This window comes from Arsenophonus nasoniae (assembly GCF_004768525.1).
Classification (GTDB): domain Bacteria; phylum Pseudomonadota; class Gammaproteobacteria; order Enterobacterales; family Enterobacteriaceae; genus Arsenophonus; species Arsenophonus nasoniae.
This window is the reverse complement of record NZ_CP038613.1, coordinates 3,278,087-3,335,757: the sequence shown is the minus strand read 5'-3', so window position 1 is coordinate 3,335,757 and position 57,671 is coordinate 3,278,087. Positions and strand designations below refer to the sequence as shown.

Here is a 57,671-nt window from a genome sequence, read left to right as displayed (position 1 = left end):
TACGTTGTAGTATGAATACATTAGCTCATATTATCAACGTTGAAAAGATTAATAATCCTAATACTTGGACTCTAACACGTGATAAGATTGATTCCAATCTGCAATCTATATTAAAAAACTATAAAGATCTGCCTGCTAAAAATGATTTACGTGAAGAAATTAGTGTAGTTCTTGCTAAATATTTAGAAGATACAGGAAGAAGTATTGAAAAAAATAACGGTTCGAACTTTTATAACTTTCTTAAACCAATTAGAGAAGAAGAGATTATTCCTCATAGCTTTCAACTTAATAGTGGACATAAAGTAATATCTTCTTATAATTTTAATAATGAAGAAAGAAATAAGCTTAATATTGTAGCAGATAAAGTTTTAAATAATTTTCATAATATTTTTGGGAAAAATAAAATAAAAGATGATTATTCTAAACCATTAGAAATTATTATAATGAAGAATAAAGAACTTTATAACCGTTATGGTAATTATCCTTTTCGTATAGATACTAACAATGGGGGGATTTATATTGAAGGAAATCCTAAAGATCCTAGGCTGTGTCCCTTAATTGCTTGAGCTATAGTATCCATCTGTTTCTACGATACTTTGAATTATGGCTCGCTACGATCTTTCTGATGAAGCATGGGCAATCATTGAGCCCTTGTTGCCAACCGTTTTGACATCTTCGCGGGTCGGTCGGCCGTGGGCAGAACATCGCAAAATCGTCAACGGCATGTTCTGGATACTGTGTTCAGGCGCCCCATGGCGTGATTTACCTGAACGTTACGGCCCATGGAAAACCGTTTATAACCGTTTCAACAGATGGTCAAAGGATGGAACTATTAACATTATTTTCAATAAGTTGCTTTCATTTCTTGATGCTCATGAACTGGTTGACTGGTCAGCCATTGCGCTGGATGGCAGTAATATTCGTGCTCTCAAATGTGCGGCTGGTGCTCAAAAAACATCCCGATATTACCGACGATAACAGCTTGGGTCGCTCACGAGGTGGTTATGGCACCAAAATCCACATGGCGACTGACGGAAGCGGCATCCCGCTAAACATCGTACTGAGTGCTGGGCAGGCTCACGAAAGCCTGTTCGCGCTACGACTCCTGGACGGCATTGGCGTGCAACGCCAGAACGGCAGCATGAAGCGTCGTGGTCATACGGTACTGGCTGACAAAGCCTACTCTGGGAATGCGCTACGTAACGAGTTGAAAAGAAAAGGGATGAAAACGGTTATTCCCCGAAAATCAAATGAAAAACTGGCTTCAGATGGACGCTCGCAACTTGATCGTGATGCTTATCGCCATCGCAACGTTGTGGAAAGGTGTTTTGGCCGTTTAAAGGAATATCGCCGGATCGCTACACGTTATGAAAAAACGGCAAGAAACTATCTAGCAATGGTGAAACTGGGCTGCATTCGCTTGTTTTACCGCCGATTACGCAATTAAGGGACACAGCCTAATAATCAGCCTCGTGTCTTTATTTATATGAAAGGAAATGATGTTCATAACTTTGGGCACGAAATTGTTCATTATCTTGATGGTAAATATAATAAGTATGGTGATGCGGCAGAATTTTCCTCCGAAGAAATTTCATGGTGGAGTGAAGGGCTTGCTGAATATCTATCTCACGGTGAAAAAAATAAATATGCAAACCAGACTTTAATGTATTGTTCGGTTAATAGGTGACCTACTTTAGATCAAATTATAGATATTGATAGTTTTTCTGCTAATGGTCACAGCGAAAGATTATACGTTTGGCCATATTTTGTACATAAATTTCTTGATAGTTCCCCACAACTTCGTTCTGTTCGTAGTGAATTAGTACGCGCACTTAGACAACCAATTCAATTAGAAAGTAATAACTTATCCTATTCAAAATTATTAAATAAGTTTGGACATCAGTATAAGGAAGAATTTAATCATTGGTTAGATCAACAAGTAAATTATTTAAGAAGTATAAATAGAAATTCTCATTTTAGAAGATATGGTTAAATTCACCATAAAATAATAAAGACTATCATTCGTACTAATCTCGATCATGATATCAATTTTTTGATTGAAATTAATGGAATGGTTAATTTTTAGACAGATATTATTATATAAACTGTACTAGCTCAGACCTGATCTGACAGTTACCCAGCTTTTCTGGTGCCAGTGTCAGATTAGATTTGAGTTAAATTTTTTTCAGCCCAAATCCTTTTTCCATTAGTTAATGTATTCATTGGCGTCCTGCCGCAGCACATTTTTCCCTGATAAGTTCGTTCATTGTTGTAGTAATCCCGCCAGTGATCCAGATCTTTTGCCAACATTTCTAGAGAATCGTACCGCTTCTTACGGAACGTGACCTGATAAAATTCTTGTTTGTCCGACAAATGTGAACGTTCAACTTTATCATTTAGATTGGGACTGGCTGGTTTTATGTACACATGTTGAAGTCCCAAATCTTCGCAATGCCAGTGAAATTTAGCCTGAAATTCATGACCATTATCTGTACGGATTATTTTGATTCTGAAAGGGAACTTTTCTACAACATGATTGATATAATCGATGGCGCATTCCTGATTATGTTTTTCATACACTTTCAGGGCTCTGATTCGGGTAGCATCATCAATGGCGGTGTATTGGAATCTGCGTGTTTTATTGCTGTTTTCATCGCTGAAACTGAGAAACTTAACATCCACCTGAACGTGATGCCCAGGCACTTTTTTTCATAGCGCTTAATTGCTTTTATTTGGCGCCTTCTAAGTTTATGGGGAAGCCTGTTCAGTCCGTGGCGGCATAACACTCCATAGACACCTGTCATTGACACTTTCATCTTGTGATAACGTTCGAGATACCAGCAAATTTTATCACTAGCAAAATGGTAGTTTTTACGCAGATAAAGGATCTTTTCCTCAATCACGAAAGCTACCCGAATAGAGGGGTTTTCGGGACAGGGTTTACTGTTAATCAGTCCTACTTCTTCCTGTGTTTTATATTCTTTTTTCCAGCGATAAAAAGTGTCACGAGAGATCCCCCAGTAACGGCATGTTTTGCTTACATTTTTGGTTTCTTCTACATGAGCCAGTATCCTAAGTTTTCTTCTTATTACTTCCTGTTCATCTTTCTTGTTCATATTTAAACCTCAACTCATATCCTGTTAATATATACAAAGTATGTCAGCCAGGGTCTAAAAATTCACAGCTAAAAACAGCAGAGCAACTTTTATTGACGCGCGCGCGCTAAAAAACTTTCCCCTCTAACCTTAAGCGTGCCATTTTTATCAAGGTAACTATTTAACGTACTCAAATTCACGTTATGTTTTTCGCTGAGTCCTTGCAGTCCACCGGCCTTTTTAATCCCTTCAGCGCCTAACGACATAATTTTGGTTAATATCTCAGGGGTTAATTTATTGGGTTTAATACCTAAAAAACTTTTTCCATTAACAGTAAGCGTGCCATCTTTCTTAAGATAACTCCTTAACGAACTCAAATTCACCTTATATTCTTCACTGAGTCCTTTCCGCCCACCGGCCTTTTTAATCTCTTTTGCACCTAATGATATAATCTCTGTTAACATTTCACGGGTGATTTTATTGGATTCAACGCCTAAAAAAGCTTTCCCCATAACGGTGAGCCTACCATTTTTGTCAATGTAATGATTTAAGGTTGCCAAATTCACCTTATATTGTTTACTAAGCCCTTTTAGTCCACCGGCCTTAGCGATCCTTTCTGCACCTAATGACATAATTTCCGTTAACATCTCAGGGCTTACTTTATTGGGTTTGCCGCCTAAGATAGCTTCCCCTCTTACCGTTAGTGTGCCTTTTTTATTAAGGTAATTCTTTAACGTACCCAATCTCACATTATATTGTTCACTGAGCCCTTTGAGTCCACCGGCTTTTGCGATCCCGTCTTCACCTAATGATACTATTGTTTTTAATAGCTCAGGGGTTAATTTATTGGGTTTGCCGCCTAAGATAGCTTCCCCTCTAACCGTTAGTGTGCGTTTTTGATTAAGGTAATTCTTTAACGTACCTAATCTCACATTGTATTGTTCACTGACTCCTTTGAGTCCACCGGCTTTTGCAATCCCTTCTTCACCTAATGACATAATTTCTGTTAGAATTTCAGGGGTTATTTTATAGGATTTGTCACCTAAAAAACTTTTTCCTCTAACTGTGAGCGAGCCATTTTTATTAAGGTAACTCTTTAACGTTTCCAAGCTTACACTATATTGTTCACTGAGCCCTTTGAGTCCACCGGCTTTTGCGATCCCTTCTTCACCTAATGATACTATTGCTTTTAATAGCTCAGGGGTTAATTTATTGGGTTTGTCACCTAAAAAGCTTTTACCCCCAACTGTGAGCGTGCCATTTTTATTAAGGTAATTGTTTAACGTACTCAAATTGACCTTATATTGTTTACTAAGCCCCCTCAATCCACCGGCTTTTGCGATCCCGTCTTCACCTAATGACATAATTTCTGTTAATATTTCAGGGGTTATTTTATTGGGTTTGTCACCTAGAAAGTTTTTCCCGCTGACAGTGAGGGTGCCATTTGCATTAAAGTAATTATTTAACGTACAATAATTCACATTATATCGTTCACTGAGCCTTTTTAGTCCACCGGCATTTGCGATCCCGTCTTTACCTAATGACATTATCGTTTTTAATATCTCAGGAGTTAATTTATTGGATTTGCTGCCTAATAAAACTTTCCCTCTAACCGTGAGGGTACCATTTGCATAGAAGTAATTTTTTAAGGTGGTATAATTTACTTTATATTTTTCACTGATCCCGCTCAGTCCACCGGCCTTTGTAAACTCTTCTGGGCCTAATGACATTATCGTTTTTAATATCTCAGGAGTTAATTTATTGGATTTGCCAGCTAAAAAAATTTTTCCCTTTGCCGAGAGAGTGCTATTTGTTTGGGGGTAATCTTTTAGTGTATTCAAATCCAGGCTATATTTTTCACTAACCCCTTTTAGTCCACTGGCGTTTGTAATCCCTTCTGCACCTAATAATATCCTCTCTGTTGACGTTTCAGGGGTGACTAATTTTACTGTTTCTTTTTCTGCCAAAGTGTCAGTTTGACTAGTACTTTGAGTAAGTAAATGATGAGGAATATTATTGTACTCTACTTTCCTTGCTAAATTACCATTATTCATCTGCTGTTGGGTAAATTCATTAGTTATGGGACGAGAGGATAACGCTTCATCTTGAGGATAGAGGTTGAACCAGATATCAAAAGTATTATTATTAGCGGAATTGATATATTGGTTCACGACTTGCTCATAAGTGCGTGAAAGTTTTTCAACTACCTCTGGTTGTAGTGTATTAAGATCACTATAGGGGGTATGCAATAGAACCACCCGCTCTGGATTAATCGGGCCTAAAATATGTATTTCATCAAAGTTTGTTGCTCTTTGTAAACTGCCTGTTTTAGAAAATAGCAACGCTATCGCGCTAGTGTCTGGATCGTCAAAATTTTGTTTCAATGAGACGGCCGGTAAGCCAAAAGCAGCAATAGCAAAAATTGCATAGGCTTTATTGTGGGAGACAAATCGCACTATTTCATCATAATTGCCGGCAACAATGGTTGTTTCTCCTTGCTTGCCAATCATAGGGTATAAGGTTTCAAAGTCATCTGACGGCAAAAAACCATTTATTTCGGGTTGTTCATTGACCGGATCAAGGACAATTTTAAATAATAATGGGAAATTATCACGAGCCGTTAATCCATTAGGCAGCAAGCGACTTTCTCCCTGGATATGAGTCGAAGATGAGATTAATCGCTGTAGTAACATGTTGGGTGGATCATTTTCGTTGTGAAAAGCAGCAGGAAAAACCGTTGATAAATGACTTATTGGAAACACGTCTTAACCTCATAAAAATAGGATATAAATAAAGCATCAAGCATAGAAGAAAAATAATTATTGGCGTAATTCAAGTCTGATTAGATAGTGACTCACTTTATTAACGCAGGATCCCCAATTGCCATCGCCATTGGCAATTGGGCCTAAGTCGTTATCAGCCAGATGGGGGAGGGAGTACATGCAAGTTTCATTAACGATGCCATTGGTATGTTTATTCAGTGTTTTTTTATACAATCTACCGTTTCTAACCAAGCAAGATTTTTTTATTTAGGCTAGGCTAAATTATTAACTGACTGGCTATATGCATCTAGATGAAGTCCTGACAAGAAAATACCCCACCAAGATAGGGAAGATCCTGACCTTATAGCAATAATCATAAAATAGACTTGCATCACACCATGAGCATAAGGAAGATCCATCACGTACGAGCTAACTAAGTAAAATTACCTGTCAATACCTGCTTCTCAGTATTTTTACCACTTTCTCTTCTTTGTTTGATCATAAACAGCATTGCGAGTGTTTCTACCCTTGATGGTTAGGAAATTGAATCGCTTTTAAAGTGAGTAGCAAAAGCCATCCCTTATTGCAAAAAGGAGATGGGGATCGATTTATTGTGTTTAGTGCCAGTTAACATTTCCTCAGAGAGTGTAATTTCTAACCTGATTTCCTTATTTTAGACACATTGATCCTGCGTTTAGCTGCGTAACCATCGCTTTTTCTCCAGGTTATGCAGTCTTTCTGACAACAATTCCGTTGCTTTTTTACCCATTTGCGCCCCGGTGAAAAGCAGCCTGTCGCCACACAGAATACATTTGTACGGATCGGTACGCAGAAATCCTTTCATCAGCACAGAAAAACCTGGGTTCTCCGGTTTTTTACGTGCCGTCATCTCAAGTGCCTTATACACTTTCGGCAATAGTTTTCCCCGTTTACGATTCGACAAAAAACCAGAGTAACGCACCATTTTAAAATGCCTGGCCGGAATATGGCTTATATAGCGTCTAATCATCTCTTCCTGCGGCAGAGTCTGCTGCCGATGCTGGCCAGTTCGGTGGTCATGGTAGTGATGAACAACGGCACCCCCTCGGTAATGCCGCAGTTTTGACGCAGATACCGGTGGGCGTTTAAGGTAGCGACCGAGGTACTTAACACTATGCCATGCCCCTTTCGTTTTTTTAGCAAAGTGCACTTTCCAATAACGTCCGTACTGCGCCCTCAAGTAACGCCGCCAATGTTTTTTGTCACGGATATGGCCAAGACCGGGAAGAAGTGTCAACGATCACCGAAAACTGATCCACTTTTTATCTAAATCCGATCAATCAAAATTGATCCACTGTTTTACTCAGTTATTGCTCCTGAGCGCCGCTTATCTTTCAATCGGTAGCTTTCACCGCTTAATTGCAGTACATGCGAATGATGAAGTAAACGATCAAGCATAGCGGCAGTTAATGTTGCGTCATCAGCAAAAGCACTTGGCCATTGCCCAAATGATAGGTTACTCGTCAATATGACACTGCCATGCTCATAACGCTTGGCAATCACATTGAAAAACAGGTTTGCTTCTTCTCGCCCAAACGGCAGGTATCCAATCTCATCGATAATCAACAACTTCGGGGCCATCACCGAACGTGATAGATATTGTTTGAGCTTATTTTGTCGTTTGGCAGTTGAGAGTTGCAACATCAGTTCAGCTGCCGTGGTAAAGCGGGTTTTCTTCTTGGCCTGTACTGCTTTTAATCCTAACCCAATAGCTAAATGCGTTTTGCCTACACCGCTTGGGCCAAGCAACACGACATTTTCATTACGTTCAATAAACGTTAATGCGCTTAATTCCTGTATGTGTTGTTTGGGGATCCCCGTTGCAAACTTAAAATCGAACGTATTAAGTTCTTTATGTGCTGGGAATCCTGCCATCCGACTCAAAAGATTACGAGTTCGTTCATCTCGTTGTTGTTGCTCACATTTTAACAGGGACAGTAAAAACTCTCCGTAGCTTTTGTCTTGGGCAATGCATTTTTCGGCAAGTGATGACCAATGAGTCGGAATAGAATTTAATTTCAATGACTCACACAGGTGTTCAATTTGTTCATGCAATAACATGTTCACCTCTGTAATGGTCAACAAATTCTGTAGAAGATCTAAGCGGCATTTTTTAGTTCATGATATTTTTGATGTGGCGTTAAATAACCAATCGTTGAATGGCGTCGATAATAATTGTAAAACTGAATATAATTTTCAACTTCACAGACAACAGATTGATGATTCATAAACGATAAACGGTTAAGTCTTTCTGTCTTTAAACTCCTAAAAAATCTTTCCATCACGGCATTATCGAGGCAATTACCTCGCCGACTCATGCTTTGAGTTATTTTCCGTTCAAAGAGGTGCGCCCTAAACTCCTCCGATGAATATTGGCAACCTTGATCTGAATGGAACATCAAACTTGTCGTATCCGGTAATTGCCGTTCAATTGCGTTATCTAAGGCTTCTTTCACTAATTTCGAATCCGGTTTTGTTGATAAGGCATAACCAATAATTTCTTTGGTGGCTAAATCCAACACACAGGCTAAATAGCTCCACCCATAGTGATGTCTAATATACGTGATATCCCCGACATAATAGTGATTATGCTGTTCAGGGGAAAATTGTCGTTTAAGCAAATTAGGGGCATATCGATGTTCGTTACCCGATGAGTGATAGTAGTGCTTTTTCGTTGGTCTAATTGCAACTAATTGATTTAATTTCATGATGTTCGATATTTTATAAGTGCCAATTTGGTGCCCTAAACCCTTTAACTCGGCTTGAATACGTCTTTTGCCATAAATTTGACCCGATGTATAAAAAATACGTTTGATTTCGCCACACAGTCTTTCATTTTCAACTGTCGGTATTTTCGTTTCATAATAAAACTACTGCTGCTTACTTCAAAAGATGGCATAACTCAGTGACCGTAAAATTGGGGTACATGATTTTCAGTTGCTTCACGATTTTGAGTTTTGATTGTCGAGGATGAAGTAAGCCGCGGCTTTTAATATGTCATTATCCCTCTGAGCACGCTTAAGTTGAACTTCTAATTCTTGTATGCGCTGTTGCTCGGGTGTTAACGCTTTTGATTTTACAGGCGTATTCCCATTTAACTCGGCAAGATATTGTTGCTTCCATCGTGATACGGCAGATTTACCCGCACCGGATATTTTTTCAACTTGGATATTGCTATATCCACCTTCAACCATGAGTTTTGCATATTCCAGTTTTTGCTTTCCGCTAAAGGTTACTTTTACTTTTCGGGTCATATTTATACCTATAAGATTTTGCTTAATTATAAGCTATAAATCTCTACAGTTTTATTAGACCACTACACCTCCCAGTAATGCTTCGTATACGCTGATTGAGTGTTGCAAACTGACAGATTCAAGGGGCGGTACGATAGGGATATTAAGCGTATTAGTCTGTGGGATAGATTGGCAAACCCTTGCTGGTAAGGGTAGAAGAGACTTAACTTCCTTAGCTAATCTATCTGCTGGCTTCTCTAACGTTGTTCCATGAATTCGCTGATGGGCAACGCGTTGTAACCATGGACCCACTTTTGCATTAGCTATTTCAATATCCAGTTCAAGATTATGAGCACGAAGGTCGGTGTTTAATGGCACGATAAAGCTGTTTTTAAATAGTGGTTAAAGCGCTCTACTTTCCTTTCGTTTTGCCCTGTAGGGCTTGCAAACCTTCAATTTAAACCCGTAATCTTTCGACATTTGAAGCATTTCGACATGTAATTTATGATCACCTTCTGCATAAGCATCCCGTTCGATGATGAGGGATTTTGCGTTATCACACAATACTTCCTGTGGTACACCACCAAAGTAGTCGAAAGCTTCTCTTAAACCTTGCTGCCACGATTCTGCTCGTTCATTATCAAAGAACTTTACATAACTCGCACGCGAATGGCCTAGCGTTGCAACAAACGCTTTCAGCGATTTTTTTACCTCGCCGGATGCTGGTGAAGTCGATTTGCATTTGTTGACCTGGCTGTGTTTCAAAACGGACGACTACTTCGGGAACAATGCTTGGTTTAAATTGACAAACAAATCGGCGTAATTGAGCAATACCACCTTGATAGCCGTTTTCAACTACCTCATCAAATAAGACTGTTGCAGGGATCAATCAGGTTTAGCCAGTTCAATTCGCTGAAGCAAATAAGGTTTAAAGGGGATAATTTAGTCGGTTGTTGACTTCTTTTAGCATAAGTTGGCATTGTCTGTTGTTGTAAATGATGTTTTACGGTGTTACGGGATATACTGCAACTCACTGGCAATTTTTCGAAGGCTTTGTCCTTGTGCAAAGCGAACATGAATATCCACAAATATCTCCTTGGTTAACATAAATTATCCGTACAAAAATGTGCGAATAATACCAAGTGGATCAGTTTTAGATGATCGTTAGTGGATCAGTTTTGCATGATCGGTGACAACACTCGATTCACCTGATACCCTTACGACCGGTAACCTGACGGTGCAGAAGCAACTCACTTACCTGGGCGGTATGAGCGGCTCGGGTGGCAAGGGTGCGGCAGCCACCATTAACGGCGATATCAAGGCCAGCGGGGATATCCAGGCCGGGAACGTGTCGCTGAAAAACCATCAGCACAGTCACGGTCATGAAGGCAGGTCGACCGGCAAGCCGATATAAGCGCTTACAGGCTTTAACGCACTTTAATACCCCCTGTTGCCCGCCTGTGTCATGCTGCCCGTATGAAAAATGATTATGCAACGTCCGTTTACTGGCAGCCCGCGCTGAACCGTCCCGGCGAACGTGTTTCCGGGCTGGCCGATATTGCGCAGTCCATGCGTATCATTCTGTGTACGCCCTGTGGTACAGACCTGCATCGGCCCGATTTTGGCAGCAACCTGTACCGCTATCTGGATATGCCTACCGAGCAGGCCATTCCCCATGTCGTCAGAGAGACGGTCGACGCACTGCGGCGCTGGGAGCCACGAATACAACTCCTTGAGGTGAAACCGCGGGTCGATGCCGAACATCTCTGGTTACGGGTACGCTGGCAACCGATAACGGACGGCACACCGCAGATGACGGAGGTCGCATGGCGTTAACGGACAAGAAGCCGGTATTTATCAACACCGATGCGGCGGCGCTGACCGCTGAAATGATAGCCTGGTATGAAAAAGTCAGCGGCAAAACGCTCTATCCGGCGCAGGATGAACGACTGCTGATTAACCTGATGGCTTACCGTGAGGCGCTGGTACGCCTGGCTATCCAGGATACCGCCGAGCAGAATCTGGTGGCCTTTGCCCGCGCCCCGATGCTGGACTATCTGGGCGAACTGGTCGGTGTATACCGCCTGTCGGCTGCGGCAGCGCGTACCCGACTGCGTTTTCAGCTCGAAGAATCCCCCGACACGCCGCTGGTCATTCCGGCGGGCACGCGCGTTAGCGCCCGCGACAGTATTGTTTTTGCCACCGATGAGGCGGTGACCCTGAGCGACACTACCGTCAGCGTGAATGCCACCTGTACCGAGCGCGGCACACTTGGCAACGGCTGGCAACCGGCGCAAATCAGCACCTTGCTCGACGGCATCAACGATGCAGACCTGAGCGTGACGAATACTGAACCCAGTACCGGTGGCGCTGACCCGGAAGAAGATGCGCATCTGCGCGAGCGTATCCGGCTGGCCCCCGCGTCATTTAGCAACGCCGGGTCGCGCGAGGCGTACCGTTTTCATGCCATGAGTGCCCATCAGGATATCCGCGATGTGGCGGTGATGCGCCCGGTACCGGGTACGGTGGCGCTTTATCCGCTGATTAAAACCGGCCTGCCGTCCGACACCTTGCTGGCGCTGGTTAATGGGGCCTGTTCTGACGAAAAGGTGCGCCCGCTGACCGATACCGTCAAGGTGGCTTCGCCGGTTAAGGTAACTTACCGGATTGAAGCGGCTATCCGTGTTTATGCTGGCTACGATAGCGCCGAGGTCATGGTCGCAGTGAAGCAGTCCGCCCAGCGTTATATCGACAAGCAGGCCGCACAACTGGGGCGTGATATCGTTCCCAGCCAGATACAGGCCACCCTCTCGGTCAACGGGGTTTACAGCGTCGAGCTAAAACAACCGACCCTGCAGGGGGTGAAAGAAAACGAATGGCCCTGGTGTGAAAACATCGACCTGACGTTAGTGGGAGTGTAGTGGTTAGCAGAGCGCAACGGGAGGGCGGCATGATAGTAAAAACACGTGAATTGTCAGGACGTCATCTTGATTATGCGGTAGCCAAATCGCTGGGTTATGAAATTGCCTATTTTGACCGTAAAACTTCACCGATTTATATCAATGTGGATAAAAACCATTTTTTTGTTGCCTTTAACCCCTCAAAAAATGGTGAACAATGCGATGAATTTATTAAGCGATATCAAATTAAATTCAGAAAGACAAAAGCGGGTTCTTTCTGTGCCGCTTCAGGTTTGTTTGATAAAGGGATCGGCAAAGGCGCAACTCATTTAGAAGCGGCCTGTCGTTTAATTGTTTCTATTATTCAGGGGAATGAGATTGATATTCCTGACGGGTTAGTGAGGAAGATATGATAGCAACAGGATCGTTAAGTCTTGTTTTACCTTTTCCGCCCAGTGTTAATACCTACTGGCGTCATCCTTCCAGCGGGTTAAATAAAGGACGTCATTTAATCAGTGCTAAAGGACGGCAATATCGCTGCGCAGTAATTGCGAGCGTACTGGAACAAAACAATAACCGAAAACCCAAAACATTGACGACTGCAGTTAGTCTTTCATTAACCTTATTTCCGCCAACAGATCACCGCCGTGATCTGGATAACTTTGTTAAGGCCAAACAGGACAGCTTAACTTACGCAGGTATCTGGCAAGATGATGCACAGGTTAAAAGATTAACCGTGGAATGGGGCGCAAAGATTGCAGGTGGTAGTGCACTGGCTATTATCACGCCTTATTTGCTTAACCATGTAGAAAAGAACACTAAAAAACGTCAACGAAAAAAAGCAAATGCACTCTCTAATATGGATAAGTGGATAGATGGAATTTTAAGTAAAGAATTTATATTGAAATAAAGCGGAGCTTTTTTGATGTGTCATTTACTCACAGCAATACCTGTTCCTGAATTGGGCATTGTCGCCTTTAAGCCAGGTATCAATCAGCTACACCATTTCAGTGGCCGGATGATAGTAATGTCCGCACCGGATGAATTAAGCGATGCAAAAGCAGGCAGAATAGCAGAGCAGGCAGTTTTAAATCTAGTCATTGATGCTAACCCACCAGCAAGTTTAATGAAAATCCAGAAACTGAAACGTTGGGGAAATCAAAAATATCTGCAGTGGGTTAAGTCGCGTCCGTGTTGTCTCTGCCAGAAGCCAGCGGATGATGCCCATCATCTTATCGGTTATGGCTACGGGGGTATAGGCGTAAAAGCACATGATTTATTTAGTATTCCACTATGTAGGGGACATCACAGTGAATTGCATCATGATCCTAAAGCATGGGAAGTAAAGTATGGTAGTCAGTTAGCGCTGCTATTTGGTTTTCTTGATGAATCATTGGGGCTTGGGGCATTGAGTTAAGGAACAGTTTATGACAGAGCATGACTTAGGGTATTTTCGAAGCGTGGCCAAATATGCTTTTAGGGACTGGACAGTAAACACTGGACAACTTGAGGCACTCACGTGTAAGAGTGCAATGGAAACAAAAAGGTATCCAAGAGTGAAAAAGCGGGAAATAAAATTAGCGGGTCATTCCGTTTGTCGAATAACTGATCCGGTAAAAGTCACTGAAACCCGTCGTTCAGGCAGAGAAATCCCGCTTATCGAGTACCCTGCTTATTTTTACTGCCACGAGAGAAGAGTGATCAGACAGTTAGCAGATCATCAACGCTCATGGATACTGTATTGCTATTGTCATGAGATGAATTTTCAACATCAAGTGAATATATGCTCATACCTATGGCGAAAATTTACCTATCAGACTGCAGATATAAAAATCACTAAAAAGGTCAAAGAAAGATTAAAAATATTGGTTTGGTTATGCGTGCAACAATGCGCAGATAGCTTTTCTGGTTTAGCTAATCAGGGGTATAGTCAATCGGATCTTGCCAAGTTAATGGGGATGAAGCGGGACAACTGGAAAAAGAATTATCACCATTTTTGGTTAAGATTGATTTCAATCTGTAAGGCATTGGATAGAGAAGCCTTATGTCAGATAGCTGAAAGTGTGTAATGATATGAAAAAATAACAAAAAGTCATTTCTACATCTTGCAAAAGTCAACAAAATGAGTGATATTTAAGGCTAAATTGATATGTTGCTAGAATTGTATAGAACCTCTTTAGTGAGGTTTTTTGTTATTAAAGGTTGTGATGATAAAGCTAGACGAGAATAACGTCATAAGTTATATTTTATATCAGGTGCTCAAAACACTTCAAACAGCGGTCTCCACACCCGACAGACTTGTGGTTTTTTTATATCCATAAAATTTTGATATGGTCGGGCGTGAGGCTAATAAAATACCCGCAAGGGAAATATGCCCGCCGTCTGTTTGCGGTTTTGAGCGCCTGGCCACCCTACTTTAAAATAGGGTTAATTCAAAATATCAAACAGGATATAAAATATGAATACTCAAATGTCTACTATTCCTAGTGTATTTATTCACGATGGAAAAGTTATAACTACCTCTCGTCAAGTAGCTAATTATTTTGGCAAACAACATTTTCATGTAATTGAAAAAATAAAAAATCTCGAATGTTCAGAACAATTCTTAACCATCAACTTTTCGAGGGTTCCATTTGAACATAATGGGAATGTATACGAAGAGTATAAAATGACCAAAGACGGGTTTGTGTTCTTGGTTATGGGATTTACAGGTAAGAAAGCAGCTCAGTTTAAAGAAGCCTATATTTCTGAGTTCAACCGTATAGAAGCTCAGTTACATAATTCTATTACTGTAACAGGCACAACTAGCAAAATACTGCTGACCCTACTTCCTAATGGTAAAGTGGATAGTGCACGAGTCGTACATGACAATGAGTATGTTTCTTCTCTCGAAACACTATTTGAAATTGGCCGCCGATCTGGTTATGTAATTATTCACAAGGATGAGTTGATTAAAAAACTTTCGGAATAAATGAGTCATATCATTGAAAAATCCAGATAGATAATACCTAGCCTCACTTGTTTAGAGTGGGGTTTTTTAATTGGTAAAAATTGTAATAGATAGTGAGAAACAGTTAATAGGCTACCCTGAGAAAGGAATAGCAATTTTGAAGGTTGGGTGATGGTAATATTATATAAAGATACAATCTTATTTACCCCTGCCGAGTTGAGGAGTATAAGTTATTTGATTACATGGAATAAAACTCCTTGTTTTATTATCATAACAGAGTTCTTTGGCTGTTATAGATTGATCGTTATTATTAATACAAATTCTCTTACTTAGATCATATGTAAATCCCTTAGGACAGATACTCATAACATTACTTGAGAATAGAAGCATAAATATTACTGCTGATAAATTTTTCACTTGATTATCCTATAAAAACCCACAAAATTTTAGAATAGTTGATGTTTTATAAAGTTAATAATAAATATTTATTATTTTTATCAATCTTAAAAGTTGCCCTTTTTGTGAAATTTATTATCTTACTATTGTCCTAGATTATTTAGGCTGAGATAGGGAAGTAGTACTGGAGTGGTCGTTACTACGGCAGGTTTTTGGGGTGAATTGATATTGTTCCAGAGTTTTATAGAAGTTATTTAGTGAAGTTTTTTTATTAAAGGATGTGATGGTAAAGCTAGACCGGAATGAGGTCATAAGTTATATTTTATATCAAGAGCTCAACACACCATAGGCAGTTACCGCGACTGAATCAAGCGGCTTTTTTATGTCCGAAATTTGTTATGGTCGGGTAGCGAACAGTATATACAATACCTTTTGGGAAAAGCTGTTGGCCGTCCTATACGGTGTTGAAGTACCCGACCACCCTAGTTTAATTACTTTAATCTTGTTCTGTCTCTAATTTAACAAACTCATTTCTTTTTGCATTGACGAGAAAGCAAATACATGCGCTATAGTTTACCTGCATCTGATAAATCAGATATCGGGCGTGAGAACCCGAGTTAGTAACCGCGACATGACACACGCCGCGAGCGTGTTTTTTATTGTCGTAATCTAGCCATATTCAATGGTGGGGTGGATGGGGCAACCGAAAGGTTGGCCGGCGGTTACTCCGGTATTCTCACCCCCATTCAGTTCACCACCAGAGAGTGTGAGAACTCCTGATGGTGAGTAAATTTAAGTAACCATCGGAGGTCATCATGACACTTCAATTATCTACCATCACTCCTAAAGTTACTATCAACAATAACAAGGCTATAACAATTTCTAAAGACGTTGCCGATTACTTTGGTAAAGAACATCAAAAAGTTGTTCTAAAAATATCTAACCTTGATTGTTCTGAACAATTTTTAACCCGCAACTTTTGGCGGGTTCAATTCGAACATAAAGGAAACACTTATGATGCATATGAAATGACAAAAAACGGCTTCATTTTCTTAGTAATGGGATTTACAGGAAAAAAGGCCGCTCAGTTTAAAGAAGCCTACATTGCCGAATTTGATAGAATGGAAGCAGAACTTAACAGTGCTATTACCGTAACTGGAACAACTAATAAGATCCTGCTGACTTTACTTCCTAATGGTAAAGTAGATAGCGCAAGAGTCGTTCATGACAATGAGTATGTTTCTTCTCTCGAAACACTATTTGAAATTGGCCACCGATCTGGTTATGTAATTATTCACAAGGATGAGTTGATTAAAAAACTTTCGGAATAAATGAGTCATCTTATTGAAAAATCTGGATAGATAATGCTTAGCCTCACTTGTTTAGAGTGGGGTTTTTAATTTTTAGTGTTTTTCATCATTTTTCTTCTTTACTTGAGGATTAAATAGAAGTTCGCTTAGAAACAAGTAAAACAAGAGTAAAAAATAAGGGTTTTGATTTAGCTTGCAAAAATGAACAAAATAGGAGATATTTAAAAGAAATTTAGTATATTGGTTTATTTTATGTGCAAATTAATTTTTATACTAAATAATTTTATTAATTTATAGATATTAATAATATTGAAAGTAGTTTGTCTTTAGTTTTCTTATGATAGTAAAGTTTAGGATTGAAAATTACGGAAATATTAAAAGGGAAATAAATTAATATGCTTAGTATTAAAATGTTATCTCATGTCGCTATATTTAGGGATAAATATTGAATTCTACTTTAGCAAGACTTGTTTTTAGTTGAGAAATAAGCCGACATGAAAGCTAAAATTGTGTGGAGGTTTATTTGTCTGGCTTATCTCAATCAAAATTGATAGCACGGTTATTGCAATGGATAATTAGCTGTAGTTTGTTAATAATCGCAATCATATTAATTATTTTCCTAATCAAAGAAACTATCGTCTTATCAGCATTGCTATTCAAAAATTCAGAAACTATGCCATCTTATCTTTTACTTGAAGGGATAATTACTTATTTTCTTTATTTTGAATTTATTGCTTTAATAATCAAATACTTTCAATCAGTTTACCATTTCCCGCTACAATACTTTATTTATATAGGTATCACCGCAATCATTAGATTAATTATCGTCGAACATAAAGAACCAATAAGTGTGTTGGTTTATTCAGTATCAATTTTAGTGATGATTTTAGCCTTATATATAGCCAATACTAAACGTTTAATTAAATAAATGTTGTTTAACATTAAAAAGTATGTCTTAATGTACTCCTGGTTTGGAATTATCTCTTGTTATAAAAATTTAAATAAATTCAGAGAGTAATGATATTATCGATACATCTCTATTCTATGGATTCCTTTTAATTTAACTACAATAAGTATTCAAATCTACATTTATTGAAACAAAAAATAAACAATTATAAGGATTCATAATGTCAAATATTATTCACGGATTGGTTAAATGGTTTGATGGTAATAGAGGATTTGGTTTTATTACTCCAAATGATGGTAGTAAAGAAGTTTTTGTACACTATTCTGAAATCAAAAACACTCATTATCAAGTTCTTTATGAAGGACAGGAAGTTAGTTATACACCTTTTCAGGGCATGAAAGGCAATACAGCAACAAATGTTGTTGTCCTAAATAGCTAATAAAATTAGTAACAAGAAATCAAGAATAAAAAACCTTACTCTTTGGGAGTATGGTTTTTAGCTTTGTAATTTCATCATTGTTTTTCATCTCTTATTTTTCTATTCATTTTGTTTATATTGATGTCGTCATTCCAGTTTTGAAAACTAATGCGTTAAGGTAACTCGGTGTGTAAAGCGATTAGCTTAACGCATAACTTTTAACTTATCACACTAAACTCATGGATACACTCTGTAGGGAGTGGATATGCGCATGCCTGAAAAATATTCAAGTCCTATAGCCTATCTATGGGGCATCCTGATCACCATTTTAAGTATTTTCACTTTAGAGCAGTGGGTGGCTATTGTCGGTATTGTCTGCACGATAGGCACTTTTTTAGTTAATTGGTACTACAAGCGTAAGGAATATAAATTGAAGGAATATCATTATGGTGAAGATACCTAAAAAGATTGTAGTAGCGGCGGGTGGAGTGATGTTACTTGCTTCGACCATGATAATGCATTTTGAAGGACTAAAGTTAGCGCCTTATTTTGATGGCGGCGGTGTACTTTCGGTGTGTTTCGGCCATACGGGAAAGGATATTAAACCCAACAGCATTTATAGCAAAGCAGAGTGTGAACAGTGGCTTAATAGTGATTTGCAGACGGTTAAAAAACAGGTCGACCCATTAATCCAGGTCAAAGTCAATACGCTGACACAGGCCGCTATTTACTCTTTTGTTTATAACGTTGGCATTGGCAATTTCCAGCGTTCTACATTACTCAAAAAACTTAATGCGAACGATCTGGATGGTGCATGTGAAGCGATGAAGCAGTGGGTTTATGTTGGTAAGGAAAAGTGGCAGGGTCTGATGACGCGTCGTGAAATTGAATCAGCGATATGTGCAGGCAATATATGAAATTAAATAGTTTGCCATTTTTTATCACTATATTGGCTTCAATATCGCTTGTGATTTTATATAACTACTATGCCCAACTTAAATATCAATATAACCAGCTGGTGGATGAACTCGATAAGCAGACAGAGCTTAAAAACAGCTATTTAAAAGAGGTGAAATTACTACATCAACTGGACACTAAACGAACACAGGAACTTAATCATGCGAAAGCTGAAATCAGTAAGCTTACTGACGATCTGCATAATGGCACTAAGCGGTTGTATGTCAAAGCGGTGTGTGCAAAGTCCGACAATATTACCGCCACCACCACCAGCGTGGATGATGCAAGACCCACCCAACTGGCGCCTGACGCTCGGCGAAATTATCTCCGTCTCAGACGCCAACTTGAAACCTTAGAGGCGCAGTATTTGGGGTTAAGGGAGAGAGTGAGTGAGGTTTATAAATAAAAAGCCCCTAACTTGGGGCCATTGAATTTTTATTTAAATGAAAATTAATTATCTCTTATTAGGATGTATTTTTGCTTGAAGTATTTTAATAAAGGATTGCTTTGAAATCTGATAGTCGTAATTAGAGTCTTTTAACACAGTTGAAAATACTTTTAACATTCTCTGATAGATTTCTATAGAAGGCATATGAGAATTATTAGTTATATTCATTTCAGCATAACATCCCATTTTTTTTAATAATTCTGCTATTGTTGCATATTCAGTTTCGTGGTTAAAATCAAAACCAGGAAAATTCAGTAATTTTTCGGGGTTATTATTTGACAAAGCTTTTTTAATATCGTCTTTATCTTGTTCATTCATTTGATTATATGTACTTGATAATGTTCGGTACATAGTAAGAATTTCGTGAACCAATTCAGGTTTATTTGGGGTGGGTAAGTTACTTAGTTCTCTTAATTGATATTGTTCGCCGATAGCCCAATAATTATTTGTTGAGATTGCAAGCTGGATTAAATCAGGATCATAACTATTGTTTATTTCTAGAGCTCTAAAAATTTCACATAGCATTGATATTTGAAGTTTTTCTGCCGCAGAAAATTCCATATTTATATACCTTATATAAAGTTAAATAACTAAAGTAATAGTAACAATGTTTCATTTGCGAAAAGATCGATCACAATCATAGATTTGCAATTGTTTGTAATTATATTTTTTGAATATCTTCCAATGTTAATTAAAGGTAAACTCCATGCCGCCCCGCATCCCCCGCGCATGCCGCAAACGCGGCTGCGCCAAGACAACCACTGATCGCAGTGGCTATTGTGAAGCACATCGAAGTCAAGGATGGGAAAACCATCAGCAAGGAAAAAATCGTCATCAACGCGGTTATGGCACCAGGTGGGATAAGTTGCGTATGCAGATATTAAAGCGTGATAAATATCTCTGCCAAGCTTGCTTAAAAAACAGTCTGGCTACTACAGCTAAAACTGTTGACCATATCATAGCAAAAGCCCACGGCGGCAGTGATGCAGAAAGTAACTTGCAAAGTCTGTGCTGACCGTGTCACCACAAGAAAACTGCCACGGAAAGAAGCCAATAAAGCAGGGGGAGGGGCGGGTAAAATCTCTACCCCTCTCGCTTTCCAGGACTGCCGCTTTAAGTTTATTTTTACGCAAGCGAAATAAGGAATATTTTTTCGATAGTTTTTAACAATTCAGGAGGGAGTATGGCAACCGGTATTCGGTCATCAGGAGGCGGCCGGAAGCGAAATTTACCGGCGAAAAAACAGAGTAACTTGACTCGTATTGCACCACCTGAGGCGTTAATAGGTGAAAATGCTGTTAAGTTGTGGAAAACCCAGAGCCATATTTTAATTCAGCGTGGTACCTTTGAACTGGAAGATGCGCCTTTGCTAATTGCTTATTGCAATGCCTTTGAATTGATGTTGCGAGCGGAAAAGGTTATCGCCGAACATGCATTACGGGATATTGACAGTGGTGGCATTACCGAAATGGGGGGCAGCGGTGGATTAAAAAAACATCCTGCAGTCGCGGTACGTAATGATTGCGTTTCCCAACTCGCGCGAGTTGGCTCTTTGCTTGGTGATGCGCCGCGCGATATTTGAAGCCAAAACGTGCGATAAATGGTGGGTTACTTTTGTTTCCATCAGTGCAACGAAATTACACTGTTATTTTTCATCAGAGTCATTTTGGCCTGTTCGAGCATTCTGGTTAACTGGACAATATTTGTAGATGCTAGCTAATGAGACGCCATACAGTAATGCCAGCTGTGTTCTACTATGGCCTAACTCAAGTAATTTTTTAGCCTGCTCTTGCTGCGCGGAAGATAATGAGCAAGGTCTACCCCCGATACGTCCTCTGCTTCTTGCTGCGGCTAAACCTGCTTTAGTACGCTCAACAATCAGTTCACGCTCCATCTGTGCCAACGCACTCATCACATGAAAGAAAAAACGACCTGCGGACGTAGAAGTGTCAATGGCATCCGTCAAACTATGAAAATGAATACCTTCATCTTCAAGTTTGGATATTAAAGTAATCAAATGTTTAATGCTACGACCCAGCCTGTCCAGCTTCCAGACTACCAAGGTATCGCCCGATTTCAGGCACTTTAATGCACGTTTTAACCCAGGTCTCTGGTCTGTTTTTCCACTGATTTTATCCTCAAAAATCTGCTCGCAATTTGCACAAACGAGCGATTTTCGCTGTAAATCGGTATTTTGGTCATTTTTTGACACCCTCATATAGCCTATTTTTGCCATTCTTAACCTTTTCTCACTCTCTATAAGCCTTTTAATTGCTTGGTTTGGTCAAAATTTTAGCTAAATTCTCGATGTTATAAAACCTTGGTTTAACGGAAACGGTAGATTGTGCAAAAAATGCACTGGATAAACGGACTGGTGGCACGGTCAATGGCGACATTATTTCACAGGGTGGCCAATTCTTATTGAAGGGGGATAACCGCAAGCATCTGGGTTTTCATAATCAGGATGGTAGCGTTCGCATGTGGCTCTACAAAGACAAGGGAGGTGATGGCGTCCGGCTAAATAACGGCAATGACGGTAGTGGAGATTGGGTATTCAATAAAAACGGGCATTTTTATTCCCCGCAGGCACTCCATGCCGCAGGCGCTACCTATCAAGAAGATGGCAATATTCACGGATCGGTCTGGGGCGGCCATCTCAGCGGATGGCTAAATAATACCTTTGTGCGCGATATTCGATTGGGACATATGCAAGAAGTCCAGGTATGGCGTGGGCCTGGTTATCGTGATGAACCGCCTCATGTGATTACCGGCGCGTATAACTGGAACTCTGATGAATATGTTGACCTCATTCAGCGGCGTCCTTTGCAAAAAAATATCAATGGTAACTGGATGAATGTGTGGTGTATGTAATGCAAAACCTTAAAAATTTTCAACGTTATCACCCTGAATCCTCTGACAAAAAAGCGCTAGAAAGCGCTATGGGTGTCATTTTTCTTATATCAGAAGACGGTCAGGACTGGTATGAGTGCCAGAAAAACTTTCAGCTAGATACGATGAAAGTCGAGTATGATGCCGACGGAGTGATACGTTCAATGGGCTATGATATCAGCGGTTTCTGTCCCGAAGGGTGCAGTGTAGCAGAAGTATCCGAATGGCCTAAAGAGGCAGCCCCTAACCGAAAATGGTGTTTTGTCGATGCTCAAGTCGTCCCACGCATCTACACGGCTGATGAACTCAGGGGGAAAACTACTCATAAAAAAAATTATCTACTTGAGCAGGCAACCAAAATGATTGCGCCATTGCAAGATGTAATGGTCAACAAATTCTGTAGAAGATCTAAGCGGCATTTTTTAGTTCATGATATTTTTGATGTGGCGTTAAATAACCAATCGTTGAATGGCGTCGATAATAATTGTAAAACTGAATATAATTTTCAACTTCACAGACAACAGATTGATGATTCATAAACGATAAACGGTTAAGTCTTTCTGTCTTTAAACTCCTAAAAAATCTTTCCATCACGGCATTATCGAGGCAATTACCTCGCGGACTCATGCTTTGAGTTATTTTCCGTTCAAAGAGGTGCGCCCTAAACTCCTCCGATGAATATTGGCAACCTTGATCTGAATGGAACATCAAACTTGTCGTATCCGGTAATTGCCGTTCAATTGCGTTATCTAAGGCTTCTTTCACTAATTTCGAATCCGGTTTTGTTGATAAGGCATAACCAATAATTTCTTTGGTGGCTAAATCCAACACACAGGCTAAATAGCTCCACCCATAGTGATGTCTAATATACGTGATATCCCCGACATAATAGTGATTATGCTGTTCAGGGGAAAATTGTCGTTTAAGCAAATTAGGGGCATATCGATGTTCGTTACCCGATGAGTGATAGTAGTGCTTTTTCGTTGGTCTAATTGCAACTAATTGATTTAATTTCATGATGTTCGATATTTTATAAGTGCCAATTTGGTGCCCTAAACCCTTTAACTCGGCTTGAATACGTCTTTTGCCATAAATTTGACCCGATGTATAAAAAATACGTTTGATTTCGCCACACAGTCTTTCATTTTCAACTGTCGGTATTTTCGTTTCATAATAAAAACTACTGCTGCTTACTTCAAAAAGATGGCATAACTCAGTGACCGTAAAATTGGGGTACATGATTTTCAGTTGCTTCACGATTTTGAGTTTTGATTGTCGAGGATGAAGTAAGCCGCGGCTTTTTTTAATATGTCATTATCCCTCTGAGCACGCTTAAGTTGAACTTCTAATTCTTGTATGCGCTGTTGCTCGGGTGTTAACGCTTTTGATTTTACAGGCGTATTCCCATTTAACTCGGCAAGATATTGTTGCTTCCATCGTGATACGGCAGATTTACCCGCACCGGATATTTTTTCAACTTGGATATTGCTATATCCACCTTCAACCATGAGTTTTGCATATTCCAGTTTTTGCTTTCCGCTAAAGGTTACTTTTACTTTTCGGGTCATATTTATACCTATAAGATTTTGCTTAATTATAAGCTATAAATCTCTACAGTTTTATTAGACCACTACAATGGATTTGGATGCAGCAATTGTGGTTTATTTGGAAGATAAAAAAGTTGATGAAGAGTATGAAGGAATTGTTCGCCAACTCATGACTTATATGATGGAAGATCCTCGCACTATTCCTAGTGTATTAACAGCCTTGTTTTGCGCGCGTTCCATTGAGCGAATAGGTGATCGTTGCCAAAATATTTGTGAATTTATTTTCTATTATTTAAAAGGGCAAGATTTTCGTCATTTAGGTGGGGATTTTGTGGAAAAAATGTTGACCAAAGGCAGTCATTAACAGGTTCTTCAGCCAATTATTTGATGATTATTTTTAGCTTATATTTATTCCATTTTGGAATAAATATAGATTTTTATATTATTTCCTGTTCTAACTGTGAATTGATAATTTGAGCTTGAATAAATATACAAAAATTTACAGTAAAGGGTAATAGTGAAATGAAATCCAATCTTATTACAACTTTATTATCTGTCGCATTAGCCTTAGTCACTGGGTTGGCAAAAGCAGATAAATTGGAAAGTATTAAAAAATCCGGTGTGATCCGTATTGCTGTTTTTGATAGTAATCCCCCTTTTGGCTTTATTGACGCTAAAACTAAAAAATTGGTGGGATATGACATTGATATTGCTGAAGCGATTGCTAATGATTTTGGGGTTAAATTAGTATTACGTCCAACTAATCCAGCGAATCGAATACCTCTATTAACAGGAGGTAAGGTGGATTTGATTGGCGCTAACTTTACTATTACCAATGAACGCGCTAAGCAAGTTGATTTTTCAATTCCTGATTTTGCCACTGGACAGAAGTTTATCGCACGTATTGGGGTATTAAAAACGCCTGATGACATTATTCCTTTACGTATCGGTGCGGATAAAGGAACAGTGCAGGAAATTACCCTACGTGAACGCTATCCCAATACTAAGGTAATATCTTATGATGATACTCCACTTGCTTTTGCAGCATTACGAAATGGTAATGTACAAGCTATTACTCAAGATGACGCCAAGCTGGTTGGTTTATTGGGGAACTTACCGGCAAAAATTAAAGCAGATTATGAGATCTCACCTTTTAGTCTTACCCGTGAATATCAGGCATTAGCAGCCGCTAAAGGTGAAACGAATTTGATCAATGCAGTAAATAATACTTTATTAAAATTAGAAAAAAGTGGTCAGGCGGAAATAATTTATAATCGTTGGTTTGGTCCAGCAACAAAAGCAGCACTACCGCGTGGTGATTTTAAATTTGCACCATTAGAAAAATAAGCAATATTATTTTTAATAAAAATACCTAAATGAGTACCTTCATCATAAATAGGTTATATCAATGTTTGAATACTTTTTTTCTACCCAGCTATTAGCACCTGAGTATTTTGATTGGATTTGGCAGGGTTTACTCATTACTATTGGGATCTCATTTTGTGCCATAGTCTTCTCATCCCTGTTAGGTTTTGTTGTCGTTGCTGCTAGAGATAGTCATATCGTATTTTTGCGTTGGTTGGCAATTAGTTATATTTCATTATTTCGTAATACACCATTATTAATACAGCTTTTTTTTTGGTACTTTGCCGTCGGCGGAATATTGCCGGAATCAGTTATGCAGTGGCTAAATACACCACATCAGCTCACTATTCTCGGTCTTCAGCTAGCATGGCCATCATTTGAGTTTTTGGCCGGGGTGATTGGATTAATCCTCTACTCTACGCCTTTCATTGCTGAAGAATTAAGAGCCGGTATCTATGGTGTAAAGCAAGGGCAAAATTTTGCTGCATTAGCATTAGGTTTATCTGATTGGCAAGCCATGCGTTATGTTGTTTTGCCCCAAGCGTTAAAAATCGCGATGCCGCCTTTGCTGGGTCAATATATGAATATTGTGAAAAACTCTTCCCTCACTATGGCGATTGGTGTTGCAGAACTTTCTTATGTTTCTCGTCAGATTGAAAGTCAAAGTTTACAAACCTTTACGGCATTTGGCCTGGCGACAATCCTTTATATTGCCATTATCGCTGTGATGGAAGCCTGGGGACAATGGCGTCAGCAGCGCCTATTAATAAAGGGACATTAACATGAATTTTGCAGTCATTGCTGAAAATTGGCGCTATCTGTTATTTGGTACATTTCCTGATGGCCCTTTAGAAGGTGCAGCACTGACACTGTTAATAAGTTTATTAGCAGGAGGTATCTCTATTTTTCTTGGCATTGCTGGTGGAATTGCATTAGCGATGTTAAAAGGTTGGTGGGCAAATTTATTGGCAGCTGTATTAGGTTTTTTTCGTGCTATACCGGTCATCATGTTGATTTTCTGGAGTTACTTTTTATTACCTGTTTTATTAGGCACGGATATTCCTGAATTGACGACTGTAATTTGTGCTTTAGCTTTGATCGCGTCAGCTTATTTGGCACATGGAGTAAAAGCCGGTATTTTGGCGATTGGCCAAGGGCAGTGGCAAGCGGGGATGTCGTTAGGTTTTACCCGTTGGGCGGTGTTATGGCATATTATACTGCCGCAAGCATTACGGATGATGCTCCCCTCCTTTATTAATCAGTGGATTGCATTAATTAAAGATACTTCATTGGCTTATATAGTCGGAGTGGCAGAATTATCATTTTTAGCAACTCAAGTGAATAATCGAGAAATGATTTATCCAATGGAAATTTTTCTATTTGTTGCCTTAATCTATTTCATTATGTGTTTTTCACTTGAGATGATAGCAAATCAAATCTTACGTCGTTTAGAGAAAAATCGGTCGTCACTAGCTTTATTGTCGGGTAAGCAGCTAAAACAGTTGGCTTCCCTATAATGTCCGCTATTTTATTTTTTTCCTTATATAGAGATAAATGAAAGATTGGCAACAAATGGTGATTTATTCGTTCGAATTTATGCCACACTCTTTTTGATTCCGCTAAGCTTTATTTTCACAGTGATTACTGAGTTGAATACTCATACACATCATTATGTCAGATAATTGTTTTTCTTTTTTCTATTTTATAATTAACTATTTGAATTAGTTTTATTGTAGGATAGAGCAAAAAAACTTTTTTTATTATTAGGCTATGTATATGAACAAAACAGATCCGATCAGACAACAGAGTCTGCTTCAGCGCATGTTTAAATTACAAGAACATGGCACGACAGTTCGAACAGAAATCATTGCTGGATTGACGACATTTTTGACAATGGTTTATATCGTTTTTGTTAATCCGCAAATTTTATCAATGGCGGGAATGGATATTAAAGCTGTTTTTGTCACTACCTGTCTAGTTGCGGCATTAGGTAGTATTATGATGGGCATGGTGGCCAATTTACCGGTTGCTGTCGCTCCTGCGATGGGATTAAATGCCTTTTTTGCTTTTGTCGTTGTTGGTGCTATGGGATATTCCTGGCAAGTAGCAATGGGGGCAATCTTCTGGGGAGCTGTTGGTTTATTTCTCTTAACGCTTTTTCATATTCGTTACTGGATTATTGCGCATATTCCCTTAAGCTTACGGGTTGGTATTACTAGCGGTATTGGTTTATTTATTGCCCTGATGGGATTAAAAAATGCGGGCATTATTGTTGCTAATCCGGATACTCTGGTCGCAATTGGTAATTTTTCTCAATCTAATGTGTTATTGGGGATCTTAGGATTTTTTATCATTGCCGTGTTAGCGGCTCGTAATATTCATGCTGCAGTCCTTGTTTCTATTGTGATCACCACGATTATTGGCATGATTATTGGTGATGTTCAATATAATGGTTTTTTTGCGTTACCACCTAGCATCATGACGGTGGTTGGACATGTGGATATGATTGGCTCATTAGATATTGCTTTGTCTGGCATTATTTTCTCTTTCATGCTAATTAATCTTTTTGATTCTTCAGGGACTTTAATTGGAGTTACTGATAAAGCGGGTTTGGCTGATAAGACGGGTAAATTTCCACAGATGAAACAAGCACTTTATGTTGATAGTTTAAGCTCAGTTGCAGGTAGCACAATGGGAACATCTTCAGTCACTGCCTATATTGAAAGTAGTGCTGGGGTGGCGATAGGTGGACGTACTGGATTAACTGCAATTGTGGTTGGCTTGCTATTTTTATTAACCATTTTTATTTCACCGTTAGCCAGTATGGTACCCGCCTATGCAACAGCTGGCGCACTAATCTATGTTGGTGTTCTGATGACATCCAGCCTAACACGTGTTAAGTGGCATGATTTAACCGAGTCAGTGCCCGCTTTTATCACAGCAGTTATGATGCCTTTTAGTTTTTCAATCACAGAAGGTATCGCGTTAGGTTTTATTGCTTATTGTGTAATGAAAATAGGGACAGGACGGTGGCGTGAAATTGGTTTGGCCGTCGTTATTGTGGCACTATTATTTATTGCAAAAATTATTTTGGTGGATGCGTAATAGGATTAATACATTATCTGAATAATAAATTTATTTAAATTACTTCGGTAACAATTTTATCGAAGTTTTAATTTATTCTAATTTTACTGTAGCTAGTATAAGTCATCTATATATCATATTATTGTGTTAAATAGAGAATTGAAATCCGCAATGAGAGAAAACCGGTTATGTCTGGCCATAAAAAAAAACCTGCTGTAAAAGCAGCAAATAAAATGAAAAAAAATCGTGAAGCGCTCAATTTAGCCAGCCGAGAACGAAAAAAACAGAAAAAAAAGCGTGGTCACGTAGCAGGTAGCCGTTATCAAAATAGAACTGACGCACAAAATAGCAATCGTCCGTTGATGGAGAAAGATCCTCGTATTGGCAGTAAGAAACCGATATCACTATTGATTGACGGTAAAGAAGAAAAAGCCTTAAATAGCAACAAGCCAAAAATAAGTAAGGTAGAAAAATCAATATTAGCACCAGAAGAAGAGTTGGCATTATTGGAAAATGACGAGCGCCTAGCCACGTTGTTAACTCATCTTGAAGAAGGTAAAACATTAGCCAAAGAGGAAATGGCTTATGTAGATAAACAACTGGAGCGAATTGATTGCTTGTTGAAAATAGTTGGTATTGAGCTTGATGACGAAGGCGATGATGATAAACCGGATGACATTATGCGGCTTTTGAAAGGGAAGTAAGCATTGTTCATCCTATCATTATATAATCATAAAAATGCGTGTTATTACCTAATAAAATAGTAATATTGGCTGCTGATAAATTATAAATAACTTATCAGTAATTATTTTTGCTGAATGTATTCTTTACATCAGATTAAGATAATTTTTTATCACTTAAGACGGTAGTAATAAATAGAGTAATGTGAGTTTGGCTATAAGATAGGAGATAGCCATTATTGAAGGATAAAAAAATGTCAGAGCAGAGTATTATTTGGGATCTCTCCCTTATTCAAAAATATAACTATGCTGGGCCCAGGTATACCTCTTATCCTACTGCGTTAGAATTTAACCACAATTATAGTGATAGTGATTTTGCTATTGCTGCTAGTCGCTATCCTGACAGGCCCCTGTCTCTATATGTACATATCCCGTTTTGTCATAAGCTGTGTTATTTCTGTGGCTGTAATAAGCTGGTGACTCGCCATAAACATAAAGTAGATAACTATCTGTTGGTTTTAGAAAAAGAGATCATAAAACAAGCGCAATTATTTACCAATCGAACTGTGATCCAAATGCATTGGGGAGGGGGAACACCAACCTATTTGGATAAATCCCAGCTCAGTCAACTAATGGCAATGTTAAAATCACACTTTAATTTTGCCGTTGATGCCGAAATATCAATTGAAATTGATCCGCGAGAAATAGAATTGCATATTATTGATCACTTGCGGTGTGAGGGTTTTAACCGCCTGAGTATGGGTGTGCAGGATTTTAATAAACAGGTACAACATTTAGTTAACCGTCAGCAGGATGAAGCGTTTATTTTTGCTTTGGTACAACGTGCACGTGAGGTGGGGTTTAATTCTACCAGTATCGATCTAATTTATGGTTTACCTAAACAGACAGCGGAAACTTTTGCTTTTACTTTAGAGCGCGTATTAGCACTTTCCCCTGATCGTTTAAGTGTTTTTAATTATGCCCATATGCCTCATCTTTTTGCTGCACAACGCAAAATTAAAACACAGGATCTACCAACAGCAGAACAAAAACTGGCTATTTTACAGCAAACGATTTTCACCTTGACACAAAATGGTTACCAATTTATTGGTATGGATCATTTTGCTAAACCTAAGGACGAATTGGCTATTGCACAACGTAATGGGGTCTTACATCGTAATTTTCAGGGCTATACCACCCAGCAAAACTGTGATTTACTTGGACTGGGGGTATCTGCAATTAGCATGTTAGGTGATCATTATGCGCAAAATCAAAAAGATTTAAACGCTTACTATCAAGCTATTGAAAATCATCAACATGCAATATGGAAAGGTTTATCCTTGACCCAGGATGATTGTATTCGGCGTGATGTGATCAAAACTTTAATCTGTAATTTTCAACTGGTTTATAGTGATATTGAACAGCGTTATCAAATTGATTTTAAGGATTATTTTTTTGCAGATTTGCAGTTATTACAACCGATGATAGCAGATGGTTTAGTGATTGTTGGTCAAAGAGAGCTACAGATTACCGCTAAAGGTCGTTTGTTGATCCGTAATATATGTATGTGTTTTGATATTTATTTGCGCAACCAAATGCGGCAACGTCAATTTTCACGAGTGATTTAGTTGGTTAAAGAGGATAGCATAGCCATATATTTCAGCTCTTTTTTACTAGGACATACCAAATTCTTTCAACTTACGGGTAAGGGTATTTCTCCCCCAACCGAGTAAGCGAGCGGCTTCTTGTTTATGACCTTTGGTATAGGTTAAAGCACATTCAAGCATGGTACGTTCAATCTGCGGTAATACTTGCTGTAGTAAATTCTGTTTATTATTTTCGAGCGCTGTTTTTGTCCAATTAGCCAGTGGATCAAGCCATTTTTCGTTATTTGTCGCTAGTGTCTTTTTAGGTGAATAAAGAAATTGTTGATTTTGTTGCAGATCGCTTGGCAGATCTTGCGGTAATATCATTTGGCTGGAAGACATCACGGTAAGCCAACTGCAGACATTTTCTAACTGGCGCACGTTACCCGACCAAGGTAAAGACATTAAGATCGTTTCTGTCTGAGGCGCCAAAATTTTGCTCTCCACACCAAGTTGTTGTGCGGTCTGGTGGAGGAAATAGCGGGCTAAATGCGGAATATCTTCAGTCCGTTCACGCAATGGTGGCAGAGGAATACGGATGACATTAAGACGATGAAAGAGATCTTCTCTAAATTTGCCTTCTTGTACTAATTGTTCAAGGCATTGATGGGTAGCGGCAATGATACGGACATCAACTTTAATGGGTGTATAACCACCGACTCGATAAAACTGGCCTTCAGCCAATACGCGTAACAGGCGGGTTTGAATATCAAGTGGCATATCACCGATTTCATCGAGAAAAAGTGAACCGCCATGCGCTTGTTCGAAACGTCCCTGCCTGACCTGGCTGGCACCAGTAAAAGCGCCTTTTTCATGACCAAATAACTCAGATTCAATCAGATCTTTAGGAATAGCTGCCATATTTAGCGCAATAAAGGGCCCAGTTGCTTTAGGGCTATGACGATGAAGCGCATCCGCAATTAACTCTTTACCAGTGCCAGATTCACCGTTAATAAGTACACTAATTGAGGAGCGAGATAAGCGACCGATAATTCGATACACTTCCTGCATGGCGGGTGCTTCACCAATAATTTTGCTGACAGCAGCCGTTGGTGGAGAATTTGATCTGGTATTTGGTTGTTGATTGCGATAATAATTCAGTGCGCGTTTAACTAACAATATTGTTTCGTCAATATCGAAAGGTTTTGGCAAGTAATCAAAAGCACCTTGTTGATAGGCATTAACTGCCGTATTCAGATCTGAATGGGCAGTCATAATAATAATCGGTAATTTAGGATGGCTCTGTTTAAGTCGTGTCAGCAGGGTTAACCCATCGTTATCTGGCATATGAATATCGGAAATTAGAACATCCGGACAGGTTTTTTCTAATGCTATTAATACACTTTGAATATCTTCAAAGCTAGTACATTCCATGTGGGCATTGTTTAACGCGCGTTCTAAAACCCACCGAATGGCACTATCATCATCAACGATCCACACCTTACCTTTTTGCATATCAGTTACCTAATTCTTAATAGGAAGATAAATCGAAAATTGCGTATGGCCAGGCCAACTAGAAAATTCGATTCTACCAGCATGCTGGTCAATAATATTTTGTGCAATTGAGAGTCCTAAGCCATTGCCACCTTTATGATGACTTACCATCGGATAGAACAGCGTATCTTGTATCTGTGATGGAATACCTGGACCATTATCTTCAATATCGATACGGGCGGCAAGCCGATACGTTTTTCCGTGTAATGTCACATGAAACGCTGTGCGAGTCCGCATAGTCAAGGTTCCACCGTTTTCTTCCATTGCTTGTATCGCGTTTTGGCTTATATTAAGTAACACTTGTTCAATTTGTTCGGGATAGTGTGGTAATTCAGGTAAACTAGGATCATAGTCTTTTATTAATTTAATATTTTCCGGTAGCGTCAGTGATATTAAATAGTAAGTACGCTCAACAACCTGGTGGATACTTTGTGTTGTTTTCAAACCGGGATGTTGAGGGCCGAGTAGACGATCAACGAGATTGCGTAAGCGATCGGCTTGCTCAATAATGACTTGGGTATATTCTAACTGCTCAGAACTAGAAAGGGTTTTGGCTAACAGTTGAGCTGCGCCACGTAAACCCCCTAACGGGTTTTTTATTTCATGGGCTAAAGTTCGGATTAAGTCACGTGATAGGATTTGTAATGATTGTTCTTGCTCTAAACGGCGATAGGAATTGACCGGCGAAAATTCTAGTAAAATAAAGCCTTGTGAAATGGGCTGCGCACTGATAGTCACGTTATAAGAGTGATTATTGATAACCAGAGTGACTTCATTATCGGTAAAACTTTTATTTTTTTTTATTTTTTTTTGCATTAAATCCATATCAAACGAACAATAATCAAAAAGAATTGGTAGCGGTGTACCCAGCAATTTTCTTGGATTAGCTGAAAAAAATTGGCGGCTAGCATAATTAGCGTACTGGATGATGAGTTTATTATCCAGTAAGAGAATATTATGCAACAAGCAATCTAAGATATGATCGGCAATGGGTAATTTATCAATTTTCACGTAGTTTTACTCCTGCACCTTTTTAGTGCATATTAACATATTTGAGTATAAACCAAGTATTTTTGTTCAATAATTAGGCAGAAAAAACCTCATCAAATGATGAGGTAATATAACACAACAAAAAATACCCAGCGGAGAAGGGTTTATCAGACGCTGTAGTACATTTCGAACTCTAATGGATGAGGTGCCATCTGAATACGTTGAACATCATTTTTTAATAAGTTGATATAGGCGTCTATCGTTTCATCAGTAAATACTTCACCGCGTTTCAAAAATTCGCGATCTATATCCAACGCATGCAGGGCTTCTTCCAGTGAACTGGCAACAGTTGGGATCTCTTGTGCTTCTTCCGCAGGTAAGTCATATAAATTTTTATCCATCGCTTCTCCGGGATGAATTTTATTCATAATTCCATCGAGACCTGCCATTAATTGTGCAGCAAAGGCTAAGTAAGGATTAGCCGCCGGATCAGGAAAACGAACTTCAATCCGTGATGCTCTCGGATTGGCAACCATTGGAATGCGAATAGAAGCTGACCGGTTACGCGCTGAATAAGCCAACATTACCGGTGCTTCGAAACCAGGTACTAGACGCTTATAGGAGTTGGTGGTTGGATTCGTAAAGGCATTTAAAGCACGCGCATGTTTAATAATACCATCAATGTAATAAAGGGCTGTTTCAGATAGCCCACCATATTTATTACCGGCAAACAAGTTGGTGCCATTTTTTTCCAGCGACATATGACAATGCATGCCAGAGCCGTTATCACCCACGAGTGGCTTTGGCATAAATGTCGCTGTTTTGCCAAAAGCATGAGCAATATTATGCACGACGTATTTGTATATTTGTGTTTCATCGGCTTTTTTGGTCATTGTATTAAAACGGGTAGCGACCTCATTTTGGCCTGCGGTGGCAACCTCATGGTGGTGTGCTTCGACAATTAAACCCATTTTCTCCATGGTGGAACACATGGCGGAGCGCATATTTTGAGAGGAATCAACGGGTGGGACAGGAAAATAACCCCCTTTAACGCTTGGTCGATGACCTTTATTGCCATCTTCATAGTGTGCGCCAGAATTCCAGGCTGCTTCGATATCGTCGATATGATAATAAGCACCAGAAATATTGTTGCCAAAGCGAATATCATCAAACACAAAGAATTCAGGTTCAGGTCCAAATAATACCGTATCGGCGATACCGCTACTGCGTAAGAAATTTTCGGCGCGTTTAGAAATTGAACGTGGATCGCGTTGGTAGCCCTGATGGGTATGGGGCTCTAGGATATCACAGCGAATAATTAGGGTTGAATCACTAAAAAAAGGATCTAGCACTGCCGTCTCGGGATCAGGCATAAGCATCATATCTGATTCATTAATTCCTTTCCAACCGGCAATAGAGGAGCCGTCAAACATTTTTCCCTCTTCAAAGAAATCTTCGTTGATTTGGTGAGCAGGAATAGTGATATGTTGCTCTTTACCTCTGGTATCGGTAAAGCGTAGATCAATATATTTAACATGGTGCTCTTTGATCATGGATAAAACATGCTCAACAGACATAAAGCTTCTCCTGATTGGATCCTACTTTTGAACGATAGTGCCAAAAAGTTTCATTAAAGTTGTTAATTAATCATTAAGCGAAAATCATGCCAAATTATTTATAACCTAGAATAAATGCTTTTTGAATGATTTATGAGTAAATAATAATAAATTGAATAGTAAATTGCACTATTTGTGTGCGTTTTAGACGCCTAAAATGCACACAAATAGTGCAATAAACGAAAGGAATACGAACTTGCCTTATTTGATTTCCTATGTAGTGGTTTATTTTTTCAAACAAAAATGGGTTATCATTTGTGAAAGTAATGCAATTGTTGGTTTTATATATTTAATTTCAATAAATTCATCAGGTTGATGCGCTTGCTCTATCGAGCCTGGACCTAATATTAATGTTGGACAGCGAGTTTGAATAAAAGGTGCTTCGGTGCAGTAATTAACGGTTTGTGCTTTCTTGTTTAATAAATTTTCAATTATTTTCAACATCTTATGATTTATTGGGCATTCAAAACCAGGAATAGCAGGATGTAGTTCCTCGATAGTAATGCGATTAGGCCAACGATGTTTAATCGGTTCAAGTGCGGCATGCAATAATTCATCCAAATTTTGTAGTGATAGACCAGGTAGTGGGCGAATATCGATATGTAGTTCACAGCATCCACAAATTCGATTTACTGCATCCCCGCCATGAATATGTCCAAAATTCATTGTTGGGTAGGGAATAGCAAATGCCTTGTGATGGTAATCAGTTTTTAGTCTATTTCTAAGCATAATTAACTGACTAATGGTTTCATGCATTAATTCAATCGCATTGATACCCTTTGCTGGATCACTTGAATGGCCTGATTGACCGGTAATGCGGATGGCATTGGCGATATGCCCCTTATGAGCGCGAATGGGTCGTAGTGAAGTTGGCTCGCCAATAATCGCCAATTCAGGCTGAATTTCAGCCGTTGTGGCAAAATAACGTGCCCCTGCCATGGTGGTTTCTTCATCAGCAGTTGCCAAAATATAGATGGGATGCTGTAACTGATAAATATCGATATTGCGTAAGGCATCAATAATAAAAGCGAAAAATCCTTTCATATCTGCGCTGCCTAAACCATATAATTTGTTGCTATATTCCGTTAATTGGAAAGGATCTTTTGTCCAGCGCCCTTCATCAAAAGGAACCGTATCAGTATGCCCACAGAGTAGTAATCCCTCCTCTCCTTGACCAAAAGTAGCCAGTAAATTGAATTTATGGCGAGTTTCTGGCACCGGTTGAATGGTTATTTTTCCACCTAGCGTCTTTAGCCATTCTGCCAGTAGATTAATTAATGCTTCATTACTTTGATCGCGTCTTGCATCGACAGAACTAATTGATGGTATGGCAATTAATTGACGATATAACTCAATAAATGTCGGGAGTTTCGCTTTCACTGCTACCAGCCTTAATGACTAAAATTTCAATACTCATGCATTTCTTTGAATAAAAATACAGTAATTAATATTAGTTCAGTGTACAAGATTTATTAATGAGAATGTTAATGATACTAATTTTTCCTTGAATCCATAACCCCAATATACACAGGAAAAAAGGAAAATTAATGGTGTATAGGTTCGTCATTATAATATATATTTCGATATAAAGATTTTATTTAAGAATTAAAAAATATTTGCCATAACATAATAATACTATTAATAAAATAATTATCGCAATGGGTCGATTTAAATTAAACAATGGCAATTAATTTGACCATAAGAGTTCAGTCAAGCCTTTATTGGTGATGTATACAATCGATGCTTAGTGAATCTGAATATTCTGTAAATATAGCGTTGAGGCTGTGTTTTATGGCCGCAAGTTAGTTGTGCAATTTTAGCAACTCAGCAGAATCAGTCACTGGCGATAAACAACTCACCGTGCAAACGTTTAATTTCATTGTTTTTATCTATGAATTACAAAAATAAATTTTATTGCTGAATTTTTTCGTTGATAGGAAAACTGGATCCATTATGATGAATAGATAGGTTGATTCTATCAAATTTATATTTAGGGAAGGAATAGGCATGAATATTCGTGATTTGGAGTACCTTGTTGCATTAGCTGAGCATAAACATTTTCGGCGTGCTGCAGATGCCTGCCATGTTAGTCAACCGACCCTAAGCGGTCAAATTCGTAAATTGGAAGACGATTTAGGGGTTATGTTGTTAGAACGAACAAGCCGAAAGGTTTTGTTTACTCAGCAGGGATTATTATTAGTTGAACAAGCTAGAACAGTACTGCGAGAAGTTAAAATATTGCAGGAAATGGCTTCCTTACAAGGTGAAAGCATGTCAGGCCCGTTACACATAGGATTAATTCCTACCATTGGTCCTTATCTTTTGCCTCACATCATTCCAGAATTACACCGTTTATTTCCTAAACTGGAGATGTATTTACATGAAGCACAGACACACCATCTGTTAGCACAATTAAATAATGGTAAACTGGATTGTGCAATATTAGCGCAAGTGAAAGAGACTGAAGCTTTTATTGAAATTCCTCTTTATGAGGAACCTATGCGATTAGCCATTTATGAAGAGCATCCGTGGTTCAATCGTAAGGAAATTGAGATGCAAGAGCTTGTTGGGCAGAAATTACTCATGTTGGAGGATGGTCACTGTTTACGTGATCAAGCGATGGGATATTGTTTTCAGGTCGGGGCCAAAGATGATACCCACTTTCGTGCCACCAGTTTGGAAACATTACGTAACATGGTGGCAGCTGGCAGTGGTATAACACTTTTGCCAGATTTATCGGTGCCGAAAGAGATAAAACGTGATGGCGTCTATTATCTTGATTGTATTAACCCTGTTCCTTCACGTTCGATTGTTTTAGTTTATCGACCTGGTTCACCGCTTAGAAGTTGTCATGAACAATTTGCTGAGGCAATACGTAAACAAATGCAGCGATACTATAGTAAAAATTAATTGTTAACTTACTTCTAACATTGGGTTCTATTTGGTTAAAACAGACGGTTTAATCCATTTAGCGCAGCAACCCGAAATGCTTCTGCCATAGTTGGATAATTGAAGGTGGTATTAACGAAATATTCAATAGTATTACCTTCACCTTTTTGCTCCATAATTGCCTGTCCAATATGAATAATTTCTGCTGCACGCTCCCCGAAGCAGTGAATACCTAAAATTTTTAATGTTTCGCGATGAAATAGAATTTTTAAACTGCCTACATTCATCCCTGCTATCTGCGCTCTGGCTAAGTGTTTAAATTGGGCGCGCACGACTTCATACGGAATTTTCATGGCAGTCAATTGTTGTTCGGTTTTACCGACAGAACTGATTTCAGGAATGGTGTAGATCCCGGTTGGAATATCCTCAATTAAATGAGTATCACCGTGACCTGTTGTTATTGCACGGGCTGCGAGACGACCTTGATCATAAGCCGCTGAAGCTAAACTGGGATAACCAATAACATCGCCGACAGCATAGATATTTTCATTATGAGTACGATAGGTAGCGTCAACTTTAATCAGACCTCGATTATCAATAGGAATAGCGATATTTTCTAAATTTAGATTATCAGTATTTCCGGTACGGCCATTAGCATATAATAGACAATCGGCTTTGACCTTTTTACCAGATTTCAGATGAATAATTACGCCATCATCTGTTCCTTCAACTTTTTCATATTCTTCATTATGGCGAATAACAACACCATTATTCCAAAAATGGTATGATAAAGCATCTGACATTTCTTGGTCTAGAAACGAGAGAAGGTGATCACGGGTATTAATAAGATCAACTTTTACCCCTAACCCTCTAAAAATTGAAGCATATTCACAGCCAATTACTCCTGCACCATAAATAATAACATGTCGGGGTTCATGATTGAGTGTTAAAATCGAATCGCTATTGTAAATGCGTGAATGCTGAAAATCGACATCAGGTGGACAATAAGGACGAGAGCCGGTTGCGATAATAATTTTTTCAGCATATAGCGTATCGTCAGTACCATCATTATAAAGAACTTTTACGGTATGTTCGTCAATGAAAGAGGCTTCACCAGCAAACATATTACAGCCATTCCGTTCGTAAAATCCTTGTCGCATATGTGTTTGTTGATTGATTACGGTTTCGGCTTGTTTAAGAATGTCGGAGAAAGAAGAGCGCAGAAGACGAGACTTATCGCTGTATAATGGGTTTTGATTAAATTCGATAATTCGGCTGACCGCGTGCCGAAGCGCTTTAGAGGGAATTGTTCCCCAGTGGGTACAACCACCGCCAATTTTATTATAACGTTCAATAACGGCAACTTTTTTCCCTTGTTTTACCAACCCCATTGCTGCGCCTTCTCCCCCGGGGCCGGAACCAATAACGATAGTATCAAATTGAATCTGTGGCATTCGGTATAACCTATTATTATGTAAATACGAGTAGACAAATCACATTAACATTATCTTCTTTAATCATGCTTAAATATAAGATTCAGGCTTTACATTTTAATAAATAAACAGAAATTCCTTATATACTAGTTAAACTTAAGAACACTGCAAATCTGTTAAAATTTGGTATAGTGGTCTAGTTGCATTATTATCGAAGAGGTATATTAATTACTGTGAGTAATATTACAGGCATTAGAGCAAAGCAGAAAGAAAAAACGCGTCGTTCTCTGATAGAAGCGGCTTTTAGTCAATTGAGTGCTGAGCGTAGCTTTACTAGTCTCAGCTTACGTGAAGTTGCGCGAGAAGCAGGTATTGCACCCACTTCTTTTTATCGACATTTTCGTGATGTTGATGAATTAGGATTGACCATGGTTGATGAAAGCGGGCTTATGCTCCGTCAATTAATGCGTCAAGCTCGACAGCGTATTGCAAAAGGTGGTAGCGTCATTCGAACATCTGTTGCTACTTTTATGGAATTTATTGGTAATAATCCGAATGCCTTTCGGTTATTGCTGCGTGAACGTTCAGGCACATCTGCTGAGTTTCGTGCTGCAGTTGCCAGAGAAATTCAGCATTTTATTGCTGAATTGGCCGATTACTTGCAACAAGAAAGTAACATGCCTCGGTATTTTACTGAAATACAAGCAGAAGCCATGGTTACTATTGTATTTAGTGCGGGGGCTGAAGCATTAGATATTGATCAGGAAAAAAGACAACTTTTGGAAGAGCGGTTAGTTTTACAACTTAGAATGATCGCTAGAGGCGCCTATTATTGGTATCGTCGCGAACAGGAAAAACATAATATCAAATTATAAATAATTTTTTGCAGTAAATCCCAAATTGCAACTATTTATTATTATTTTCTATATTAGCTTTTTAAATGGCTTTTAATATTATAAGTATTAGAAAAATATTATTTATATCAATATTATTTAATATTTATTCTAACAGTAAAATAATATTAGCCATCGCTAGATAGATTCTTTGCTGTTATGACTTATAAAACGCCATATTTTTAATGGCGTTTTTCTCTCATTTAAATATCTTTATTCTCAAGTAAAACTCCACATTCAATATGGTGGGTATAAGGAAATTGATCAAATAATGCTAATCGATGAATTTTATGGGTTTTATTAAGTATATTTAGATTGTGACAAAGTGTATTGGGATTACAGGATATATAAAGAATACGTGGATATTTTTGTACTAATGCAACTGTTTTTTCATCTAAACCACAACGAGGTGGATCAATCAAAATTGTGTTACATTTATAACTCATTAAATCAACACCTTCCAGGCGTCTAAACTGACGTTCACCTTGTATTGCTTGGGTGAAATCTTCTGCTGACATTCGAATAATTTTTACATTATTAATTTTATTAGCTTCAATATTATATTGAGCAGCAGCTACTGATGGTTTGGCAATCTCGGTTGCCAGTATACGATTAAAATTTTGCGCTAGTGCGATAGAAAAATTACCGTTTCCACAATAAAGCTCAAGTAAATCTCCTTTTGCGTTTTTAGTGCAATCAATTGCCCATTCTAACATTTTGATATTTATTCCGGCATTGGGTTGGGTAAAACTATTTTCAATTTGGCGATAAATAATTGACTTACCAGCAATAGGTAATACCTCATCAATATGATCCTGTTCTAATATAATTTTTGTTTTTGCTGCGCGTCCAATTAGCTGTATATCAAAACCTTGATTAATTAAAGCGATACGTAATTGTTTAGCTTGCTCAATCCATTCCTCATTCAATTTTTTGTGGTAAATTAACGAAACAATAATCTTATTACTTAATGTTGATAAATAATCTACTTGGAAGAGTTTATAACGTAAAACAGATTTACTTTTAATTAGGGGAATTAAGGCAACCATCATTTGATTAATTAATTTACAAGCGATAGGTAATTGATCAATTCTTATACGTTGTTTAGTCGTTTGATCAAACATTATATGAAATAAATCTTGCCCTTCATGCCAGAGGCGAAATTCAGCACGCATTCTATAGTAGGAAAAATCAGAACGAAAAATTTCTGGCTTAGGTGCATTATAAGGCAGCATAATACTGTTTAAATATTTGATTTTTTCAGTTAACTGCGAGTTGTATTGGGTAATTGATAGATTATTTAGCATGTATTCAGATTCATATTATAAAAAATTTTCTATCGTGTGATTGTAGGGAAAGAGAAAGAGATGTCTAGCTTTGATGCACGATTTATGAATCGTAGTTAAAATAGTTTTTCTAAGCTTATTTTTCCAACATTGATAGTAAGAGTCGTAAAATTTTAGGCCATCGATATTGGACGATAATGCAAAAATAAAAATAAGTTATAATATTGTCTTAAAACAAGCGGGCAGTTATTACAACTGCACATGGATTTATTCAATCTAATATTACTGTATAATTACTCATGACTATTTTTACTAACAATTCTCTTATCAGCATATTGTTCATTATTGTGACGAAATGAATGAAAAATAAAATAAAAAAAGTAACCTCTGCTCAGTTGAAAACGGCTCGGCCAACTATTCTAATTTTTGATTCTGGTGTTGGTGGCTTATCTGTTTACCGTGAAGTCAGACAATTATTGCCAGATCTACACTATATTTATGCTTTTGATAATGATGCTTTTCCTTATGGAGAGAAGAGTGCCGAATTTATTATTGAACGTATTATTCGCTTCATCGATCAAATTCAACAAAAACACGCATTGGCAATAGCAATTATTGCTTGTAATACTGCCAGTACGGTCAGTCTACCTATTTTAAGAGCACATTTTCAATTTCCAATTATAGGCGTTGTTCCCGCGATAAAACCAGCAACTAAATTAACACGTAATGGTATTATTGGACTATTAGCAACCAAGGCCACTGTTAGTGGAAACTATACTAGAGAGCTTATCGACCGATTTGCTGTTGATTGTAAAGTTGAGATGATTGCTTCGTCAGAATTAGTCGAATTAGCAGAAAAAAAACTTCATGGCCAAATAATCTCAACAGAAACATTAGTGCGCATTGTAAAACCGTGGTTAAAAATGAAAGAACCCCCTGACACCATTGTGCTCGGTTGTACACATTTCCCATTATTATCGGCAGAACTAAAAGAAGTGTTGTTTGACGGAACCAGACTCATTGATTCTGGCGCAGCAATTGCTAGACGAGCGGTTTGGTTAATCAATAATCATCCAGATCTGATTTTAACAAAAAATAAAAATATCGCCTATTGCACTAGAATGGATGTTGAAGCTGAAAAGCTTATCCCTGTATTGATGAATGAAGGTTTCAATCAGTTAGAAAAAATTTCTATTTAAGCCTATTTGTCGAAATATAAACCAATTAGACAATTTTTTTTAAATAACGGTTGCCAGCGGCGTAAAACCGCCTATAATGCGCTCCCACTGGTCGAGAATAAACAATTATATTTTTAATCAGTAATAAAAAAGAAAAGTAGAAATAACTACTTGACTTTACAGGTGAAAAGCGTAGTATACGCCACCTCGCGACTCCAGTCGCACGCTCTTTAACAATTAATCAGACAATCTGTGTGGGCACTCGCAAGACATCATCAAAAACTATTTGAAGATTAAGTCTTAAAGAGTGACAAACAGTTAATTCATATATGAACTAATAAGCAGTAACGTTATTTTAGCCAACGGCGAAGGCAATAAAAGGCCAACAAAGTGGCAAAAAAGCGTTACGGCCAGTAAAACATTCTTTGAGCATCAAACTTTTAATTGAAGAGTTTGATCATGGCTCAGATTGAACGCTGGCGGCAGGCCTAACACATGCAAGTCGAGCGGCAGCGGGAGAAAGCTTGCTTTCTTGCCGGCGAGCGGCGGACGGGTGAGTAAGGTATGGGGATCTGGCCGAAGGCGGGGGATAACCACTGGAAACGGTGGCTAATACCGCATAATCTCTAAGGAGCAAAGTGGGGGACCTTCTGGCCTCACACCTTCGGATGAACCCATATGAGATTAGCTAGTAGGTGGGGTAAAGGCTCACCTAGGCGACGATCTCTAGCTGGTCTGAGAGGATGATCAGCCACACTGGGACTGAGACACGGCCCAGACTCCTACGGGAGGCAGCAGTGGGGAATATTGCACAATGGGCGCAAGCCTGATGCAGCCATGCCGCGTGTATGAAGAAGGCCTTCGGGTTGTAAAGTACTTTCAGTCGTGAGGAAGGTGTTAAGGTTAATAAGCTTAGCAATTGACGTTAGCGACAGAAGAAGCACCGGCTAACTCCGTGCCAGCAGCCGCGGTAATACGGAGGGTGCGAGCGTTAATCGGAATTACTGGGCGTAAAGGGCACGCAGGCGGTTAATTAAGTTGGATGTGAAATCCCCGGGCTTAACCTGGGAATGGCATTCAAGACTGGTTAGCTAGAGTCTTGTAGAGGGGGGTAGAATTCCATGTGTAGCGGTGAAATGCGTAGAGATGTGGAGGAATACCGGTGGCGAAGGCGGCCCCCTGGACAAAGACTGACGCTCATGTGCGAAAGCGTGGGGAGCAAACAGGATTAGATACCCTGGTAGTCCACGCTGTAAACGATGTCGATTTGGAGGTTGTGGTCAAGAACTGTGGCCTCCGGAGCTAACGCGTTAAATCGACCGCCTGGGGAGTACGGCCGCAAGGTTAAAACTCAAATGAATTGACGGGGGCCCGCACAAGCGGTGGAGCATGTGGTTTAATTCGATGCAACGCGAAGAACCTTACCTACTCTTGACATCCAGAGAAGCTTTTAGAGATAGAGGCGTGCCTTCGGGAACTTTGAGACAGGTGCTGCATGGCTGTCGTCAGCTCGTGTTGTGAAATGTTGGGTTAAGTCCCGCAACGAGCGCAACCCTTATCCTTTGTTGCCAGCGATACGGTCGGGAACTCAAAGGAGACTGCCGGTGATAAACCGGAGGAAGGTGGGGATGACGTCAAGTCATCATGGCCCTTACGAGTAGGGCTACACACGTGCTACAATGGCGTATACAGAGAGAGGCGAGCCTGCGAGGGGAAGCGGAACTCAGAAAGTACGTCGAAGTCCGGATTGGAGTCTGCAACTCGACTCCATGAAGTCGGAATCGCTAGTAATCGCGGATCAGCATGTCGCGGTGAATACGTTCCCGGGCCTTGTACACACCGCCCGTCACACCATGGGAGTGGGTTGCAAAAGAAGTAGGTAGCTTAACCTTCGGGATGGCGCTTACCACTTTGTGATTCATGACTGGGGTGAAGTCGTAACAAGGTAACCGTAGGGGAACCTGCGGTTGGATCACCTCCTTACCGAGATAGATGGAATGTGAGTGTTCACACAGATTGTCTGATGAAGATTGAGCTGAAGGTATCATTAGGCTTGTAGCTCAGGTGGTTAGAGCGCACCCCTGATAAGGGTGAGGTCGGTGGTTCAAGTCCACTCAGGCCTACCAACATTGCTTGCTGACAGGCGAAGTTAGCGGGAAGGAGTAATGATACGATATCTTAATGGGGCTATAGCTCAGCTGGGAGAGCGCCTGCTTTGCACGCAGGAGGTCAGCGGTTCGATCCCGCTTAGCTCCACCATATTGCAAGATAAAAAATAGATAAAAGGTTATTCAGAGCAGGCTGGCAACAGTATGCTGCGAATAATAATGCTCTTTAACAATCTGGAACAAGCTAAAAATTGAAACACACATTATTGAGAAAAATAATGTGGAGAACTCTCAAAACTCCAACGCGAAGTGTATTCGCTGTCAGGAAGGCAGGCGTTATGAGCGAGCAGTCAGGAATTCGAGGCGGCCAGCGCGCAGTCAGCGCAGCGTACAAAAAGTACGTGAGCATGGTGAGCACTGCCCAACAAAGAATTGCTGCACGCGCAGCCATAACCTATCAGAACGACAGTGAAATAAAGACACCTTCGGGTTGTGAGGTTAAGCGAATGAAGCGTACACGGTGGATGCCTAGGCAGTCAGAGGCGATGAAGGACGTGCTAATCTGCGAAAAGCGTCGGTAAGCTGATATGAAGCGTTATAGCCGGCGATGTCCGAATGGGAAAACCCAGTGCATTAATGCACTATCGTTTGATGAATTCATAGTCAAACGAGGCGAACCGGGGGAACTGAAACATCTCAGTACCCCGAGGAAAAGAAATCAACCGAGATTCCCCTAGTAGCGGCGAGCGAACGGGGAGTAGCCCAGAGTCAGCATCGATATTAGCATCAGGAGAAGGGTCTGGAAAGGCCAGCCATAAAGGGTGATAGCCCCGTATCCGAAGGTGTTAGTATCGTGAGCTCGAAGAGTAGGGCGGGACACGTGTTATCCTGTCTGAATAAGGGGGGACCATCCTCCAAGGCTAAATACTCCTGACTGACCGATAGTGAACCAGTACCGTGAGGGAAAGGCGAAAAGAACCCCGGCGAGGGGAGTGAAAGAGAACCTGAAACCGTGTACGTACAAGCAGTGGGAGCCCCATCACTCAAGTGCCTCGGCAGTTGGGTGATGGTATACCATCACAATAACAGCGCAGGCTTTGCCAACAAGGTTGTTCGGTTTTTTCAAGCCGCAGCGCAGTGTAGCTAGAAGTACACGAGCAGCGGAAGTTAAAAAAGCGGGCAAGATTGGCCGCAAAGACAAGCGGGACATTTGAGGATGGGGTGACTGCGTACCTTTTGTATAATGGGTCAGCGACTTATATTCTGTAGCAAGGTTAACCGTATAGGGGAGCCGTAGGGAAACCGAGTCTTAACTGGGCGTCAAGTTGCAGGGTATAGACCCGAAACCCGGTGATCTAGCCATGGGCAGGTTGAAGGTTGGGTAACACTAACTGGAGGACCGAACCGACTAATGTTGAAAAATTAGCGGATGACTTGTGGCTGGGGGTGAAAGGCCAATCAAACCGGGAGATAGCTGGTTCTCCCCGAAAGCTATTTAGGTAGCGCCTCGTGAATTCATCTTCGGGGGTAGAGCACTGTTTCGGCTAGGGGGTCATCCCGACTTACCAACCCGATGCAAACTCCGAATACCGAAGAATGTCATCACGGGAGACACACGGCGGGTGCTAACGTCCGTCGTGAAGAGGGAAACAACCCAGACCGCCAGCTAAGGTCCCCAAGTCATGGTTAAGTGGGAAACGAAGTGGGAAGGCTTAGACAGCCAGGATGTTGGCTTAGAAGCAGCCATCATTTAAAGAAAGCGTAATAGCTCACTGGTCGAGTCGGCCTGCGCGGAAGATGTAACGGGGCTAAACCATGCACCGAAGCTGCGGCAGCAACAGCAATGTTGTTGGGTAGGGGAGCGTTCTGTAAGCCGTTGAAGGTGGACTGAGAGGTCTGCTGGAGGTATCAGAAGTGCGAATGCTGACATAAGTAACGATAAAGCGGGTGAAAAACCCGCTCGCCGAAAGACCAAGGGTTCCTGTCCAACGTTAATCGGGGCAGGGTAAGTCGACCCCTAAGGCGAGGCTGAAAAGCGTAGTCGATGGGAAACGGGTTAATATTCCCGTACTAAGGGTTACTGCGAAGTGGGGACGGAGAAGGCTAGGCTATCCGGGCGACGGTTGTCCCGGTTTAAGCGTGTAGGTGGGTCGTGCAGGCAAATCCGTACGACTATAACACTGAGGCGTGATGACGAGCCACCAAGGTGGTGAAGTAGTTGATGCCCAGCTTCCAGGAAAAGCCGCTAAGCGATAGGTAATCCTTAATCGTACCCCAAACCGACACAGGTGGTTAGGTAGAGAATACTCAGGCGCTTGAGAGAACTCGGGTGAAGGAACTAGGCAAAATGGTGCCGTAACTTCGGGAGAAGGCACGCTGGCGTTAGGTGAAATGGTTAACCCATGGAGCTGAAGCCAGTCGCAGATACCAGCTGGCTGCAACTGTTTATTAAAAACACAGCACTGTGCAAACACGAAAGTGGACGTATACGGTGTGACGCCTGCCCGGTGCTGGAAGGTTAATTGATGGGGTAAGCCGTAAGGCGAAGCTCTTGATCGAAGCCCCAGTAAACGGCGGCCGTAACTATAACGGTCCTAAGGTAGCGAAATTCCTTGTCGGGTAAGTTCCGACCTGCACGAATGGCGTAATGATGGCTAGGCTGTCTCCACCCGAGACTCAGTGAAATTGAACTCGCTGTGAAGATGCAGTGTACCCGCGGCAAGACGGAAAGACCCCGTGAACCTTTACTATAGCTTGACACTGAACATTGAGCCTTGATGTGTAGGATAGGTGGGAGGCTAAGAAGTGTGGACGCCAGTTCGCATGGAGCCAACGTTGAAATACCACCCTTTAATGTTTGATGTTCTAACTTAGGTCCGTTATCCGGGCTGAGGACAGTGTCTGGTGGGTAGTTTGACTGGGGCGGTCTCCTCCCAAAGTGTAACGGAGGAGCACGAAGGTTGGCTAATCACGGTCGGACATCGTGAGGTTAGTGCAAAGGCATAAGCCAGCTTGACTGCGAGCGTGACGGCGCGAGCAGGTACGAAAGTAGGTCTTAGTGATCCGGTGGTTCTGAATGGAAGGGCCATCGCTCAACGGATAAAAGGTACTCCGGGGATAACAGGCTGATACCGCCCAAGAGTTCATATCGACGGCGGTGTTTGGCACCTCGATGTCGGCTCATCACATCCTGGGGCTGAAGTAGGTCCCAAGGGTATGGCTGTTCGCCATTTAAAGTGGTACGCGAGCTGGGTTTAGAACGTCGTGAGACAGTTCGGTCCCTATCTGTCGTGGGCGAAGGAAGATTGAGGGGGGCTGCTCCTAGTACGAGAGGACCGGAGTGGACGCACCACTGGTGTACAGGTTGTCATGCCAATGGCATCGCCTGGTAGCTAAGTGCGGAAGAGATAACCGCTGAAAGCATCTAAGCGGGAAACTTGCCTCAAGATGAGTCTTCCCTGACAGTAATGTCCTATAAGGGGTGTTCGAGACGAGGACGTAGATAGGCTGGGTGTGTAAGCGTAGCGATACGTTGAGCTAACCAGTACTAATGACCCGAGAGGCTTAACCTGACAACACCGAAGGTGTTTTGAGAAGAGAGAAGAATTTTAGCTTGTTCAAGAGTCTATCCTGACGAGATATTACGCGAAGGAGCGTGAACTGGCGCTGTTGATGGTGAGCACCTACTGAGGTAGGCGAGTGAGCCGAAAGGCTAGCCGAGATGGCAGCGTACTGAAACGGGATAGGTAAAAAAGAATTTGTCTGGCGGCAATAGCGCGGTGGTCCCACCTGACCCCATGCCGAACTCAGAAGTGAAATGCCGTAGCGCCGATGGTAGTGTGGGGTCTCCCCATGTGAGAGTAGGGAGCTGCCAGACTTTAATTATGTTAAGAAAGCCACCTAAGGGTGGCTTTTTGACGTTTTATTGTTTGATTTTATAACGCTTATCTATTCCCTGTATATCTACACTAATAGATTATATAATTAATATATATGAATTGAGTTTTGATATATATTCTGATAATCATAATTTATATTAACTTTAATATTTACATTAATAGATAATTAATTATTAAAATTATCTTATGGTATATTTATTTGATATTAGTAATATTATTATTCTATTTTTTTTACAAAATTGAGTGCCTAAACATTTATCTATTGAATATTTGATATAAAATTAAATAACCGTAATAAAAGGATAGTGATTAAGGTAAACATATGTTAGCTGAACCGATGCTAAGTATTGTTGTTGCTGTATTTAATGGCGAACCATTCTTACCAAAATTTTTTAATTGCCTTGAGCAACAAAAACTAGAAAATTGGGAGCTTATTTTAGTCAATGATGGTTCAACGGATAATAGCGCTTTATTATTAGAGGAATGTAGAGAGCGCTTCCCAAATACTAAAATTTTACATCAGCAAAATCTCGGGGTATCTGTCGCGCGAAATGTAGGAATGAATATGGCGACAGGTAAATATATAACTTTTCCTGATATTGACGATATCATTCATTTAGGGTGTCACCGATCATGCAAAACTGATCCACTAACGATCATCTAAAACTGATCCACTTGGTATTATTCGCACATTTTTGTACGGATAATTTATGTTAACCAAGGAGATATTTGTGGATATTCATGTTCGCTTTGCACAAGGACAAAGCCTTCGAAAAATTGCCAGTGAGTTGGGTATATCCCGTAACACCGTAAAACATCATTTACAACAACAGACAATGCCAACTTATGCTAAAAGAAGTCAACAACCGACTAAATTATCCCCCTTTAAACCTTATTTGCTTCAGCGAATTGAACTGGCTAAACCTGATTGGATCCCTGCAACAGTCTTATTTGATGAGGTAGTTGAAAACGGCTATCAAGGTGGTATTGCTCAATTACGCCGATTTGTTTGTCAATTTAAACCAAGCATTGTTCCCGAAGTAGTCGTCCGTTTTGAAACACAGCCAGGTCAACAAATGCAAATCGACTTCACCAGCATCCGGCGAGGTAAAAAATCGCTGAAAGCGTTTGTTGCAACGCTAGGCTATTCGCGTGCGAGTTATGTAAAGTTCTTTGATAATGAACGAGCAGAATCGTGGCAGCAAGGTTTAAGAGAAGCTTTCGACTACTTTGGTGGTGTACCACAGGAAGTATTGTGTGATAACGCAAAATCCCTCATCATCGAACGGGATGCTTATGCAGAAGGTGATCACAAAGTACATGTCGAAATGCTTCAAATGTCGAAAGATTACGGGTTTAAATTGAAGGCTTGCAAGCCCTACAGGGCAAAAAACGAAAGGGAAAGTAGAGCGCTTTAACCACTATTTAAAAAACAGCTTTATCGTGCCATTAAACACCGACCTTCGTGCTCATAATCTTGAACTGGATATTGAAATAGCTAATGCAAAAGTGGGTCCATGGTTACAACGCGTTGCCCATCAGCGAATTCATGGAACAACGTTAGAGAAGCCAGCAGATAGATTAGCTAAGGAAGTTAAGTCTCTTCTACCCTTACCAGCAAGGGTTTGCCAATCTATCCCACAGACTAATACGCTTAATATCCCCTATCGTACCGCCCCTTGAATCTGTCAGTTTGCAACACTCAATCAGCGTATACGAAGCATTACTGGGAGGTGAACATGTTATTGCATGAACAAATTGAACACCTGTGTGAGTCATTGAAATTAAATTCTATTCCGACTCATTGGTCATCACTTGCCGAAAAATGCATTGCCCAAGACAAAAGCTACGGAGAGTTTTTACTGTCCCTGTTAAAATGTGAGCAACAACAACGAGATGAACGAACTCGTAATCTTTTGAGTCGGATGGCAGGATTCCCAGCACATAAAGAACTTAATACGTTCGATTTTAAGTTTGCAACGGGGATCCCCAAACAACACATACAGGAATTAAGCGCATTAACGTTTATTGAACGTAATGAAAATGTCGTGTTGCTTGGCCCAAGCGGTGTAGGCAAAACGCATTTAGCTATTGGGTTAGGATTAAAAGCAGTACAGGCCAAGAAGAAAACCCGCTTTACCACGGCAGCTGAACTGATGTTGCAACTCTCAACTGCCAAACGACAAAATAAGCTCAAACAATATCTATCACGTTCGGTGATGGCCCCGAAGTTGTTGATTATCGATGAGATTGGATACCTGCCGTTTGGGCGAGAAGAAGCAAACCTGTTTTTCAATGTGATTGCCAAGCGTTATGAGCATGGCAGTGTCATATTGACGAGTAACCTATCATTTGGGCAATGGCCAAGTGCTTTTGCTGATGACGCAACATTAACTGCCGCTATGCTTGATCGTTTACTTCATCATTCGCATGTACTGCAATTAAGCGGTGAAAGCTACCGATTGAAAGATAAGCGGCGCTCAGGAGCAATAACTGAGTAAAACAGTGGATCAATTTTGATTGATCGGATTTAGATAAAAAGTGGATCAGTTTTCGGTGATCGTTGACAAGGGATGTATAACCGTTTATTAACGTTGGCAAAGTTGGGTAATTTGGATGTTGCTATGTGTAATGGTACTTATGTTTATATGGATGGCTCACCCTCTAAATTAATTTTTCCTTTAAAAAAGGTTCCATCGACTGACATAATTTTAGGAACTGAATGGTTACAAAAAGGTTTAAGTTCAGGTAAGTTTTTACACGTTACTTGGCTTAATATTTATAAGTTAAGTTTTATTCGTGAACATCAGTATCAGTTTGAACCGCAACTACATCATCAAGATATTCCTTGGACAACAGAAATATTGCTTAATGCAAAACGCGTGCAGTTTATTAATGAATCTTATTATGATTATTTTATTCATAATAAATCAGTTTCTCATTCATTATGTGGCGATGCTTTACGCGTGCGTAAGGTTAATACTTATTTAAAAATTATTGATATGTTAATGGATATTTATAAAAAATATCCTAATGCGGTAAATCAAACTCCCGCTTGTTGGTGGCAGATAGGAAAGGAAGGCTTTGGTGTTGTATTGTCTATTCAAGCAATTGAATCACCAAAAATTAAATATGAGATGGTTAAGCGTTTTTTTGACGAGGGATACTGGCAAATTACTTGGCAAAATGCGACAACTTTAAAATTAAAATGGCGACTGAGTCGGCGTTATTTAAAACTAAAATCGTTGCTTAAATATCAATCGTAATGATAGTTAAAAAAAAATTTTGCTAATGAGAAAATAGCACTAGACTCATTATTATATTGAGAAATAAGCGAGTGATATTGTAATTAAACTATACCAGCGTTTACAGTTCTTACTCGACAAATGTGATGGGTTTAATAGATCAAATTGTTTTTTTCTTTATAATGAAATATTCTATGGATATTAAATAAATTTCCCAAGTAATGGATAATGTTTGCCACTGTTTGTTTAAACAAGCAGTGGTAATTTTTTGTATTCGCGTTAAAAGAAAATTGATATTATTTTTTTTAAAATAAAAAATAACATTTTCTAGTAAATAATTTAAATAAAGCGATAAAATGGTGGTAAATGCTAATATAGAAGAGGCAATATTAATATAATGAGTTATAGAAAAATAGCATGGATAATTAATGTTAACATTACTTGAATTATTATCATCTGTGGCTTTATTGGTGTGGGGCACGTATATTGTCCGAACTGGTGTTATGCGGGTTTTCGGTACCGATCTACGCCGAATATTAGGCCAAAGTATCGGTAAAAAATCGCGCGCATTTTTAGCGGGTATTGCTGTTACTGCTTTAGTTCAAAGTAGTAATGCGACGGCACTATTGGTTACTTCATTTGTAACACAAGGTTTAATTTCTATCACACCAGCTATGGTTATTATGTTGGGTGCAGACGTCGGTACCGCAATGATGGCTCGGGTGTTAACTTTTGATTTGGCATGGTTATCACCCCTATTGATTTTGTTTGGTGTGATTACTTTTCTTAGCGAGAAAAAAAATCGGGTTGGTCAATTAGGGCGAGCTGCGATAGGCCTAGGACTCATTTTATTAGCTTTACAGCTTATTGTTAGTTCAGCAACGCTGATTACTCATGCATCCGCTATCCAAGCAATTTTTACTTCATTACAAGGTGATATTATCTTAGCAGTATTCGTCGGTGCTGTATTTTCTATGCTCACCTATTCTAGTTTGGCGGCGGTTTTGTTAACAGCAACGTTAAGTATGGCAGGACTCGTTCCGCTTTATATTAGCCTATCGATTGTTATTGGTTCAAATATCGGTAGTGGTTTATTAGCTATGATTGGCAGTAGTCGGCAAAGCGGATCAGCACGGCAGGTAGCTTTAGGCAGTTTGTTATTCAAACTCATTGGCGCAATAGTGGTTTTACCCTGGATTAAACAGTTAGCCGATTGGATAGATAATTATAATTTTAATCCGTCTGAAATCGTGATCTATTTTCATGTGTTTTATAATTTACTGCGCTGCTTAATGATGTTGCCATTTGTCAAATTGATGTCGGGTTTATGTCAACGTCTTATCCCCATTTCGTCTGTAGAGGTTGAGATTTTTTCCCCCCGTTATTTGGACAAAGCAGCGTTGGAAACACCTTCATTAGCCATTGCTAATGCGGTAAGAGAAACACTGCGCATGGGAGATATCGTTGAGCAAATGGTTCATGGTTAGGAAATTGAATCGCTTTTAAAGTGAGTAGCAAAAGCCATCCCTTATTGCAAAAAGGAGATGGGGATCGATTTATTGTGTTTAGTGCCAGTTAACATTTCCTCAGAGAGTGTAATTTCTAACCTGATTTCCTTATTTTAGACACATTGATCCTGCGTTTAGCTGCGTAACCATCGCTTTTTCTCCAGGTTATGCAGTCTTTCTGACAACAATTCCGTTGCTTTTTTACCCATTTGCGCCCCGGTGAAAAGCAGCCTGTCGCCACACAGAATACATTTGTACGGATCGGTACGCAGAAATCCTTTCATCAGCACAGAAAAACCTGGGTTCTCCGGTTTTTTACGTGCCGTCATCTCAAGTGCCTTATACACTTTCGGCAATAGTTTTCCCCGTTTACGATTCGACAAAAAACCAGAGTAACGCACCATTTTAAAATGCCTGGCCGGAATATGGCTTATATAGCGTCTAATCATCTCTTCCTGCGGCAGAGTCTGCTGCCGATGCTGGCCAGTTCGGTGGTCATGGTAGTGATGAACAACGGCACCCCCTCGGTAATGCCGCAGTTTTGACGCAGATACCGGTGGGCGTTTAAGGTAGCGACCGAGGTACTTAACACTATGCCATGCCCCTTTCGTTTTTTTAGCAAAGTGCACTTTCCAATAACGTCCGTACTGCGCCCTCAAGTAACGCCGCCAATGTTTTTTGTCACGGATATGGCCAAGACCGGGAAGAAGGCCAGGGTTAATTAAATCATAACTGTGACGCAGTAGTCGGATAACAGCCCCTCGCCAGATTTCTTCGACATCCTTTTTTTTGAAAAACAGCTTTCGCCATACACTATGTTTACTATCCAAACCCCCTCGAGTGACGGAAACATGAACATGCGGATGTTGATTGAGTTGCCGGCCATAAGTATGCAAGGCACAGAAAATACCAATTTCGATACCCTGTTTGCGAGCCAACTGCAGCATAGCTCGAGTGGCTGCCCGAAACAGAGCATTAAGTAGCGGCCAGTTATTGTTAAAAAAAGGCCAAAGGAGATGTGGCATGGTGAAAGTAATGTGTTGCCAGTCGCAGTCGGGTAAAATATGAACCTGCTGTGCTAACCACTGCTCGGTGGCTTTAAAGCCACATGAACTGCAGGCTTTTGACTTACAGCTTTGGCAGAAAAAACGGCTGTGAGAACAATCAGACGAAGCGCAACAATAGCGCCGGACACCCATGGCACAAGTGCCGCAGGCAAGCATGCGCTCCACAGATAAACTCGTCCACGAACTAACGCTATCGCCGTATTTTTCGAGGAATTTATTCCAACCGTCATCAATGGTGAAAAGTAGTTTAGCAGGACGAGGGATATACATCTGACTCAATTACCTTATGGGTATCTTGCCAAAGAAACAGAAATTGTCAGATTCGTCAGCCCAGTTATCGGTGTGTTTATCCCAGGGTTCAAAGGAAACAGGGATTATTCCTAGCTCCGTATAGGTGATGAATTCATCGGCAGGCAGACTTTCAGTTATTCCCCCCCTCAGTGTAGTCGTATCCAGCGTCATCGGCTTGGTCTTGGCGTTGTTCAAAACCCTGATAATCGTGACTAGCGGCGGGTAATACTGCGTGTCGAGAAAAAATTGGGGGCCGAGTCGGACGCAGTGGCGTATGGCTTCTTTTAGGGTGTCATAAAAAAATTCAGGCGGTCTGTCATCATCATTTTCGGGTGGGAGAGAGATCATAAAACGTTTCGGATAAACAGGCGCTGTGGCACGTGAAGTGACGGGCAGCCTGCCTGATTTAACCGGTTTACGCTTTCTGGGAGATTTATTGCGAGCCATCGAGATGAATCCCTGAAAAAAATTAACCTACTGCAGAGTATAAAACAGTACTCAACTCATTAACATCCCCGAAGCAGCACCGCTGCGCCGCTCACGCGTAGCGTGCTACGTTCAACGTTTGGCTGAAGTTCTAAATGGTAATAAAATACAGAGGCGTTATATTGCTCACCTGGAAGAAGAGATCGATATGCTACATAGTAGTATTAAACTCTATTTGGCTCAAATTCAGCAAAATGAATTAGGGGACGCCGATTCTCGGCGCTGGGCAGAAATTATTGATACCGCTTTGAATTTACAGCAATCAGCCACCATCATTAATCGTATGGCAACTGAAGTGGTCAAAAAAATATTTGGCAAGCAATATTTTTTCTCACCTGAAGGTACTAAAGAGCTAAATACGCTAATGGAACGATTACAGAATAATTTGAGTTTAGCGATGTCGGTATTTGTATCTGGGGACATAGATAATGCGCGTCGATTGCGAAGAGCTAAACATCGATTTCGGTTATTAAATCAACGTTATGCTTATGCACATGTTGAGCGCCTACATAAACGAAATATGCAAAGTCTAGATACTAGTAACTTACATGTTAGTTTACTTGGTGATATGAAAAGATTGAATTCGCTTTTTTGTGCGATTGCTTATCATGTATTAGACGGCATAAGTGAAAGCCGAGCCGAACAAATTAATCAGGAAAGTGACAAAAATATATAATTAATAATTGGAAGCCAATGAGCTAGGGATAATTTAAACCGTTATCTTTATTGTATTTTGTCATCTTAACTGAATTATTTACTTATGCTATATAATGTTGTCGTTAAATATTGCTACCTACTTCCATTCCCATCTCTCATTCACTTAAAACGAAACTGATAGCAATATTATTCCGATAGTTAATTATTTTGCTAAAAATTCATTGTATTAGATTTAACGAAATTTACTGGCTTGATAAATTTTAAATTTACCTGTTTGGGCAAGTATTTCATGGCGACCAAAAGCTTTATCTAACCAATCTGGGTAAGGTAAGAAGGCATTGGCAACCATTCTAAATTTTCCCCCTGGTTTTAGATAATTTGGTGCCTGTTTGATAATGGTTTCAGCAGCAGTATAATCTGTTTTTAATCCATCATGGAACGGTGGGTTACAAATTATCCAGTCGTAACTATCTTCAATCGTCGAGTAGATATCACTTGGTAAGATATGCCCAGTTAAGCCATTTATTTTTAATGTTTCAATAGATGATCTTATCGCTGCGGCATGAGTATCACAGAGCGTTAATTTTATGTTAGGGTTTTTTTTGCCAATAACCGTGCTTAACACACCACAACCTGATGCCATATCCAATAACTTACCTTTTATTGGTGTTTGGAATGTAGAGAGAAGTAGTTGACTACCTGCATCCAGCGCTTGTTGACTAAATACACCAGGCAGGGTTTTGATAGTAATATCAGCGACCTTATAACTATTCCACCAATCGGCTAAATGAAATTGGGGTTGCTTTTCTAGCTGGCAATAATAGAGGCTACAGCGCCGCGCTGCATCAATTTTGCGTACACAACCTATTTCTTTTAGAATTTTATCGACGCTATTTACACCACTGCGATTTTCACCAACAATAAAAATTTCACTACCTATCGGTAGAACTGAACATATATTATGGAGTTGAAAATTGGCTTCTTGTTTGTTTTTGGGCCAAAAGTAGATCAGAATATTACATTGTGCTGCCACTGTTTTTTCTAATGTTAAGTCATAATGGGCATTTTCGCCTAGTGCTTTGTTAAATGATAACCAGTAGTGATATTGATTGGTTAAAATATGTAAAATTTCAGCGTTAATTTCTGAGCTAATATTATCTTGTAAGTTACCAGCGATTAAAATACGACGGCCAATAAAATATTCATCATGGCGTAAAATCACTTCACTAGCGGGCGTCAGTGAAGACATAAATGTTGGCTCCTATAGTAGATTAAGTTTCCTTTTATCAACTATAAAAGGAAAAAATTTGCCGCGTGGCGCAAAAAAAGATCGCTCATAAAATCGGTAATTTTGATAAATTTGTGCGATATGAACTTGTTATTACGATTGTATCACTATTATTGAATTTCAATCCAATGGTTACTTGTTGTCTAATATTTGGTGATCATGTTGTTCCTTAATAATTTAATAAGTTGTACATTCTCCCTATTTAATTACGGTCTAAATTTAGCAAATAAATTACCACTAGCGAGGAACAGTAATTGTGCTTATATTACTGTGTCTTGCAATGTTATTATTTTGATTTATCTAGCTCTGTTTGATAAGGTGCAAGCTATATTGTGTCGGGGAGTAGTTCGATGACGGTTAGAGATCAATTACTGAAACATATGGGAATTGTGCAATGGACATTACGCAATCCTACGGTATTGCGTGGTGAACATGCCGTGTCTATTCCTGATTCTACCCAATTAGTTATCATCGCTAATGAGCGCATTGATTTAGACAACCTTTTGGTCAAAGATATTTTACGAGCGATGCAGATAGACAGTTGTCAGGTATGTTGTCTATTAACGAAAGAGGTATCACTGTTACCGAAAGAAGTTTATTGGCCTTGTTGGATCCTAGGCAAGCAATTAGCTGTTAGTTCAAAAAAATGGGTCATCCATACTTTACCTTTGGAAGAGATTTATTTTAATCCTCAGTCAAAACGCGCTTTATGGGCGC

General features: G+C 39.9%; 48 protein-coding genes, 2 tRNA genes, 3 rRNA genes and 9 pseudogenes (2 of these 62 running past the window's edge). 43 read left to right on the top strand and 19 right to left on the bottom strand.

The window, feature by feature from the left end; translation table 11 throughout:
- The 3 genes from ArsFIN_RS16915 to ArsFIN_RS16905 form a co-directional block, all read left to right on the top strand.
- On the top strand, positions 1 to 566 hold the 3' portion of the coding sequence (locus tag ArsFIN_RS16915; RefSeq protein WP_167876703.1) for a collagenase. Its footprint begins 781 nt before the window's first position; 566 of the gene's 1,347 nt are visible here — the last part of the coding sequence; the start codon falls outside the window, past its left edge; its stop codon occupies positions 564 to 566.
- A 37-nt stretch (positions 567 to 603) separates the two neighbouring features.
- A protein-coding gene (locus tag ArsFIN_RS16910; protein ID WP_135678024.1) for an IS5 family transposase occupies positions 604 to 1,447 on the top strand; the annotation gives its coding sequence in 2 pieces (ribosomal slippage) (positions 604 to 950 and positions 949 to 1,447; 846 coding nt in all).
- 39 nt (positions 1,448 to 1,486) lie between these two features.
- On the top strand, positions 1,487 to 1,687 hold the full coding sequence (locus tag ArsFIN_RS16905) for a collagenase (protein ID WP_026823903.1): 201 nt from the start codon (positions 1,487 to 1,489) through the stop codon (positions 1,685 to 1,687).
- 476 nt (positions 1,688 to 2,163) lie between these two features.
- On the opposite strand, the pseudogene ArsFIN_RS28900 reads toward ArsFIN_RS16905, so the two are convergent.
- From ArsFIN_RS28900 to istA (ArsFIN_RS16875), 7 genes and pseudogenes are all read right to left on the bottom strand, one after another.
- Positions 2,164 to 3,116: pseudogene (locus tag ArsFIN_RS28900) on the bottom strand (IS481 family transposase).
- Between the two features lie 89 nt (positions 3,117 to 3,205).
- Entirely contained in the window at positions 3,206 to 5,857 is a 2,652-nt protein-coding gene (locus tag ArsFIN_RS16895; RefSeq protein ID WP_026823904.1) for a hypothetical protein, read from the bottom strand.
- Between the two features lie 57 nt (positions 5,858 to 5,914).
- The gene (locus ArsFIN_RS26525) at positions 5,915 to 6,091 is read right to left on the bottom strand and encodes a hypothetical protein (RefSeq protein ID WP_155847016.1); all 177 of its coding nucleotides are present in this window, start codon (positions 6,089 to 6,091) and stop codon (positions 5,915 to 5,917) included.
- A 460-nt stretch (positions 6,092 to 6,551) separates the two neighbouring features.
- A pseudogene (locus tag ArsFIN_RS16890) lies at positions 6,552 to 7,124 on the bottom strand (IS91 family transposase); the annotation flags it as partial.
- 71 nt (positions 7,125 to 7,195) lie between these two features.
- On the bottom strand, positions 7,196 to 7,957 hold the full coding sequence (gene istB, locus ArsFIN_RS16885; RefSeq protein WP_135677409.1) for an IS21-like element helper ATPase IstB: 762 nt from the start codon (positions 7,955 to 7,957) through the stop codon (positions 7,196 to 7,198).
- Between the two features lie 38 nt (positions 7,958 to 7,995).
- Positions 7,996 to 9,150, bottom strand: a pseudogene (locus tag ArsFIN_RS16880) (IS3 family transposase).
- A gap of 54 nt (positions 9,151 to 9,204) precedes the next feature.
- A pseudogene (gene istA / locus ArsFIN_RS16875) lies at positions 9,205 to 10,236 on the bottom strand (IS21 family transposase).
- An 82-nt stretch (positions 10,237 to 10,318) separates the two neighbouring features.
- Between istA (ArsFIN_RS16875) and ArsFIN_RS16870 the strand changes: the two are divergent.
- The 14 genes from ArsFIN_RS16870 to ArsFIN_RS16805 all read left to right on the top strand — a co-directional run bounded on the left by ArsFIN_RS16870 (position 10,319) and on the right by ArsFIN_RS16805 (position 19,373).
- A complete protein-coding gene (locus ArsFIN_RS16870) occupies positions 10,319 to 10,543 on the top strand; it encodes a hypothetical protein (RefSeq protein ID WP_246067272.1) in 225 nt (74 codons plus the stop codon).
- A gap of 62 nt (positions 10,544 to 10,605) precedes the next feature.
- Positions 10,606 to 10,965: a GPW/gp25 family protein gene (locus tag ArsFIN_RS16865; RefSeq protein ID WP_026823596.1), complete on the top strand. Its 360-nt coding sequence runs from the start codon at positions 10,606 to 10,608 to the stop codon at positions 10,963 to 10,965.
- Positions 10,956 to 12,050 carry a baseplate assembly protein gene (locus tag ArsFIN_RS16860; RefSeq protein WP_026823597.1) on the top strand — a complete coding sequence of 365 codons (1,095 nt, stop codon included), beginning with the start codon at positions 10,956 to 10,958 and terminating at the stop codon, positions 12,048 to 12,050. The genes ArsFIN_RS16865 and ArsFIN_RS16860 overlap by 10 nt, the downstream gene beginning before the upstream one ends.
- Before the next feature lie 29 nt (positions 12,051 to 12,079).
- Entirely contained in the window at positions 12,080 to 12,442 is a 363-nt protein-coding gene (locus ArsFIN_RS16855; protein WP_135678022.1) for a phage protein NinX family protein, read from the top strand.
- The gene (locus ArsFIN_RS16850) at positions 12,439 to 12,939 is read left to right on the top strand and encodes a RusA family crossover junction endodeoxyribonuclease (RefSeq protein WP_071846897.1); all 501 of its coding nucleotides are present in this window, start codon (positions 12,439 to 12,441) and stop codon (positions 12,937 to 12,939) included. Before ArsFIN_RS16855 ends, ArsFIN_RS16850 begins: the two co-directional genes overlap by 4 nt.
- Positions 12,940 to 12,954: 15 nt before the next feature.
- Complete coding sequence (locus tag ArsFIN_RS16845) at positions 12,955 to 13,446, top strand: DUF968 domain-containing protein (protein WP_026823599.1); 492 nt, start codon at positions 12,955 to 12,957, stop codon at positions 13,444 to 13,446.
- 10 nt (positions 13,447 to 13,456) lie between these two features.
- Complete coding sequence (locus ArsFIN_RS16840) at positions 13,457 to 14,098, top strand: bacteriophage antitermination protein Q (RefSeq protein ID WP_026823600.1); 642 nt, start codon at positions 13,457 to 13,459, stop codon at positions 14,096 to 14,098.
- Positions 14,099 to 14,487: 389 nt separating this feature from the next.
- On the top strand, positions 14,488 to 15,000 hold the full coding sequence (locus ArsFIN_RS28895; RefSeq protein WP_051297116.1) for a Rha family transcriptional regulator: 513 nt from the start codon (positions 14,488 to 14,490) through the stop codon (positions 14,998 to 15,000).
- 1,190 nt (positions 15,001 to 16,190) lie between these two features.
- A complete protein-coding gene (locus tag ArsFIN_RS16830) occupies positions 16,191 to 16,706 on the top strand; it encodes a Rha family transcriptional regulator (RefSeq protein ID WP_051297117.1) in 516 nt (171 codons plus the stop codon).
- Positions 16,707 to 17,208: 502 nt separating this feature from the next.
- A complete protein-coding gene (gene psiE, locus ArsFIN_RS16825; protein WP_026823601.1) occupies positions 17,209 to 17,613 on the top strand; it encodes a phosphate-starvation-inducible protein PsiE in 405 nt (134 codons plus the stop codon).
- A gap of 199 nt (positions 17,614 to 17,812) precedes the next feature.
- Positions 17,813 to 18,031, top strand: coding sequence for a cold shock domain-containing protein (locus ArsFIN_RS16820; protein ID WP_026823602.1), 219 nt, complete (start codon positions 17,813 to 17,815; stop codon positions 18,029 to 18,031).
- Between the two features lie 244 nt (positions 18,032 to 18,275).
- Positions 18,276 to 18,473: a phage holin family protein gene (locus tag ArsFIN_RS16815; protein WP_026823603.1), complete on the top strand. Its 198-nt coding sequence runs from the start codon at positions 18,276 to 18,278 to the stop codon at positions 18,471 to 18,473.
- Complete coding sequence (locus ArsFIN_RS16810; protein ID WP_135678020.1) at positions 18,457 to 18,927, top strand: lysozyme; 471 nt, start codon at positions 18,457 to 18,459, stop codon at positions 18,925 to 18,927. Before ArsFIN_RS16815 ends, ArsFIN_RS16810 begins: the two co-directional genes overlap by 17 nt.
- Positions 18,924 to 19,373: a lysis system i-spanin subunit Rz gene (locus ArsFIN_RS16805; RefSeq protein WP_051297118.1), complete on the top strand. Its 450-nt coding sequence runs from the start codon at positions 18,924 to 18,926 to the stop codon at positions 19,371 to 19,373. The genes ArsFIN_RS16810 and ArsFIN_RS16805 overlap by 4 nt, the downstream gene beginning before the upstream one ends.
- 48 nt (positions 19,374 to 19,421) lie before the next feature.
- Here ArsFIN_RS16805 and ArsFIN_RS16800 read toward each other — a convergent pair whose 3' ends face one another.
- Positions 19,422 to 19,976 carry a YfbU family protein gene (locus ArsFIN_RS16800; RefSeq protein WP_026823606.1) on the bottom strand — a complete coding sequence of 185 codons (555 nt, stop codon included), beginning with the start codon at positions 19,974 to 19,976 and terminating at the stop codon, positions 19,422 to 19,424.
- A gap of 145 nt (positions 19,977 to 20,121) precedes the next feature.
- On the opposite strand from ArsFIN_RS16800, the gene ArsFIN_RS16795 reads away from it, so the two are divergent.
- Positions 20,122 to 20,430 (top strand): HNH endonuclease, encoded by a 309-nt coding sequence (locus tag ArsFIN_RS16795; protein ID WP_051297119.1) that lies wholly within the window; start codon positions 20,122 to 20,124, stop codon positions 20,428 to 20,430.
- Positions 20,431 to 20,598: 168 nt separating this feature from the next.
- Positions 20,599 to 20,997 (top strand): P27 family phage terminase small subunit, encoded by a 399-nt coding sequence (locus tag ArsFIN_RS16785; protein WP_051297120.1) that lies wholly within the window; start codon positions 20,599 to 20,601, stop codon positions 20,995 to 20,997.
- 63 nt (positions 20,998 to 21,060) lie between these two features.
- On the opposite strand, the gene ArsFIN_RS16780 is transcribed toward ArsFIN_RS16785, so the two are convergent.
- Positions 21,061 to 21,651, bottom strand: a complete 591-nt coding sequence (locus tag ArsFIN_RS16780) for a recombinase family protein (protein ID WP_026823607.1) — start codon at positions 21,649 to 21,651, stop codon at positions 21,061 to 21,063.
- A gap of 242 nt (positions 21,652 to 21,893) precedes the next feature.
- Between ArsFIN_RS16780 and ArsFIN_RS16775 the strand changes: the two genes are divergently transcribed.
- Both ArsFIN_RS16775 and ArsFIN_RS28625 read left to right on the top strand, forming a co-directional pair.
- The gene (locus ArsFIN_RS16775) at positions 21,894 to 22,286 is read left to right on the top strand and encodes a hypothetical protein (protein ID WP_034250032.1); all 393 of its coding nucleotides are present in this window, start codon (positions 21,894 to 21,896) and stop codon (positions 22,284 to 22,286) included.
- Positions 22,286 to 22,624: pseudogene (locus ArsFIN_RS28625) on the top strand (tail fiber assembly protein); the annotation flags it as partial. The gene ArsFIN_RS16775 and the pseudogene ArsFIN_RS28625, both read left to right, overlap by 1 nt.
- An 88-nt stretch (positions 22,625 to 22,712) precedes the next feature.
- Here the strand turns inward: ArsFIN_RS28625 and ArsFIN_RS16765 are convergent.
- Positions 22,713 to 23,872, bottom strand: a protein-coding gene (locus ArsFIN_RS16765) for an IS3 family transposase (RefSeq protein WP_135678018.1) whose coding sequence is annotated in 2 segments (ribosomal slippage) — positions 22,713 to 23,593 and positions 23,593 to 23,872 — 1,161 coding nt in all. Because the reading frame shifts where the segments join, the coding sequence is not laid out codon by codon here.
- Positions 23,873 to 23,939: 67 nt separating this feature from the next.
- On the opposite strand from ArsFIN_RS16765, the pseudogene ArsFIN_RS16760 reads away from it, so the two are divergent.
- The 7 genes and pseudogenes from ArsFIN_RS16760 to hemN form a co-directional block, all read left to right on the top strand.
- Positions 23,940 to 24,215, top strand: a pseudogene (locus ArsFIN_RS16760) (PhoU domain-containing protein); the annotation flags it as partial.
- A 158-nt stretch (positions 24,216 to 24,373) separates the two neighbouring features.
- A complete protein-coding gene (locus ArsFIN_RS16755; RefSeq protein WP_026823351.1) occupies positions 24,374 to 25,198 on the top strand; it encodes an ABC transporter substrate-binding protein in 825 nt (274 codons plus the stop codon).
- Positions 25,199 to 25,259: 61 nt separating this feature from the next.
- Positions 25,260 to 25,997: an amino acid ABC transporter permease gene (locus ArsFIN_RS16750; RefSeq protein ID WP_026823350.1), complete on the top strand. Its 738-nt coding sequence runs from the start codon at positions 25,260 to 25,262 to the stop codon at positions 25,995 to 25,997.
- Position 25,998: 1 nt separating this feature from the next.
- Positions 25,999 to 26,733, top strand: a complete 735-nt coding sequence (locus ArsFIN_RS16745) for an amino acid ABC transporter permease (protein WP_026823349.1) — start codon at positions 25,999 to 26,001, stop codon at positions 26,731 to 26,733.
- 259 nt (positions 26,734 to 26,992) lie between these two features.
- Positions 26,993 to 28,321: an NCS2 family permease gene (locus tag ArsFIN_RS16740; RefSeq protein ID WP_026823348.1), complete on the top strand. Its 1,329-nt coding sequence runs from the start codon at positions 26,993 to 26,995 to the stop codon at positions 28,319 to 28,321.
- A 212-nt stretch (positions 28,322 to 28,533) separates the two neighbouring features.
- A complete protein-coding gene (gene yihI, locus ArsFIN_RS16735) occupies positions 28,534 to 29,004 on the top strand; it encodes a Der GTPase-activating protein YihI (RefSeq protein ID WP_338023298.1) in 471 nt (156 codons plus the stop codon).
- 230 nt (positions 29,005 to 29,234) lie between these two features.
- The gene (gene hemN, locus ArsFIN_RS16730) at positions 29,235 to 30,608 is read left to right on the top strand and encodes an oxygen-independent coproporphyrinogen III oxidase (protein WP_026823346.1); all 1,374 of its coding nucleotides are present in this window, start codon (positions 29,235 to 29,237) and stop codon (positions 30,606 to 30,608) included.
- A gap of 45 nt (positions 30,609 to 30,653) precedes the next feature.
- On the opposite strand, the gene glnG is transcribed toward hemN, so the two are convergent.
- The 4 genes from glnG to argE form a co-directional block, all read right to left on the bottom strand.
- Positions 30,654 to 32,081 carry a nitrogen regulation protein NR(I) gene (gene glnG / locus ArsFIN_RS16725; RefSeq protein WP_026823345.1) on the bottom strand — a complete coding sequence of 476 codons (1,428 nt, stop codon included), beginning with the start codon at positions 32,079 to 32,081 and terminating at the stop codon, positions 30,654 to 30,656.
- Between the two features lie 9 nt (positions 32,082 to 32,090).
- Positions 32,091 to 33,131, bottom strand: coding sequence for a nitrogen regulation protein NR(II) (gene glnL, locus ArsFIN_RS16720; RefSeq protein ID WP_026823344.1), 1,041 nt, complete (start codon positions 33,129 to 33,131; stop codon positions 32,091 to 32,093).
- Between the two features lie 146 nt (positions 33,132 to 33,277).
- Complete coding sequence (gene glnA / locus ArsFIN_RS16715; protein WP_026823343.1) at positions 33,278 to 34,687, bottom strand: glutamate--ammonia ligase; 1,410 nt, start codon at positions 34,685 to 34,687, stop codon at positions 33,278 to 33,280.
- A 264-nt stretch (positions 34,688 to 34,951) separates the two neighbouring features.
- Complete coding sequence (gene argE, locus ArsFIN_RS16710; protein WP_026823342.1) at positions 34,952 to 36,106, bottom strand: acetylornithine deacetylase; 1,155 nt, start codon at positions 36,104 to 36,106, stop codon at positions 34,952 to 34,954.
- Between the two features lie 627 nt (positions 36,107 to 36,733).
- Between argE and oxyR the strand changes: the two genes are divergently transcribed.
- Positions 36,734 to 37,636, top strand: a complete 903-nt coding sequence (oxyR, locus tag ArsFIN_RS16705; protein ID WP_026823341.1) for a DNA-binding transcriptional regulator OxyR — start codon at positions 36,734 to 36,736, stop codon at positions 37,634 to 37,636.
- Between the two features lie 35 nt (positions 37,637 to 37,671).
- Here oxyR and sthA read toward each other — a convergent pair whose 3' ends face one another.
- Positions 37,672 to 39,069: a Si-specific NAD(P)(+) transhydrogenase gene (sthA, locus tag ArsFIN_RS16700; protein WP_026823340.1), complete on the bottom strand. Its 1,398-nt coding sequence runs from the start codon at positions 39,067 to 39,069 to the stop codon at positions 37,672 to 37,674.
- A 212-nt stretch (positions 39,070 to 39,281) separates the two neighbouring features.
- Between sthA and fabR the strand changes: the two genes are divergently transcribed.
- Positions 39,282 to 39,923, top strand: coding sequence for an HTH-type transcriptional repressor FabR (gene fabR / locus ArsFIN_RS16695; protein WP_026823339.1), 642 nt, complete (start codon positions 39,282 to 39,284; stop codon positions 39,921 to 39,923).
- Between the two features lie 221 nt (positions 39,924 to 40,144).
- Here the strand turns inward: fabR and trmA are convergent, their stop codons facing one another.
- Positions 40,145 to 41,248 carry a tRNA (uridine(54)-C5)-methyltransferase TrmA gene (gene trmA / locus ArsFIN_RS16690; protein WP_026823338.1) on the bottom strand — a complete coding sequence of 368 codons (1,104 nt, stop codon included), beginning with the start codon at positions 41,246 to 41,248 and terminating at the stop codon, positions 40,145 to 40,147.
- A gap of 338 nt (positions 41,249 to 41,586) precedes the next feature.
- Between trmA and murI the strand changes: the two genes are divergently transcribed.
- From murI to ArsFIN_RS16635, 11 genes and pseudogenes are all read left to right on the top strand, one after another.
- Complete coding sequence (gene murI / locus ArsFIN_RS16685) at positions 41,587 to 42,426, top strand: glutamate racemase (RefSeq protein WP_026823337.1); 840 nt, start codon at positions 41,587 to 41,589, stop codon at positions 42,424 to 42,426.
- 420 nt (positions 42,427 to 42,846) lie between these two features.
- A 16S ribosomal RNA gene (locus ArsFIN_RS16680) occupies positions 42,847 to 44,388 on the top strand.
- Positions 44,389 to 44,454: 66 nt separating this feature from the next.
- Positions 44,455 to 44,531, top strand: a tRNA-Ile gene (locus ArsFIN_RS16675).
- A 57-nt stretch (positions 44,532 to 44,588) separates the two neighbouring features.
- Positions 44,589 to 44,664 (top strand) — tRNA-Ala (locus tag ArsFIN_RS16670).
- Between the two features lie 345 nt (positions 44,665 to 45,009).
- Positions 45,010 to 48,085, top strand: a 23S ribosomal RNA gene (locus ArsFIN_RS16665).
- A gap of 189 nt (positions 48,086 to 48,274) precedes the next feature.
- Positions 48,275 to 48,390 (top strand): 5S ribosomal RNA (rrf, locus tag ArsFIN_RS16660).
- The 16S, 23S and 5S rRNA genes sit together here with 2 tRNA genes alongside, the layout of an rRNA operon.
- Before the next feature lie 344 nt (positions 48,391 to 48,734).
- Positions 48,735 to 49,076 carry a glycosyltransferase gene (locus ArsFIN_RS16655; protein WP_135678016.1) on the top strand — a complete coding sequence of 114 codons (342 nt, stop codon included), beginning with the start codon at positions 48,735 to 48,737 and terminating at the stop codon, positions 49,074 to 49,076.
- 46 nt (positions 49,077 to 49,122) lie between these two features.
- Positions 49,123 to 50,165, top strand: a pseudogene (gene istA, locus ArsFIN_RS16650) (IS21 family transposase).
- On the top strand, positions 50,152 to 50,913 hold the full coding sequence (istB, locus tag ArsFIN_RS16645; RefSeq protein ID WP_135677409.1) for an IS21-like element helper ATPase IstB: 762 nt from the start codon (positions 50,152 to 50,154) through the stop codon (positions 50,911 to 50,913). The pseudogene istA (ArsFIN_RS16650) and the gene istB (ArsFIN_RS16645) overlap by 14 nt, the downstream one beginning before the upstream one ends.
- 72 nt (positions 50,914 to 50,985) lie before the next feature.
- Entirely contained in the window at positions 50,986 to 51,678 is a 693-nt protein-coding gene (locus ArsFIN_RS16640; RefSeq protein WP_034250375.1) for a glycosyltransferase family protein, read from the top strand.
- Positions 51,679 to 52,085: 407 nt separating this feature from the next.
- Positions 52,086 to 53,135, top strand: a pseudogene (locus tag ArsFIN_RS16635) (Na/Pi cotransporter family protein); the annotation flags it as partial.
- Between the two features lie 164 nt (positions 53,136 to 53,299).
- Here the strand turns inward: ArsFIN_RS16635 and ArsFIN_RS16630 are convergent.
- Both ArsFIN_RS16630 and ArsFIN_RS16625 read right to left on the bottom strand, forming a co-directional pair.
- Entirely contained in the window at positions 53,300 to 54,502 is a 1,203-nt protein-coding gene (locus ArsFIN_RS16630; protein ID WP_135678014.1) for an IS91 family transposase, read from the bottom strand.
- Between the two features lie 9 nt (positions 54,503 to 54,511).
- On the bottom strand, positions 54,512 to 54,970 hold the full coding sequence (locus ArsFIN_RS16625; RefSeq protein WP_135678012.1) for a hypothetical protein: 459 nt from the start codon (positions 54,968 to 54,970) through the stop codon (positions 54,512 to 54,514).
- Between the two features lie 115 nt (positions 54,971 to 55,085).
- On the opposite strand from ArsFIN_RS16625, the pseudogene ArsFIN_RS16620 reads away from it, so the two are divergent.
- Positions 55,086 to 55,685 (top strand): annotated as a pseudogene (locus ArsFIN_RS16620) (Na/Pi cotransporter family protein); the annotation flags it as partial.
- 213 nt (positions 55,686 to 55,898) lie between these two features.
- On the opposite strand, the gene rsmC reads toward ArsFIN_RS16620, so the two are convergent.
- The gene (gene rsmC, locus ArsFIN_RS16615) at positions 55,899 to 56,915 is read right to left on the bottom strand and encodes a 16S rRNA (guanine(1207)-N(2))-methyltransferase RsmC (protein ID WP_026822501.1); all 1,017 of its coding nucleotides are present in this window, start codon (positions 56,913 to 56,915) and stop codon (positions 55,899 to 55,901) included.
- Positions 56,916 to 57,304: 389 nt separating this feature from the next.
- Here rsmC and ArsFIN_RS16610 point away from each other — a divergent pair, with 389 nt between their 5' ends.
- Positions 57,305 to 57,671: the 5' portion of a DNA polymerase III subunit psi gene (locus ArsFIN_RS16610; protein ID WP_026822500.1), read on the top strand. It continues 44 nt past the right edge of the window; the window shows 367 of its 411 coding nt (coding positions 1-367); it begins with the start codon at positions 57,305 to 57,307; its stop codon lies off the right edge, out of view.

What these genes read in the sequence shown, in the direction of transcription:
- ArsFIN_RS16905 (WP_026823903.1), top strand. Translation starts at nt 1,487, where the DNA reads ATGAAAGGAAATGATGTTCATAACTTTGGGCACGAAATTGTTCATTAT.
- istB (WP_135677409.1), bottom strand. Translation starts at nt 7,957, where the DNA reads ATGTTATTGCATGAACAAATTGAACACCTGTGTGAGTCATTGAAATTA.
- ArsFIN_RS16865 (WP_026823596.1), top strand. Translation starts at nt 10,606, where the DNA reads ATGAAAAATGATTATGCAACGTCCGTTTACTGGCAGCCCGCGCTGAAC.
- ArsFIN_RS16860 (WP_026823597.1), top strand. Translation starts at nt 10,956, where the DNA reads ATGGCGTTAACGGACAAGAAGCCGGTATTTATCAACACCGATGCGGCG.
- ArsFIN_RS16855 (WP_135678022.1), top strand. Translation starts at nt 12,080, where the DNA reads ATGATAGTAAAAACACGTGAATTGTCAGGACGTCATCTTGATTATGCG.
- ArsFIN_RS16850 (WP_071846897.1), top strand. Translation starts at nt 12,439, where the DNA reads ATGATAGCAACAGGATCGTTAAGTCTTGTTTTACCTTTTCCGCCCAGT.
- ArsFIN_RS16845 (WP_026823599.1), top strand. Translation starts at nt 12,955, where the DNA reads ATGTGTCATTTACTCACAGCAATACCTGTTCCTGAATTGGGCATTGTC.
- ArsFIN_RS16840 (WP_026823600.1), top strand. Translation starts at nt 13,457, where the DNA reads ATGACAGAGCATGACTTAGGGTATTTTCGAAGCGTGGCCAAATATGCT.
- ArsFIN_RS28895 (WP_051297116.1), top strand. Translation starts at nt 14,488, where the DNA reads ATGAATACTCAAATGTCTACTATTCCTAGTGTATTTATTCACGATGGA.
- ArsFIN_RS16830 (WP_051297117.1), top strand. Translation starts at nt 16,191, where the DNA reads ATGACACTTCAATTATCTACCATCACTCCTAAAGTTACTATCAACAAT.
- ArsFIN_RS16820 (WP_026823602.1), top strand. Translation starts at nt 17,813, where the DNA reads ATGTCAAATATTATTCACGGATTGGTTAAATGGTTTGATGGTAATAGA.
- ArsFIN_RS16815 (WP_026823603.1), top strand. Translation starts at nt 18,276, where the DNA reads ATGCGCATGCCTGAAAAATATTCAAGTCCTATAGCCTATCTATGGGGC.
- ArsFIN_RS16810 (WP_135678020.1), top strand. Translation starts at nt 18,457, where the DNA reads ATGGTGAAGATACCTAAAAAGATTGTAGTAGCGGCGGGTGGAGTGATG.
- ArsFIN_RS16805 (WP_051297118.1), top strand. Translation starts at nt 18,924, where the DNA reads ATGAAATTAAATAGTTTGCCATTTTTTATCACTATATTGGCTTCAATA.
- ArsFIN_RS16800 (WP_026823606.1), bottom strand. Translation starts at nt 19,976, where the DNA reads ATGGAATTTTCTGCGGCAGAAAAACTTCAAATATCAATGCTATGTGAA.
- ArsFIN_RS16795 (WP_051297119.1), top strand. Translation starts at nt 20,122, where the DNA reads ATGCCGCCCCGCATCCCCCGCGCATGCCGCAAACGCGGCTGCGCCAAG.
- ArsFIN_RS16785 (WP_051297120.1), top strand. Translation starts at nt 20,599, where the DNA reads ATGGCAACCGGTATTCGGTCATCAGGAGGCGGCCGGAAGCGAAATTTA.
- ArsFIN_RS16780 (WP_026823607.1), bottom strand. Translation starts at nt 21,651, where the DNA reads ATGGCAAAAATAGGCTATATGAGGGTGTCAAAAAATGACCAAAATACC.
- ArsFIN_RS16775 (WP_034250032.1), top strand. Translation starts at nt 21,894, where the DNA reads ATGTGGCTCTACAAAGACAAGGGAGGTGATGGCGTCCGGCTAAATAAC.
- ArsFIN_RS16755 (WP_026823351.1), top strand. Translation starts at nt 24,374, where the DNA reads ATGAAATCCAATCTTATTACAACTTTATTATCTGTCGCATTAGCCTTA.
- ArsFIN_RS16750 (WP_026823350.1), top strand. Translation starts at nt 25,260, where the DNA reads ATGTTTGAATACTTTTTTTCTACCCAGCTATTAGCACCTGAGTATTTT.
- ArsFIN_RS16745 (WP_026823349.1), top strand. Translation starts at nt 25,999, where the DNA reads ATGAATTTTGCAGTCATTGCTGAAAATTGGCGCTATCTGTTATTTGGT.
- ArsFIN_RS16740 (WP_026823348.1), top strand. Translation starts at nt 26,993, where the DNA reads ATGAACAAAACAGATCCGATCAGACAACAGAGTCTGCTTCAGCGCATG.
- yihI (WP_338023298.1), top strand. Translation starts at nt 28,534, where the DNA reads ATGAAAAAAAATCGTGAAGCGCTCAATTTAGCCAGCCGAGAACGAAAA.
- hemN (WP_026823346.1), top strand. Translation starts at nt 29,235, where the DNA reads ATGTCAGAGCAGAGTATTATTTGGGATCTCTCCCTTATTCAAAAATAT.
- glnG (WP_026823345.1), bottom strand. Translation starts at nt 32,081, where the DNA reads ATGCAAAAAGGTAAGGTGTGGATCGTTGATGATGATAGTGCCATTCGG.
- glnA (WP_026823343.1), bottom strand. Translation starts at nt 34,687, where the DNA reads ATGTCTGTTGAGCATGTTTTATCCATGATCAAAGAGCACCATGTTAAA.
- oxyR (WP_026823341.1), top strand. Translation starts at nt 36,734, where the DNA reads ATGAATATTCGTGATTTGGAGTACCTTGTTGCATTAGCTGAGCATAAA.
- sthA (WP_026823340.1), bottom strand. Translation starts at nt 39,069, where the DNA reads ATGCCACAGATTCAATTTGATACTATCGTTATTGGTTCCGGCCCCGGG.
- trmA (WP_026823338.1), bottom strand. Translation starts at nt 41,248, where the DNA reads ATGCTAAATAATCTATCAATTACCCAATACAACTCGCAGTTAACTGAA.
- murI (WP_026823337.1), top strand. Translation starts at nt 41,587, where the DNA reads ATGAAAAATAAAATAAAAAAAGTAACCTCTGCTCAGTTGAAAACGGCT.
- ArsFIN_RS16655 (WP_135678016.1), top strand. Translation starts at nt 48,735, where the DNA reads ATGTTAGCTGAACCGATGCTAAGTATTGTTGTTGCTGTATTTAATGGC.
- istB (WP_135677409.1), top strand. Translation starts at nt 50,152, where the DNA reads ATGTTATTGCATGAACAAATTGAACACCTGTGTGAGTCATTGAAATTA.
- ArsFIN_RS16640 (WP_034250375.1), top strand. Translation starts at nt 50,986, where the DNA reads ATGTATAACCGTTTATTAACGTTGGCAAAGTTGGGTAATTTGGATGTT.
- ArsFIN_RS16630 (WP_135678014.1), bottom strand. Translation starts at nt 54,502, where the DNA reads ATGTATATCCCTCGTCCTGCTAAACTACTTTTCACCATTGATGACGGT.
- ArsFIN_RS16625 (WP_135678012.1), bottom strand. Translation starts at nt 54,970, where the DNA reads ATGGCTCGCAATAAATCTCCCAGAAAGCGTAAACCGGTTAAATCAGGC.
- rsmC (WP_026822501.1), bottom strand. Translation starts at nt 56,915, where the DNA reads ATGTCTTCACTGACGCCCGCTAGTGAAGTGATTTTACGCCATGATGAA.